Source organism: Acinetobacter amyesii (assembly GCF_002018365.1).
Taxonomy (GTDB): Bacteria; Pseudomonadota; Gammaproteobacteria; order Pseudomonadales; family Moraxellaceae; genus Acinetobacter; species Acinetobacter amyesii.
This window is the reverse complement of record NZ_MVKX01000010.1, coordinates 1-57,671: the sequence shown is the minus strand read 5'-3', so window position 1 is coordinate 57,671 and position 57,671 is coordinate 1. Positions and strand designations below refer to the sequence as shown.

Sequence of the window (57,671 nt, the reverse complement as noted above, 5' to 3'; positions counted from 1 at the left end):
ATTTTTACAGGGATGATTCCGCATATTCCACTGCATCTCATGAATAGTTTGAATGCAAAAAATTATTGGTTAATCGATGATGGTAATGAAACTCGGATGATTGTGGAACATCTAAATCAGGGCACTTACTACACAAAAGATCGATCACAAGGGTTGTTCGGGATTAAACAAAACCCTGAAGTTTTAAAAAAAATCCAATTATTTACCTTGTATGACGATTTAGAAACTACACATCTGGTGACGATCAATGATTATCGGATCTTTAAACAAAACGCTCGTGCGCTAGAGACAAAAAATGGTTGCGATTTAGTCATTGGTTCGAATCTTGTGGGAACATATCTTAAGTCGGAAGCTGAGTATTTAAGTATTTTAAAATCGCTTAAACAGCAATTAGAAGATCGACATTTATACTATGCGCCACATCGATATCTGAGTGAAAGTACCGTTCAAGCGATTGAAAGCATGGGCTATGAAATTTTGAAATATGATACGATTTTAGAGCTTTTTCAGTATGAGCAGGGCTGGTGTTTTGAGCGTTATTATTCGATACGTTCGACTGCTATCGACACCCTGACACAGCTTTATGGTGCAGCAGGGGCATTTATACGTTTAGATGAGTCGCACTTTGTAAGTCATGCGAAATGGCAAGAATGCAATGAAATCTGGAATACAGCACAACACGTGATCAGTTTGGAAACAACCGAGAGAGCACTGAATTAATCTTCAGTGCGATCCGCATTACCTTTCAACACCATATAAATCAAACCGACAAAGATTAATAATGCACCTGCAAGGCTGCTGACACAGAATAAAACAATACGGTTATAGGTGGTTAAGTTAAATAATTCGTTGGCTAAAATGTAGCGCATGAACAACCATTGTACGACAGAAAAAACAATCAACACGATTGCACGACGACGGACTTCAGGACGCATAGCCATAGGAGAATCACTTAAAGTGGAAATTGAAGCTATTATGCCACTGTCGATAATCGATCTCAATTGAATAAGATTAATCCAAGCCCGTGATACACAAATCTTAAGGTTGAGTTCTGTTCAGATCACCTTCATTTACGGTACATATTGATGTTGCCTAAGCAGACCCGAAAGCGTTTATAAGACCAGATATACTGTTCTGGTGCTTGGTTAATGATGTCTTGCATCGCGATGTTCAATGCGTCGACAGAGGGTTGTAAATCTTTAGATAAAATCTCGTCTGCTAAGGTTTGGCAATGCACATCAAAGTGCCTTAAGTCAGGTTGTCGGATACAACTTAAGCCGATGACATTACATTGGGTTTTTGCAGCAAGCTTTGAAACCAGTGTGATCGATAAAGTATTTTGCCCAAAAAAATTGGAATAAATGCCGCCCGAAGGCTTTGGCAAATGGTCTGGTAAAATCACCGTTAGACCACCTTGTTTCAAATGTTTAAAAATAGCACGGATTCCTGTTTCATCTGTCGGGACTAAGGTTGCATTAAACTTCTCACGTGCTTCTAAAAGATAACGATTAATCCCTTTATTTTTATTTGGTTTATACATAATCATCGGTTCTGTATAGAGGTTTAGCCATGCATTGAGTAGTTCCCAACAGCCAAAATGCGGAACCACAACAATGACACCTTTTTTATTCGCAAGTGCTTCCGTGAGGATATTTTCACTATAAATGTTTTTCAATAAGCTCAGGCTATAACTCGGCGGCATCCCCCAACATTTAATAAATTCAATATAGGTCAGGCATTGGCTGCGGATACTTTGACTGACGAGCTGTCTCTGCGCTGTCTCTGAAAAATCTGGGTAGGCTAGTTGAATATTGATGCTAGTGATACGTTTGATTGATGAGTTAAACAGGTCAAGAATAAACGCGATCATCAAGGCCAAGTTTTGTAACAGCCAAAGTGGCAATAGCGCGATGATTTTGAATATAAAGTACATAGATCACAAGGTCTCAAAATTTACAGCATGGAATAAAATAAATTTTGCCAAGAGACCGGACTTTTTCAGTGAAAAAGTACAAAAGATCTGAATCTAAAAACAAAATAATCGGAAGTGGGAAATTGAGCCGTCCATTGCTCAAAGGATGTGGTGCAACATCATAACGTAGTTGAAGCGTTTTGATATTAGCAAAGTAAATCAAATCTTTAATTTATGTTTTGTAGGTTTTGAACGATCTTTTGTAGGTCGAAATAAAAAACCCTGCATAGCGCAGGGTTTTTTAACAGGTGAGACTAAATATTATTTAGCTTCTTCTGCTTTTGGTTTTTCACGTAAACGGATACCAAGGTCACGTAATTGGTTTGCTTCAACTGGCGCAGGCGCTTGAGTTAAAGGACATTCCGCAGTCTTAGTTTTCGGGAATGCAATCACGTCACGGATAGAAGATGCACCAGTCATCAACATCACTAAACGGTCTAGACCGAATGCTAAACCACCGTGAGGAGGCGCACCGAATTTCAACGCATTTAATAAGAAGCTGAATTTCTCTTCTGCTTCTTCTTCACCAATGCCAAGCGCTTCAAAGATCGCTTTTTGCATTTCTAGGTTGAAGATACGAAGTGAACCACCACCGATTTCAGTACCGTTCAATACCATATCGTAAGCAACAGACAATGCAGCACCTGGGTTGTTCTTCACTTCTTCAACGCTTGATTTTGGCAGCGTGAATGGGTGGTGAACAGACGTCCATTTGCCGTCATCAGTTTCTTCGAACATTGGGAAGTCAACAACCCAAAGTGGCGCCCACTCACAAGTTGCAAGTTTCATGTCGTGACCGACTTTAATACGTAAAGCACCCATCGCATCATTTACGATTTTCGCTTTGTCCGCACCAAAGAATACGATGTCGCCATTTTCAGCACCAACGCGTTTCAATAGATCAAGTACGATTGGCTCGATAAATTTAACGATTGGAGATTGAAGACCTTCGATGCCTTTTTCAAGCTCGTTGACTTTGATGTAAGCCAAACCTTTCGCGCCATAAATGCCAACGAATTTAGTGTATTCGTCGATTTGGCTACGTGGAAGCGCGCCAGCACCTGGTACGCGAAGCGCAACAATACGGCCTTTAGGATCTTTAGCAGGACCTGCGAATACTTTGAACTCAACGTCTTGCATCATGTCTGCAACGTCAACCAATTTCAAAGGAATACGCATATCAGGCTTGTCAGATGCATAGTCACGCATTGCGTCTGCATAAGTCATGCGAGGGAATTTGTCGAATTCAACATTAAGAAGTTCTTTGAACATCTTAACCGTTAAACGTTCCATTAAATCCATGATGTCATCGTCACTCATGAACGATGTTTCAACGTCGATTTGTGTGAATTCAGGCTGACGGTCAGCACGTAAGTCTTCATCACGGAAACATTTAGCAATTTGGTAGTAACGATCAATACCGCCAACCATCAACAACTGTTTGAACAATTGCGGAGATTGTGGAAGCGCGTAGAAGCTACCATTAGAAACACGACTTGGTACTAAATAGTCACGTGCACCTTCAGGAGTCGCACGAGTCAAAATCGGTGTTTCAACGTCTAGGAAACCATTTTCTTCGAAGTAGTTACGAATCAGGTTAGTCAATTTAGAACGGAAACGTAAACGATCTAACATTTCTGGACGACGAATATCGAGGAAACGATATTTCAAACGTACTTCTTCAGAAATATTGGTATTTTCGTCATTCAATGGGAATGGAGGAGTTTCAGACGCAGCAAGAACTTCAATTTCTTTGCCTAAAACTTCGATTTGACCACTCACGATATTCGCGTTTTCAGTACCTTCGTAACGACGACGCACACGGCCTGTAATTTTTAATACGAATTCTGAACGTGATTTATCAGCAGTCGCGAAAGCTTCAGGAGTATCAGGGTCAATCACCACTTGAACAAGGCCATCACGGTCGCGCATGTCAAGGAAGATTACACCACCGTGGTCACGGCGACGGTGAACCCAACCGCATAATGTAACGGTTTGGTCGATTTGGGCTTCAGTAAGTGAGCCGCAGTAATGAGTTCGCATCATAGCGTTAGAAATCCAACTATATGGGTTAAGGTCAGCGAATACGTAAACAGCGTACCGCTTTTATTCGAATAGGGGATTATGCCTCTTTTTGGCTGTTTTGTCACAAGGACTTATTGCTAAAACAGCCAAATTTACAGCAAATTTTCGGTCAATGAAGGGCTTAAGCCGATGACGTAGAAAAAATGTTAGTGCTCTTGCTTAAGATCAGAAATATCAGACTACCGAGGCTAAGCGTGGCTAAAAATGCACGGAAAAAATAATTAATAGCCTTGCCGACATAGGCATACAGGTCATGTACAAATGCATCTGAATAAATACTGTCAGCATAATAAAAATAACTTGCGATGCCCGTAGCTAAAGACAGGACTGCTAAACCATATACATAGACCTTGATGGTTGTGGGGACGTTTACAGTACTTCGATAATGAAGATGATGACGATAAATCATCCATGCCAAAACGGGGAGTGCCAATCCAGATAATCCAATTTGCAACACGCGATGTAGAGGATATGAATGACCAAAAAATTGAATCGGTAGACTCAATAGATCCTTAAATGCAAAGGTACGAAAGTCAACATGGGTCAATCCATCCCAAATAATATGCGTCGAAGTTCCAATGATGAGAGCGAGGATGAGACTGAGTATAAACCCACAGAATTGATTAAGACTCTGTAGATGCAGCGGCTTATTTAAACCAAAAAAAGCAAATAACATCGGGCGATAAAGCACATACCACAGCACACAAAACAGCAAACCTAGGATTAAGTTTGGAACAATTAACCCCGACCATTGATGTGAACCTGCATAGTCAGCATTGGTAAATAAACGGAATAAATCTGGCACCATGCTACCAATTGCGAGTGCTGCAATAGGCAGGCGATTTCCGCTTAATTTGGAAATAGGCGGTGCGAGTACAGCATGGGATATGGTAAAAGGCATTGAACTAAAATAAATATATGAATAAATACAATGTGGTATAGGTGAGTGTATATGATTTGGGCAGATTGGAATGTTTTTTATTGCAAAACGAATGAAATGTTATATTATAACATTATTCAAAAATAGCCTGATTTGAGTCTCTCCAACATGTCTTTTCATAAGAATTTAATAACTGTTTCGATTTTTGCAGTGATTGCACCCAACCTTTATGCCGATGATCCAGAACAACAGGTACAAAAGCTCGAAGCTATTAATGTTCAGGTCCATCCTTTAAACCAAAGTGCGGCAGATTTTGCTGTTGCCGATAATGTCATTCAACATAAGGCCCTTGCACAAGGTGGCGTCACAATTGGTGATGCGCTAGCGGGACAGCCGGGTGTATATTCAAATCAGTTTGGTGCAGGTTCAAGTCGTCCTGTGCTACGTGGCCAAGATGGCCCTCGTGTCAAAGTCTTAGAACATGCTTCAGAAACTGCAGATGTTTCGACCTTATCCCCTGATCATGCGGTTACTGTTGATCCGATTTTGGCAAAACAAATTGAAGTCATCCGTGGGCCATCAACACTGTTATACGCGGCAGGCACAGTTGGCGGTTTGGTCAATGTGACGGATCAGAAAATTCCAACGGCGGTTCCTGATAAAGGTTATGAAGGGCAAGTTGGGGTTCGTTATAACTCAGGCAGTGATGAAAAATTGGCGAGTGCCGGTGTGACGGCTGCTTTAGGTGAGCAATTTGCCATCCGTATAGAAGGTTCGAAACGTAAAGCCAATGACTATATTGCACCCAATTATTTTCATGATCATGATGGAGAATTAGAAAAAGAACGCCGCGTTGGCAACACTTTTGCAGAAGGGCAAAATGTCAGTGTGGGCGCGTCATGGATTCATGATCGTGGTTTTGCTGGACTGTCTTATAGCAACCGTCAAGACCAATATGGCCTGCCAGGTCATAGTCATGAATATGAAAGCTGTCATCCACATGATGACCATCTACACTGTGATGGTCATGATAACCATGGGCATACCGATGAACATGATCATTCAGCGCATGACGAACATGATCACGATCATGATGCCGCAGGCCCATGGGTCGACTTAAAGTCAGAACGTTATGATTTCCGTACCGAACTTGCGAATCCGTTTGCGGGCTTCCAAAAACTCCGTGCACATGCAAGTTATACCGATTATCAACATGACGAAATTGAAGGCGATACAGCGGCAACGACCTTTAAAAGTAAAGGTTACGATGGTCGTTTAGAGTTAGTGCATAACCCGATTGCGGATTGGGAAGGGGTGATTGGCGCACAATACAATCAGCAAAAGCTCAATATCAGTGGTGAAGAGTCATTGATGAACCCAAATAAAACCCAAAAATGGAGTGTGTTTGGTTTAGAGCATAAACAATTTGGTGATTTTCATGTCGAGCTGGGCGCCCGTGTCGATCAGCAGAAAATACAAATCGATTCTGCACAAAAAGATTATGATGATTATGGCATCTCTTATTCAGGTGCTGTGAATTGGGCGTTTGCACCAAATTATAAATTGTCCTTGGTGGGTTCTCATCAAGAGCGGTTGCCATTGGCGCAAGAGCTGTATGCAGATGGCAAGCATTTTGCGACCAATACCTATGAACGTGGGAATGAAAATCTAGATGTTGAAAAATCCAATAATCTAGAATTAGGTTTCCATTATGAAAAAGATCAGTTGGATTATCACGTTCATGTGTACCACAACTGGTACGACAACTACATTTATGCAGCAACCAAAGATAATTTTGGAAACTTCCGCTTAGTTGATTACACCCAAGACAAAGCCAAGTTCTATGGCGCGGAAGCTCAAGTAGGCTATGCCATCAATGATATGTATAAGCTGAGTGTCTTTGGTGATTATGTTCGCGGCAAAATTGATGGTGAAAATGCGCCACGTGTGCCTGCAGGGCGCTTAGGAACCAAGGTCGATGTTGACTTTGCCGATGGTTGGTCAGGTCTTGCAGAATATTCACATGTATTCAAACAAGACAAAATCACTGCATTTGAGCGTGAAACAGATGGCTACAACATGGTGAACTTGGGTGTGGCCTATAGTGGTCAGTTGAAAGATCAAAATGATTATCGAGTCTATTTCAAAGCCAATAATTTATTGGATGAAGATGTTTACTCTCACACGTCATTCCTTGCCAATATTCCTCAAGTTGGTCGTAATTTTACGGTTGGTCTTGAATTTGGTTTCTAATTGAATTTGCACAGACTTTTCTAAGTAAGTCTAGGTAAAGTCACAGAAATCCTCTTGAAAAATCAATGAATAAAACCTAGTCTGAGCTCATTAGACTAGGTTTTTTCTTATGCGCATCATTCAACGAATACATCACAAGCTCAATTGGTCACGTCGTCGCTATGTGGGTGTGGTCATTGGTTTATTGGTTTTAGGTTATTTGGCATCGGCAACCTATCACACGCTAAAACCACTCCCAGAAGGGCTGAACTACACGGGAAAACTTCGCCATGCCGAAGTGAACTTTTTAGTGGATGAAACCTATATCGATGCGCAAGGAAAGCAGCAACAGGAACATCGCATTTTTAAAGAAATGCTGAAAATGATTGAAGAAGCACAGTCGACCATTGTGTTAGATATGTTTCTTTTTAATCCGCAAGTTGGCGACTCGCAATTAAAACATGAACAATTAACACAGGAGCTGACCGATGCGCTGATTTTGAAGCGTCGACTATCTCCTCAAGTGGAAATTTTTGTGATTACTGACCCGGTCAATTCGGTCTATGGCGGCATTCAACCCGAGCATTATCGTCAATTACGGCAAGGGGGGGTTGAGTTGATGGAAACCAATTTGGTGCCGCTTCGTGCGTCCAATCCAGCATGGTCAGGTTTTTGGTATATCTGCTGTCAAGATATTGGCAATAATCCTGAAAAAGGCTGGTTACCGAACCCATTGGGAACCGAAAAGGTGACGATCCGCAGTTATATGGATCTTTTTAACTTTAAAGCCAATCATCGTAAAACCTTGGTGGTAGATACCGTTGACGGTTGGAAAGGTTTGGTCACCTCTATGAATCCACATGATGGTAGCTCACGACATTCCAATGTGGCCTTAACCGTCAAAGGCATGACTGCGATTGACTTGTTAAAGACTGAGCAAGCTGTAGGCATGATGTCTAAAGCCAATATTCCATTTGTGGTGATTAAAGATGTTGAAGCCGCGAAAACTCAGCCACAGGTTCAAGTGCTGACTGAAAAAGCAATTTATGATGCCACACTCGACTTAATTGATAGCGCGAAGAAAGCTGGAACTGAAATTGATATCGCCATGTTCTACTTGTCAGAACGTAAAATTATTAAAGCACTCATTGCTGCACATGAGCGTGGCGTGAAAGTGCGTGTATTACTCGATCCGAATAAAGATGCTTTTGGTCGAACCAAAAATGGTATTCCAAACCGTCCAGTTGCTTCTGAATTACATGATGCCGGTATTGATGTACGTTGGTGTAATACCCAAGGTGAGCAGTGCCATAGCAAGATGATTTTAAAACGAACAGCCTATCAGGCAGATATGATTTTAGGTTCTGCCAATTTCACAGCGCGTAACCTGAAAAACTATAATTTAGAAACTGATTTACGCGTGATCGGTTTGAAAGACGCTCAAGTCTTTAAAGAGGCAAATCAGTATTTTAATACGGCTTGGTCAAACCGTGATGGTAAGCAAATGAGTGTGGATTATGACACGTATGCCGATGACTCTAAGTTGAAATATGTGTTGTATCGCTTTATGGAATGGAGCGGAGTATCTACTTTTTAGAATTGTCTTAATCTCCCTAAATCCCTCTTTTAAAAAGAGGGACTTTTCTCCCTTTTTTAAAGGGAGGTTAGGAGGGATTTAATCAGTTTTAATTCTTCGGTTCAGGATTTGGCGGAACGATTTGATCTAAATCCTTATCCGTCATTTGATCCAATTCTTTAATATCGGTTTTGATTTTCCATTTATCGGCATCATCTACCGGTTGCGGTAAACGTGCTTCTAACCAGTCACAGATGACATCTGGTGGAAAATCGGCATGGTTACATTGAATCACCCATGATAAAAATTGTTTGGCTTCACCATTCATATATGGGGGTGGAGAAACAGGTAAAAACTGTGTCGGTAAACGTTCGTTCTTAGAAATATAATTTAAAACGTGACCCAACTCTTGAACAGTTTGCCATGCCAAAGGATGGTCGACATTGATTTGAAATTTAAACCACCAAGCAGTTTTACCATCGGTTCCGTACGAGTCAATCAGTTGTTCTTGAATACTTGGAACTTTAGAAAAAAATTGATGAAGTCGGTCAAAACTTAATTCAGGCACAGCGTTGATCCACTACGAAATAAAAGGCATCTTAGCATATTCCGTCGAAAATCGAGTGCATCATCTGCTGATCCGAATCGCGTGGATGATTTAACAAATTATTGCACTTGATGGATTTTTATTCATTTTTTCTCCTACAATGGAATTTATACTGAGCGTATAAACCGTCGAGGAGAGCTTAAGTGAAAACCACATTATTCTATGCGATTGCAGGTGTGATGCTGATCAGTGCTTCAGCCAGTACTTTTGCGGAAAACAAATGGGCAAACTACCAAGGTGTAGATACGTCAAAGCCACAACACCGTCCACCGTCGATGAATCGGCCTGGCTATCCGCAGCATGCGCCGAATTATCCTCAACATTATCCTCAGTATCCAAGTCGTCCGCCGGTTTATCCGCAATATCCAAATAGACCTTATCCGCAGTATCCACAGAGTGGCATTAGCATTCAATACAATGCACCAACCACGATTACTCAAAATTCGCAGAGCTATAGTTGGGTCAATGGCGATCCTGCCAGTGCCAGTATTTCCAGTTCGACCTATACTTTTATCAGTGATTGGAAACGGATCGGTTTACCGGCACCCCCAAGTGGCATGTACTGGATCTTTGAAAATGGTCGCTATGTGCTGGTGCCTAATAGATAAGGTTTATAACCTCTCCCTTGCGTAGCAGTGCTACTCATCTCCTAAAAGGAGAGGGAACGATTTAGTGTTTATGCTAATTCATCATCCTGTGGGCGAGGGGTTTTTCCTTCAGGCAGTGGCTTCTCGGAATGCTTATCTCGAATAACCGAAGGATAGGTCCAAGAGGCATAGCGCACAATCATAATGGCCACAGCAAGGATGAGGATCGAACCTGTAGTTATGACCAAGCCCATATCCGCTTTATGGTCATGTTGAATGTCCGAAATCAGTAAACGGGTCAGGGCAGTAATAGCAATATAAATCAGGAAGCGAACAGGCATGTGGTTGGTTTTAAAATAAATACCAACCATGGCACCGAGTTCGAGGTAAATAAACAATAATAAAATATCGTCAATCGTGGCGAATTGTTTAACTGTAATAATTTCAAAAATGGTATGACCCGCAGACCATAAAATCATACAGCCGATGACAAACAGCGCAAGATAATGAAAACCTTCTACAGCAAGATTGCCAAGTCGGTCGAGGAGGGCTTCGATTTTTTCTACTTTGGGATCACGGTGTGTCATATATATTCCTCCTGTGTAAATTGCGTGAATATTCAATGAAGAACAAGTCATTAAATACCAAGCAAATTTCATGCACATGAAGCGCATATGACAAAAATATTTTTTAGGTTTAATAAAGTTTTTAATGTTAAGTTTGAGCTTAAATTTTGTCCTATAAGAATGAAGAGACGATGTATCAACCAATGCATTTTAAACATGATGCACACCCTGATCTGATTGATCTTATGCGTAAGTATGCTTTGGCGACAGTAATACTGACTGCACCCAATGGTGAGTTGGAAGTGAATCATTTACCACTAGAATATGATGCTGAGTCAGGCGAATTGGGCATATTACGCGGTCATATTGCCAAGGCTAATCCAATGTTTGAATTGCTAAATCAGTCAGCGCAAGGCTATGTGATTTTTCATGCCGATGATGCATATATTTCGCCAAGCTGGTATGAAGGAAAACAGGAGCATCATCGCGTTGTACCGACATGGAATTACCGCGTGGTACATGTCAAAGGCACAATTCGTAAAGTTGACCATGAAAAATATTTACGAGGGGTTCTGGCTCGGCTGACTCGACAACATGAAGCTAGCCAACCCGTGCCGTGGAAAATGGGCGATGCGCCTCATGATTTTATTGCGGAACAACTGGAAAAAATTGTAGCGATTGAAATCGATATTCAGTCGATGATCGGGAAATTTAAAGTCAGTCAAAACCGAAGTGCTGTAGATGCGATGAATGTGGCAAAAGCTTTGGAAAGGTCGAATGCTGAAATGGCGGAGTCGATCAAAAAATTTTATCCCATGAAATAATAGGCTAAAGAATCATGCCCAATATGATTGAAACGGAACGTTTATGCCTGAGAAAGTATCAGTTAGGAGATGAAATTTCATTATACGAAACATATTTTTCGAATATAGACGCAACTCGGTATCTGCAGCGGTTGCCACATTTAACGATTCAACAGACCAAGAGTGTTTTAGAAAAGTGGGCAGATCATTATTGGTCGATAAACAATCCTGATTTTGCATGGGTGATTAGTGATAAGAATACGCATTTAGCGATGGGCTTACTGTATTTCTTCAATCAAGAAAACCATGGAGAAATACATTTTGGGTTAGGGGTGAATTTTCATGGTTGTGGTTATATGACTGAGGCTTTAATTGGGGGAATTAAGTATTTAAAGCAGAATCAAGTCACGAATGTTGTTTCATCTTTTTGTGCTGAGGAACATCTAGCATCACAAAATGTCTTAATGAAGGCAGGGTTTAAACAAGATAAAGAGAAAGCGCATTGGGCTAAATTTCCAATGCTAGACGATCAGCTCCATCTTTGTTTTACATATCGAATGGAATTAGGTGATTGCGAATAAGTAAATATTCTTATGATTTTTTGAAAAAAGTTGTACTCAGTGGTTATGTAATAAGAGTAGTAAATGAATAAAAAAAAGCCCGAATATTCGGGCTTTTTTTATTTCAAACTTAAAGAGGCTTAAGCTTGGTTGGTAAAGTAATCTTCAGAGAAGTTCATGATTACTTCAGAACCTGCTTTCACTTTAGCAATACGTAAAGCCAATTCAGGTAAAATACGCTGCGTGAAGTAAAGAGTCAGTGCAAGTTTGTTTTGGTAGAACTCGCCATCTTTGTCTTTTGCTGCATCTGCAATGCGGGCAAACATATAGGCAAAGCTGAGTAAGCCTACAGCATGTAGGTAATCAACCGCGGCTGAGTTCGGGAACTCAATGTTTTCACGAGCAGCTTCAAGTACATATTGAGTTACAGCTTCAACTTCAGCTGCTGCATCTAAGGTTGCATCTTTGATGTAGTTCAAGCTGGCATCTAAGTTATTGGCAAAATCACGGATTTCTTGGATATATTCAGCAATGAATTCACCATTGCACTTAATGGTTTTACGACCAATTAAGTCTTGAGACTGAACACCGTTGGTTCCTTCGTAAATCTGTGCGATACGTAGGTCACGGATACATTGTTCCATACCCCATTCACGAATAAAGCCATGACCACCAAACACCATTTGAGCATCAAGCGTTGCTTGGAAAGCTGTATCTGTTAAGTACGCTTTCGCAATAGGTGTTAACAGCGCAACACGGTTATTGGCTGCTTTGACTGCTTCTGGGTCAGTAGAGAACTTGGTAATGTCCAGTTGTTGACCGACATAAACCGCAAATGCACGAGATGCTTCATTGTTGGCACGTGCATTTAGCAACATACGACGTACATCACCGTGTACAAGGATGCTGTCTGCAGGTTTTGCTGGGGATTGCACGCCAGAAGCGCTGCGGCCTTGCAGGCGGTCAGTCGCATATTGCGCAGCATTTTGGTAGGCAAATTCAGAAGCACCTAGGCCTTGAATACCCATAGACAGACGTTCGTAGTTCATCATCACGAACATTGCAGCAAGACCTTCGTTCTCTTTACCAACGAGGTAGCCTTTTGCGCCGTCAAAGTTCATCACACATGTTGCAGACGCTTTGATCCCCATTTTATGTTCAATAGAACCAGGGCCTGCAGCATTGCGCTCACCTAGAGAACCGTCTGCATTCACCAAGAATTTAGGTACGATGAAGAGTGAAATACCACGTGAGCCCGCAGGCGCATCCGGTGTTTTCGCTAAAACTAAGTGAATGATGTTTTCAGAAAGGTCGTGGTCACCGCCAGTGATGAAGATTTTAGTACCAGTAATGTTATAAGTACCGTCTTCATTACGTTCAGCTTTAGTTTTGATAATGCCTAAGTCTGTACCTGCATGCGGTTCAGTTAAACACATGGTGCCTGACCATTCACCTGTGTACATTTTTGGCAAATAAGTTTCTTTTTGCTCTTGTGATGCATAGCTGTTTAAGGCCATGCCTGCACCTACAGAAAGAAGCGGGTAGAGCATGAATGATGGGTTGGTTGCAAACAGCATTTCGTCAGACAGAACAGTCAGCATTTTTGGCATGCCTTGTCCGCCCCATTCTTCGTCTGCACCTAGACCAATCCAGCCGCCTTCTGCATATTGTTTAAATGCTTCTTTAAAACCAGCAGGAGTCGTGACATTGCCATTGCTATAGGTTGCGCCTTCTTCATCACCTGTACGGTTTAAAGGATGAGTGACGTTTTGCGCAAATTTTGCCATTTCTTCAAGAATGGCTTCTGCAGTTGCAGCATCAACGTGAGCAAGATTTTCGTTGTTTTGCCAGAATTGTTCTGCTTTAAAAACATCATTTAAGATGAATTTCATATCTGCAAGCGGCGCATTATAAATTGGCATGTTCGTTCACCTGTTTATTGTTTGAATCTGTGGACTTAGGGCAATTTGTATCGACACAAAGCGTGGAGAAAATTGACCAAAGTAAAATTATGGGACTATTTATAAAGAAAAAGGACTGCCAATGCTATGACCGTCCTTTCTCTATTTCTGCACTCAAGAGTACAATTTTTTGAATATGCTTTAGATATTCACATTAGAATGCAAAGTGTTCTGCATCCAATGCCATAAGAGGATCTAGGCCACCTGCGATCACTTCTACATGAGAACGAACGCGCGGTAAGATTTTCTTGAAGTAGAAGCGAGCAGTCGTTACTTTTGCATTGTAGAAATCAACATCTGTTGTTCCTGCAGCTAAAGTTTCTTGTGCAACTAACGCCATACGAGCCCATAGGTAAGCAAGCGTTACATAACCAGAGAAGTACAGGTAATCGACCGCAGCAGCACCCACTTCTTCAGGGTTTTGCATTGCTTTCATACCAATCTGCATGGTTAGGTCGCCCCATTCTTTGTTTAGCGCAGCAAGCGGCTCAACAAATTCTTTCATGGCAGCGTTGTCTTTGTTAGCTTCAACAAATTTATGGATGATCTTGGTGAAGTCTTTCAACATTGCACCTTGAGTACCCAATACTTTACGGCCTAACAAGTCAATTGCTTGAATTTCAGTCGTACCTTCGTACAAGCAAGAGATACGTGTATCACGTACGATTTGCTCCATACCGTGTTCTGAAATGAAACCATGACCACCGAAGACTTGAACACCGTGTTTCGCAGATTCAGAACCTGTTTCAGTTAAGAATGCTTTAGCAATTGGTGTTAATAGAGACAAGATGTTGTCAGAGAATTTACGTTCTTCTTCAGTTGCACCTTGTTCCACGATATCGGCATGGAAAGACAATAAGTAAACCAGCGCACGACCAGCTTCAGCAAATGATTTTTGAGTCATGAGCATGTTGCGTACAGCAGGGTGAACAATGATTGGATCTGCTTCTTTTTCAGGTGCTTTAGGGCCTGAAAGTGAACGCATTGCCAAACGGTCTTTTGCATAAGCCAGCGCACCTTGGAAAGCGCCTTCAGAAGCTGAAAGGCCTTGTACAGCAGTACCGATACGTGCAGTGTTCATGAATGTGAACATGCAGTTTAGACCGCGGTTTTCAGGGCCAATCAAGAAACCTTTTGCGTTATCAAAGTTGATGACACAAGTCGCGTTACCATGGATACCCATTTTGTGTTCAATCGAACCACAACGTACTGCGTTGCGTTCGCCTACAGTGCCGTCAGCATTGAGGTTGAATTTAGGAACAATAAATAATGAAATACCTTTAGTGCCTTTCGGTGCGCCTGGAAGACGAGCAAGTACGATGTGGATGATGTTTTCAGCCATGTCGTGTTCACCAGCAGAGATAAAGATTTTCTCGCCAGAAATTGCATAGCTGCCATCCGCTTGCGGTTCAGCTTTAGAACGGATAATACCTAAGTCAGAACCTGCATGAGATTCTGTTAAGCACATGGTACCTGTCCATTCACCTGAAACAAGTTTAGGCAGGTAAGCGTCTTTTTGTTCTTGTGAACCGTGGTGTTCTAAAGTACGTACAGCACCATGAGATAGACCAGGATACATACCCCAAGCCCAGTTTGACGTACCCACCATTTCAGAAATGATGTTACCTAGTGAAACAGGTAGACCTTGACCGCCATACTGTTCTTCAGCAGACAAAGACGGGAAACCAAGTTCGATATATTTTTGATACGCTTCTTTAAAACCAGTTGGTGTTGTGACAACGCCATCATTCCAAGTACAACCTTCACGGTCGCCGACTTGGTTAAGAGGAGAAAGTTCATTTTCACAGAAGTCAGCAGCAGCTTCTAGATATTGGTCAACCAACTCACGGCTTACGGTGTCAGAAAATGCAGGCAGTTGTGCATAGTGATCTTCTGCTTTTAAAAGTTCATGCAGAACAAATTGCATATCACGTAAGGGCGCTTTGTATTGTGGCATATCGTTTTCCTCAATACTGGTTTCTACCAGCGTTAGTAATCCTAAATAAACATTTGAACGTGTCTTCAATGACACGTATTGGAATGGTTCTAATCGTGCAACATCTTCTTATTGGGTACAAGCATTTCAGGGCGATTTGTTGGTGACTGTAAAGTCAAAGAAATATCCCTTGAAAATGCTAAGTGCATTGAGTGTAAACACTTTTGGCTGAAAATGAATGACACAAATAGTCAAAAAGCGTAAAAAGATATGTCCAATAAAAAAGGCACTCCTTGGAGTGCCTTTTTTTACGCAATGGTATTGCGATCTAAGTTTGGATTATTTCACTGGTGCTGGCGTTGGGGCAACAGGGGCTTTAGGTTGGAAACGCACTTCACATTTACCATTGATTTGCTGTTCGCCATCTTTAATCGCAACCGCACTGCCATCAGTCTTGCCTTGGCATGCTTTCATAATCGCTTGTTGCTTTGCTTGGCGTTCAGCTAAACGCTGATCAAACTGTTTAGTCAGTTCTGCACGTTTTGCATCAGTCATTGGCTCACCGCGTTGCATCTGACCACGCATGTCGCCACGCATTGGGCGATGTTCACCGCGCATTGGTTTGTGTTCACCACGTGCTTTTTTCATGTCTTGACGGTCTGCTTTGAACACCATGGTACATGTACCATCAATGTTTTTATCGCCAGCTTTTACTTGAACTGTTGAACCTGTAGCCTTGCCATCGCAGGCTTTTTGCATATCAGCAAACACTTGACGTTGCTCGGCACGCATTTGTTTAAAATGTTCACGTTGCTCAGGTGACATACGACGATCTTGATCACCATGATGTTGTTTCATCATACGGCCATGATCGTTATCTTTTGGTGCGGTTGTCGATTGACAGGCAGTTAATGCACCCATGCTCAATACGCTTGCACCGATTAAAGCCATTTTGGTCATTTGTTTCATAGTCTATACCCCACCAGATTAGATATTTTTTCGATGGTTAAAGATTAAATAATAAAGATGTAGAAACAATGGAGAGTTTTTTAGTTGCGTGTTCGCTACAATAATGAATATAGAAGAAAAATGAGAGTTCTCTTTTGAAAATACGTCGTATCCCGATTGCCTTACGCTTGTTTCTGACTGTGCTGTTGACGACGCTCGTCATCACAACGGTAAGTCTTGGCGTGTTGCATTGGAATATGCAGCGTAATTTCACCAAATATGTGGCCGATGTCGAGATGCAAAAGCTTGACCATGTCATTGAAAATTTAGCCGATGTATATACGGTTTATCATGATTGGGGCAATGCGATTCAGGCGCAGATTTTGCAAATTGAAGGGCAGGCAGCGCCAGATGACTATGATCGTCTCTCTCGGTGGTGGCTGCGTCGTCAATATGACATTGCATTGCAGCAGCGCTATTTCCAAGATCATAGTTTGAATGCAGCATCGATGTTGGCAACGTCACAGCAAACGGCAGAACAAAAAACTGAAGAGCTGAAATGGCTGGAACAAAACTTACCGTCTGAGTTTCAACCCTTTGAAGGTTTAAAATTTCCTTTAAGTGCGAATCAAAATGTATTTCGTCCCAAAGAGTCGAATGCGGATGAAAAAGATAAAGATGCCGGTCAATCCTCTCAAAACAATACCAACAATGGTGGTAAAAAACAGTTTATTCAAATGCCTGACCGCTTGGGCTTGAGTTCGCGTTTATCTTTATATGATGCACAGCGCCAATTTGTTGTGGGCGAACCGACAGATGAACAGATTTCTTATCGTCCGATTATGGTAAATAATCAAATCGTGGGGTATTTGGGGCTCAAACCTGTACTCGAGCAAGATGATGCGATCAGTATTAACTTCTTTAGTAAGCAAAAACGTTATTTGTTATTGGTTTATGTGCTTACATTTATTGCAAGTTTAATTGCTGCACTGTTATTGGCGACCTACTTTAAAAAACCGATTCAGCGTTTGTTAATGGGGACACGTGAGTTAACCAAGGGCAATTATCAACATCAAGTCGCGGTGAACCGTAATGATGAACTCGGCGATTTATCAAATGAATTGAACCAGTTGGCTGTGATTCTCGATCAGCATGAAACGTCACGTCGTCAATGGGTGGCCGATACTTCACATGAATTGAAAACCCCATTGGCCGTGTTGCAGGCTCAAATTGAGGCGATGCAGGACGGTATTCGTAAGCCAACGCCAGAGCATTTTGCTTCAATGCTCAATCAAGTGAGTAGTTTGAAAAAATTGACCAAAGATTTGGCGGATTTGGCGCAAGCCGATGCACAACAACTGAATTGTTATTTGACTACGCTCAATCCTTGGGATGTAGTGATGCAAGAAGTTGAAAGCTTTAAGCCGAAGTTTGAGCAAGCCGATTTGAAAATTACCGCAACGGGCGAAGGGACTTCATTACAATTAGATATAGACCGTTTTAAACAGATTATGGTCAACTTATTGGGCAACAGTATTCGTTATACGGAAGCCGGTGGTGAAGTGCATGTACAAACTGAGCAAGATGAAACGCATTGGACCGTGTATGTCGATGACAGCCCATTTGGTCTAACTGATGAACAGTTGTCACGTTTAGGTGAGCGTTTCTATCGTGTGGATGATTCGCGCACGCGTGCAACCGGTGGTACAGGATTAGGATTGGCGTTATCCGTAAAAATAGCTAGAGCATTGGGCGGAGAATTGAGTTTTGATCATTCTCCATTGGGCGGTTTGCGCTGCAAATTGACATTTCCCAAACAGATGAAACATTAAAAGGAAGCATGCATGAAACATATCATGTTGGTTGAAGATGAAGTGGAACTTGCACAGCTGGTGCGTGATTATCTAGAGGCTGCAGGCTTTGAAGTCAGCATGTTTCATGATGGGCAAGAAGCCTATGACAGCTTCACACAACGTAAACCGAGTCTGATGATTTTAGACCTGATGGTGCCACGTATGGATGGCTTAACCATTTGCCGTAAAGTCCGTGAGCAGTCTGATTTGCCGATTATTATGGTGACTGCACGCACTGAAGAAATTGACCGTGTATTGGGGCTCAATATGGGTGCTGACGATTATGTCTGCAAACCATTTAGTCCGAAAGAATTGGTGGCACGTGTGCAAGCGGTATTACGTCGTTTAGAACGTAAAGCAGAGCCAGAGGTGAATGATTTATTCCGTATGGACAAAGCACAGCAACGCATTTGGTATCAACAAAAAGCGCTGAGCTTAACGCCAACTGAGTTTCGTTTACTTGAGTTGTTTTTAGAGCATGTAGGGCAGGTGTATTCACGTGCGCAGTTACTGGATCATATCAATCCAGACAGTTTTGAAGTGGCTGACCGTGTGATTGACAGCCATATTAAAAACCTGCGCCGTAAAATTTCGGATGCGGCTGAAACTGGAAACCGTCACGAATGGATTCAAGCCGTATATGGCGTCGGCTATCGTTTTGAATATCCAGAAGATTAAAATAGATTATAAATTTTAAAAGACAGGCTTCGGCCTGTTTTTTTTTGTCACATGTCTAGCTAAATTAATTTTAAAAACAAGAACAACAAAATCCATAAGCATTTAAAATGCGAAATTTGCGCATTTAATGAATATTGGTTATTATTTTGCTTGAATATTCACCAGTATGTTTGGGCTGGCAGAGTTCAATGTAGAGATAACAATTTTTAAAAATGGAACAGCCAGAGGGCAGAACAGATGAAAAATAGCGCATTTGCAAAAATAATAATGGTCACGGGTGTCTTGGGTTTAGCGGCATGTGGCGGTAATGATCGTGATGAGACTGGAAGTATACCGCCAGAGCCAGTTGCCGATGCCATGGTACAGAAAAGTGTAGAAGAGCTGACTTTATTAGATGTGAATAATCTTGCCTTAAATGCAGCGTCGATTCAGATTTTTAGTGATGAAGAGTGGCAGAAGGTACAAGCAGGCAGTTTGAAAACAGCAACAAATGCAATCACAGCAGATGATTCTGAACAGCTATTTCCACCGATCAATAGTTTACCGACAGCGACTCATTTTAAAGGTCAAAGTTACCTTGCCAATGCTCAAGGCATCGTTAAACTGCCTAAATTGGCTGCAGGCACATATTATGTTTTGGTCACTAAAAATGGACAGTCTGCAGTTTCGGCATTCTTGATCCATCCAAAAAATACCAATAAGAGCATTGTGTTAAATGTGGTACTCAACTGTTTAGATCAAGACTGTCAGACTCTAAGTGATGCGCCAGTCAATGATGCCGTGGTCGGAACATTGTCTGGTCAAGTGATTTTTAAAGGGACGCCTTTAGCGAATGCGCAAGTCGCATTATCTGGCGGTGCGGCGACCAATGGCGCATTTGTCAGTGCTTTGACTGATGCCAATGGATATTTCACGCTTTCATTTAACGTGTCTAATATGCTGCTTGAAGCATTGAAAAATGCCACGCTCACCATTAGCGGTGCAGGAATTAATACCATTACGAAAAAAGTTACGGTCATTGCTTCTTCTGCATCGGGCTATCAATTTGAAGTGTTGCCTGAAACAGTGTCTGCAGATGCGGTATGGCGTGAAACTTTTGAAGCGGACTCTGCTACTCGCAATGCATGGACAAGGTCGCAGCCAAGTGTGGCCAATGTCGATTGGCAGTTGCTCAATAAAGGTCACGGCATTGTAAACAATAAGGTCAATCAGCGTGTGCGTTTGGCGCCGAATGATCAGAGCCAAGGCAAAGTGCCAGAACCGCTGCAGGGCAATACAGCATATTGGTATGGCGATAAAGTAAATGGCAATTTCATTGGTACTTTAAGTGATTCTTCGACTGCTCTAGAGTTTGATGGCGGTACGTCTCAGTATGACAATATGGGAGAATTGATTTCACCTGTCATTAATCTGAGCCAATATCAAGCGCCTTTGAGTTTAAGTTTTAAAACATGGTGGGAAATTGAGTCGGTCAATCCAAATAATCAAGGATTCGACTTGATGAATATTTTAGTTTCTACCGACGGCGGCAATAGCTTTAAGACTTTGGCTCGATTAAACCCGCTGGCAGATCCATCCTCTGCATATGAGCGCGCGCCGATCCCATACAGCAATTTAGGCTTTAACCTCGCGCCAGCTGCTGTTCAGCAAGAAGCAATTTCATTAGATGAATATGCAGGCAAAGCCAATGTTCAGCTGAAATTCCAATTCAGAACGGTCGATGAACTTTATAACGGTTTCCGTGGCTGGATGATTGATGATGTGGTGATTCAGAAAAAAGCTGGAACTTTCCCATTATTTAATGGTGCGAGTTTTGATGAAAATTCAGATGGTTTCTCTCAGGACTATAGTGGCGTCGCTGCAAAACAAGCGGGCGCTGTGCTGAAAAGCACGAAGAGTTATGCACGGTGGGCTGAAGTGCCACAGCGTAAATAACGATTTACATGGCGGCGTAGTCTGAATGAATAGAATCGGTTTAGACGTACTGCATTCGTTATCAATATCCATCTAGCGTGGTGAATGCTAAAAACAGCTCTCAATTGAGGGCTGTTTATATTTAAAGGGGCAATGTATTCAGCCATTTCAGCATACTGGCAGCTAAAGCTTCCGGCTGTTCCAAGGGAGTCATATGGCCCGTATTTTCAATGGTATCAAGTTGACTATGTGCTATAGATTGATGCAGCTCCTGCGCTTCATCTAGTGAACGTAGCCGATCTTGAGCAGCTGAAATAATCAGTGTTGGGCACTGAATGGCATCGCTGCGAATATGGCTACGGTCTAATAATGACTGCGCTTTAAAGCTCTCAAATCCAAGATTTTTTCCCATATTTTGAATACGTAGAATCAACTGCCGATTGTCCGCATGGTTTGGGTGTAGTGATTTCGAAATCGCTATTTTGCTCAAACCATGAAACGTGCTTGCTGATGCAGCTTGGATGGCCGCGATTTTTAACTGCTTCTGTTTTTCACTATCAGGGTGTAAAGAGCTTGCCATTAAAATGAGTGCAGATATACGTTCAGGATATTTTTGCGCAATGGTTCTGGCAATATAACCGCCTAGTGAAAAACCCACCAAGACAAAGCGTGGCGGGGCATTGAGTAGGATATGTTCCGCAATTTCATCAATCGTTTGACCGTGTTTTAAACTTGCCCTAAAGAAATTCCATGTGTGAGGAAGTTGTGGGATGAACTCATCCTACAAGGATTCATCTAGCATAAATCCAGGAATGAAGACCATTGATAAATGTTGCTGATTCATAGATGCAGTTGACGGTATGGATAGATTTGAAGTCTGATTTTATCAGCATCATTTGTTGCTCATACAGCAATAGTCTATGAATATTTGGCTGCAAAGAGCTGCACAGGCTACAATTCACTTTTTTATAAGATGAGAACGTGTTGTGAGCAGCGAAATGCCTCAACTGCAGCGCCGATTAAAGAACCGCCATATTCAGCTGATTGCAATGGGTGGCGCAATAGGTACAGGGCTATTTTTAGGCTCTGCGCATATTATTGAGTCGGCTGGGCCATCGATTATTTTGGGCTATTTGATTGGTGGCTTGATTGCTTTTCTGATTATGCGCCAGTTGGGTGAGATGATTGTACAAGAGCCAGTCACAGGTTCATTCAGTCATTTTGCTTTTAAATATTGGGGCAAGTTTGCGGGCTTTTTAACGGGCTGGAACTACTGGATTCTGTATATTTTAGTGGTGATGACCGAGCTGACCGCAATAGGCAAATATGTCAATTACTGGTGGCCGAATGTGCCTGCTTGGGTTTCGGTACTGGTATTTTTTGCGGTCATTACCCTTGCCAATTTAGCCAATGTAAAACTGTATGCAGAGTCAGAATTTTGGCTGTCGATGATTAAGGTTGTGGCGATTGTTGCCATGATTGTTTTTGGTGTGTATCTGCTACTTACCGCAGGCGCAGACTCTACGGCTTCGATTAGTAATTTATGGGTACATGGCGGCTTTTTTCCGCATGGTTTTGAAGGCTTATTTTACATGTTGGCCTTTATGATGTTTGCTTTTGGTGGCATTGAATTGATCAGCATGGCCGCAGCAGAAACAGAAGATCCTGACAAAAACATTCCGAAAGCCGTAAATCAGACCGTGATCCGCGTGTTCTTATTTTATATCTGTTCCTTGGCGGTATTGCTGTCGCTGGTGCCGTGGAATCAATTGAAACTTGGTGGTTTGGATCATAGTCCTTTTGTGATGATTTTTAATCAGATGGGGATTGATTGGGCGGCACATTTGCTGAATTTTATTATTTTGACGGCATCCGTTTCGGTCTGCAATAGCGGCATGTATGCCAATAGCCGTATGCTGCTCGGTTTGGCAGAGCAGGGTAATGCACCAAAAGCGTTTAAGCAGGTGAATAAACACGGTACGCCGATTGCTGCGGTTTTATTTTCTGCTTTGCTGATTTTTGGCTGTGTGCTGCTGAATTATTTCTTGCCTGAAAAAGCATTGAGCTATTTGATTTATATCGTGGTGAGTGCGGCGGTGCTGAATTGGATGTTAATCAGCTTGATTCATTTGAAGTTTAGAAAAGCGATGCAGCAGCAGGGTATACAAACTAAATTTCCTGCATTATTTGCACCGTTCACCAACTACTTTGTCTTAGTGTTCATGCTGATGATTTTGTACATCATGTGGAATCAGGGTTTTATGTTGTCGGTGCTGATGCAGCCGGTATGGATATTATTGCTGTTTGTACTGTTTAAGGTGATGCAAGCAAAGAAAGTTTAATAAGATGGAGGCTTAGGGAAGAGCCTTTTGATATGCAGGCGTTCTTGTTTCGTGCTGTAAAATAATGTCTTTGCTAAATTATTTTGAAAATAAACATATTTATGGAGTGTTCGTATCGATAGCAGCCGTTCCAGTATGCTTTAAATTTCTATGGTTTAGGTTAAAGTATTGATATTAATTAAAAACATTAAAAAAATTGGTAAGAAGTATATTTTTTGAATATTTTTGAGGGCTGATTAATTAATTTTTTATTTTTAAAAATAAATCGGTAAATGATTATGAATATTAAAATTTTAGATTCTCAGCATTTTGATTCAAAAATGAATATGCATTTACAGCAATATTTAATTGAGCATCATTTACCAAAGATAGGTTTTTATCATGTCGTTGCGAAAAAAGGTGATACGATCATTGCCTTAGGAATGCTTTATTCTAATCATGTCCATCCTCATCGAGATTATATTTTATTTCATGAGGTACAAAATGACTTAGAGGCTAATCTATTCATAAAATTGATCAATAATTTAGAGAAAAAATCTAAAACGAGAAGATTACAACTCATACTCAATTCTAGGAATAATTCTTTACGTGAACTGTTTGAGTCACATCGCTTTTATATTGCTAGAACGACTTACTTGATTGAATTAACCGAAATAACTGAAATCTATACAGATATAAAAAGAATAAAAACTAAAAAATTAAATCAGATGTCGAAAGAAGAATGGCAAGAATTAAAGAAATTGTTCCATAAAAACTACAGGCGATTTCATGAAGGTGTTAATGTTTTAGCTCAGGAATTTTCACCTGACTTATTGTTCGAATATTTAAAAAATATAAACATAATGGAGTCAACAATCCTTTTAAATCAACATTCTCAACTATGTGCTTACTTTCTTATTGGTGGTTCAGATGAAAATTCAATTGAAGTTGCATATTTGGGAGGGATGGATGAGGATCATATGGATGACTATCTGTTTTTCTTTCAAAATGAATTGAGCACATTACTAAAAAAATTTAAAACTGTTTATTTTGAAGCTGATGATTCGGATGATTATTTTTCTGCATTAATGCAAAAATTAAACTGTGATTTATCGGACTCTTACTACACATTGATTAAAGACTTAGAGGAGTAGAGGCTCATTAGTCTAATGACTTAAACCCTTATTTACTTAATGGCTGCTATTTAGAATTTAATTTATCCTTTATAAGAGTATTTAAACACTTCTTAGCAATTCAATCCTCTGCCGTTGTCCCTTATTTAGCTTCGACACCACCAATTCATAAGAATTCAGTACCAAATCTTGCAGCAGTTCTTCTTCTAATTCTTCATCTGTAAAAACAGAAATCCAATGCTGCTTATTCATATGCCAGCCCGCACGAATAAAAGGATAAATATCCTTCAGCATCGTGCCATTATCAGGCAGCACTTTTAAATTGATAGTTGCTTTGCCTTCTAAATGAAAACTCAGCATAAAAACCTTATCCATCACCTTAAACACATCACAGCCTTCACCAAAAGGCTGGCTGCATGTAGTTTCAGGCAGGGCTAAGGCCGTCTTAGCAGCTACAGCGTGTAATGCAATCATAGGGGATAACCTAAAAATAAGCTTGAACGTTAAAGCCTAAGGATGAATATGAATAACAGTATCATTATTTACCAATTGCCAAATTTCATCCATATCAATATTACGCACTGCAATACAGCCCCAAGTCCAATCTTTTTGTGGGAAATAAGTCATCAGTTGTGGTGCAGCTTTCATCTGCAAACTGGTCGCAGAACCATGAATCATAATGTCACCACCTGCAGAAACCCCTAAATCTTTAGCCTTTTGTCTATCGGTCGCATTAGGGTAGGAGATATGCAAAGACTTATAAAATGAACTTTGCGGATTGCGCCAATCAATCATATAGCTGCCTTCAGGCGTTTTGCCATCACCCTCTTGAACTTTATGTCCAAGCGGTTGAAAACCCAGACGCATTGGGTAACGCCGAATGACTTGATCCTGATGTTTTAATTCCAAATAACGCTGAGCTTTATGTACCTGAATATTGTCGATCGGCGTTTCTGTGCGAATTTTTTGAATTTGCAAATCGCTTAATGCCGGCAGAAAGACCAGTGCATTGGCAGGTGTAGGTAGATATTTTTCAAATTTTTGATAGGCAAAGTAGGCTACCGCAATACAGAAGAGGGTAGCGAAACTAAAGATCGTGATATTTTTTCTTGTCATTATTTTTTAGAGGATGAAGTGCTTTCGCAGTCTATCCATTTCTGAATTGTGGATAATGTTTAAATTATCCACAATTATGACCCGATTAAAGTGTGGATTTGTGGATAAATGTTTAAGACGAGCAGCTGACCATCACTTCAGGCACATCACTTGGCAAGGGGCCTAAATCTTCTGTTGTTTCCAGTTTAGGCTGTTTAGTAAATGGTCGACTGAGCAATGTAAATAAACGTTCTACCTCTGAAAAATCATTGCGTTCAGCAAGCTCAATCGCCTTTTGCGCCATATGGTTACGCAAGATATATTGCGGATTGGCCTGTGCCATTTCAGCATCTAAAGCATCGGTGTCCTGATGCGCACGGATGCTTTCATATTGTGCCAAGAAACCTTCAAAGGCGCGGCGGTCTAAACAGTCATCTTTAATGGCTTCATATTTATGATTTTGCAGACGGATAAAGCTTTGTGTGTAATCCAGCTGCTCACTTTGCAGTATGCGTAAAAAGGCCATGGCGCAGTCAAAGCTGTTTTTATGGAAACTTGGCAGGCCCATTTTCTGAGCTAAGCCCAATTTATAATGTTCCAAGAAGGTCAGTTCAAAATGCTCTAAGCATTTGGCTAGATCTTCTTTCCACTGTTCTTTGTCATAGTCCGCAGGGCAGAGTGGAACGAGATTATTCAGCCATTGCCAGAGATTCCAATGACCGATGCTCGGCTGTTGCTGATAGGTATAGCGGCCTTGGTAATCCGAATGGTTGTTGATCCAGTTTGGACGGAAGCGCTCCATAAAGCCATAAGGGCCGAAGTCCAAAGTTGAACCGGTAATATTCAGGTTGTCGGTATTCATCACGCCATGTGCAAAACCAATCAGCTGCCATTTGGCAATCATCACTGCGGTACGCTGAATAACTTGAGTGGCAAAAGCCAAAATAGGCTGTTCGGCATTCAAGCATTCAGGGTAGTGCCATTCAATACATTTCTGCGTGAATTCAGGTAGCAAATCGCTTTGATATTGATTGATCCATTCAAAATGTCCCAATCGGATATGACAGTCAGATGTACGCAGCATCATCGCGCCGAGCTCGAGTTTTTCGCGCTGTACACCTTGCTCAGAACTGGTAAAACCCACCGCATTGCTAGAGGCAACGCCTAGGTTGTTCAGCACATGTCCTGCCAAATATTCACGAATGGTCGAGCGCAGCACTGCACGTCCATCGCCCATGCGTGAATAAGGCGTAGAGCCGGCACCTTTGAGATGTAAGTCAATGGTTTGCCCATGTTTATCGATGATTTGCCCAATCAGTAAGCCGCGTCCATCGCCTAATTGGCCTGCCCATTGTCCAAACTGGTGACCTGCATAGACCATGGCCAAAGGTTCAAATTCAGCAAAGGTTTTTTGTCCGCTACAGATGTCTACCCAAGCCTGTTTATCTGTCTCAGACCATTGCAGCTCATCCGCAAGAGCGGCATTAAAATGCCCAGCTTTTGCGCCTTTTAAGGGTACAGGCTGCTGATGATGGTACAGGCGAGGTGGCAGGGTGTTATAGCGGGCATTGAACAGCATAATGATCTTTAAAAATTCAAGTTATGTTGAAACTATAGCAAAGACCAGATAGAAAAACTGTAGCTTGAAATCAATAAAGCCTCCACAAGGGAGGCTTTATCATTTGATAGGCTCAAAAGAATTAAGCGGTTTTCTTTTTCAAGTTACGCATCAATTGATTCAGTGTTTCACGGTGCTGTGACAAACGCTGTTCAACTTGTAGGAATTCAAGTTTGAGTTTGTCATCCATCTGATGAATTTTTTCAGCAACTGCTGTTTTCTTCGCTTGAATTTCCTGTTCTTTTAATTTTGCCCAGTCATTCAAAGTTTGCGAAAACGCATCATATTCTTGAGAAATACGTTGCTTAGCTGTCGCAATATCATCGGTCATGTTGAGACCATAGATCGCAAGGTCTTGTTCAGCATATTTGAACTTCATAGCCAACTCAGCTTTTTTAATATTAAAGCTAGGAATACGGCGTAAATTTTTAGCAAGACCTAATTTAGAGCAGCTCCAAATTAACCATTTTGTTGGATCGTATTGCCACCATTTCACACCATTACGGTAGTCGTATTGGAAAATATGGTGATAGTTATGATAACCCTCACCCCAAGTAGCAATAGCTAACCAGAAGTTATCACGCGCGGTATTTTCGTCAGTATATGGACGTTTACCCCACATGTGGCACAGTGAGTTAATAAAGAACGTCACATGATGGCTCAAGATTAGACGCATTAAACCGCCCAATAATAGAACGCCCCACATATCGCCTACAGCCCAACCAATTGGCACTAAAATCGCTGCATGAACAGCAATTACCAGTGGAATGTAGTATTTATCTTGGAACAAAACGACTTTATCTTTTAATAGATCAGGTGCGTTTTTGTAGTTCGGTTCTGCTGCTGGATAATCACGAAGCATCCACCCGATATGGGCATACCAGAAACCACGATTAATCGAGTATGGATCTTGGTCAATATCGTCTACATGACGGTGATGTGTACGGTGACCTGAAGCCCAGAACAAAATACTGTTCTGAACAGCAAAAGTACCCATGAGCATTAAAATGATTTTTAAAGGCAAGGTTGCTTCATAAGCACGGTGTGCCCATAAGCGGTGATAACCTGCGGTAATACCTAAACTGCTGACACCCAGTAAAACAAACATACTGATCCAAGCAGCGGCACTAAAATCATGATTAATGGCATATAACGGAATTGCAATAACTGCGACAATAGGTAAAAACACCAATGCAAAAATAGCAATCCAGTTCATTGGGGCTTTGGGTAGGGGAGCATTCATCTCCAACAGCACTCCTGAAACCTTGGGAGGTATAGATAGGACTAATCCCATTAATTTTTTAAGGGATTTTAAACGTACAGAATAGTAGCACGGGAAAACCCGTTTTCACCACTGTTATTGTACAGTTGTATTGTTCTAAACAGTAACATAATACGACTGAAGTTATTTGACTTTTTATGGGGTAAAAAAGATGCTAAAAAAACAGCAAAATCGTCAAAATAATCCTCAATTTTTTGTCAAACACTGTATCTGGGGCGGCATTCTGATCAGTTGTCTGGGACTCATGGCCTGTCAAAGTTCTCCGACGCAGAAGGTGACTACAAAGTCACAAGGGAAGTCACATGGCAGCAGCGTTGAGCAGCCATTAAAAGTTATTCGCGTGAATGATGGGATACAAGATATTCCATGGACGATTGTGCAAATTGCAGGGCAAAAAGCCAAGTTCTTTCATCATCAACCTTATTTGCAGTTCAGTTCACAATTTCGCCAAATTCAAGGCAATACGGGATGTAATAACATCAGTGGCACTTATGTGATCGATACCTTAAAACACAGTATTGATTTGAATGCGCGAGCAGGCTATTTCAGTTGTGATTCGGCTTTAGCTCAAGAGGCTGAACTTTCAGATGCATTGCAAGCCGCAACACAGTTTCAAATTCAAGCGAAACAGATGACGATGCAAAACAGTCGGGGTCAAACCGTGTTGGTTTTAGAACGAAAATAAATAAGTTGAAAAAGCCACGTATTGATCGAGAAGTGAATTACACAAATCTAGGGGAATAAAGCAGCATTAAAAATGCTGCATCATCAATTTAGGATAGTCGGTAATTAAGCCGTTAATGCCCCAATCTTTAAGCTGTTTAGCACGATCAACGTCGTTGACAGTCCACACGCTCACATTTAATTTTGCCTGCTGCGTGGCCTGAATAATGTCTGAATTGGCGAGTTGGTTCATCCAACCAATTTGAATACAACCCAATTCGAGTGCTTGTTCAATCGCTTTAAATTTTACGTCCGTTTCAACCAGTAGCCCGCGTTTGAAGCTAGATTTTTTCTGTTGCAAAGCAAGATGAATTTTAGGGTCAAAACTGGTAATCACAGCGGAATGTTCAAAGCCTTGAAGTTGTTGTTCCAATGTTTCAGTCAACGCTTCAGCTTCAGCTTGTGTCTTCACCGCTTTCACTTCAACTTCAATATGATCGAAGTTATGAATAATTTTGAGCGTTTGTTCGAGCAGTGGCGTCGGTTCAACTTTATTCCATTCTGACCAAGTAACGGCATGGTTATAGGGTTCTAACTCTTGTGAACTACATTCATATAGATGTTTATCTTGACCTGCCGTTCGCATAAATTGGTCATCATGCATGATCACTAGGGCACGATCTTTCAGTTGCCGAACGTCAAATTCGACAGCACGAATCCCTAAATCTTGAATATATTGAAAACCGCCAAGGGTGTTTTCAGGTGCTTCGCCACGAGCGCCACGGTGTCCGATTATGCGCATATAGGGCCTGCAAAGTTGAAAGATAAAAGCATAGTGTCCTGTAAGCATGACAGGGAAATGACACTATTATTTTGAGCCGATCATTCTGAAATACAAGAATGATCGGACGAAATGTTTCGATTTATTTCAATGTAAAATAGACTTTTAATTGGTCAAAGGATTTGAGAAATATTTTGATCCAAAACTTATTGATCAATCGTGTCATTAATATTCTTTTGCCATAACACTTCAGAGCCGCCTTCAGCACGCTGCAAAGTACGTGAAGCGACAAATAACCAGTCTGATAGACGGTTTAACAGCTGCAATGACGGTGCTTGAATGTTTTGGTCACGGTTATGTACTGCCATTAAACGGCGTTCTGCACGTCGGCAAACTGCACGTGCTTGATGGGCAAAGCTGCATACTAAAGTGCCTGAAGGCAGGATAAAGTCTTTCAGCATCGGAAGCGCTTCATTCATACGGTCAATGTCATTTTCCAAAAACTCAATAGATACAGGCAGCACCAAGTTGAAGTTTGGAATACAGACTTCACCGCCAAGGTCGAATAACCAATGCTGAATAAGGCTAAGGGATTTGTCCCAAGTCGCTTTGTCTTCAATGCTGCTAAGTGCAATCTGCGAACGCAGAATACCAATACTGGAATTGAGTTCATCGACATCGCCTAAGGCTTCAATGCGTAAATCATCCTTAGCAACGCGCGAACCATCGCCGAGACCTGTTGTGCCTGAATCGCCTGTGCGGGTGTAAATTTTGCTTAAACGGTGGCCCATGTCTTGTCCTTAAAATGATGAAAATTCAGGTTCTGTCATAAAAAAGGATAATGCCATAGTTATGACATTATCCTCAAAGTAATCCATGCAACAGTTACATCAGCTGAAAATTCAATAGATTAATAACTGAAAGTGAAGCCAATGGTAGATAGACGGCCGCTGGCAACATAATCCGAAACAGCATCATTTACAGCTGTTTTATATTGGGTATCACCGACATTGCGGATATTTAAAAATGATTTAACGTGCGGATTGATTTGCCAAAAAGCATTCATATCAATTGCGGCATAACCAGGAATATCTCGTGCATCTTTAGAACGGCCTTTGGCTACAAGCGAAGTTGATGCGCCATAAATGCCATTATCCCAGCCGAGGCTCAAATTGAAATTTTGACGCGGGCGATTTGGGGCGTCTTGATCTGTTTCGTCATTTTTAGGCTGTATGTAGGCATATTCAGCATTGGCATATAGGTTGTCTTGTTTCCATTTGAATCCAAGTTCTGAACCCGTAAACGTTGCCTTGTCTAAGTTGTAGTATTTCCAGCCTGTAGATGCATCAGATACCATTAAGTTATCAATTTTAGTTTGATAGACAGAACCATAAATCTTAATACTGTCATTCAATGCATGATCAAAGCCAATTTCGTATGACAGGCTTTCTTCAGGTTTCAGGTCTGGGTTTCCACCCCACCATGATGGTTCAGTAATAATTTGCCCAACGACAGGTGCTCTAAATGCTGTTCCAATATTTGAAAATATGCTGGTTTTAGGTGTTGCGAAATAGCGTGCTGCAACTTGACCAACGGTATGTGTACCAAATTGCTGATTATCTTCTACGCGAATACCAGCTTGTGTTGAAAATAATTCATTTTTAAATTGATGCTGCAGATAATAGCCAACGGTTTCATTGTTGGAATCGAAGCCTTCATCGCCTGCATAGGCCGCAATTTTTTCAGCTTCAGTCTTGTTGAACTGTACGCCAAACATTACATTTTGATGGGGAGTAAAGCCCCATTTTAAATTTGAATCAATCTCTTGTTGTTCCGTATTTACAATAGATGGATATGAGGCTTTAACAACATTGTATTGATCTTCAAATTGAGACAGGCGAGTATTCCAAATGAGATTGTCACTGAGATTTAAGCGACCGCGTACATTATAAATACGGTTGATAAAATCATAAGCTTGCGGTGCGCCATAACTGAAATAATCACCATGGCCTTTATTTTCTTTAATTTCGCCAGAAAAAGCATATTGGTCTTTTTCTACGCCAACTTTGGCCGCATAGCCTTTTTGATCAAAACCAGCTTTGTCTGGATTGTTTGTAATAATTTGGTCGCCGTCGGTTTCAAAGCGTTGCCCACGAAGCTGTGCATAGTATCCGTCTTTGGCAAGATCTACGCCTAAAATTGATTTATATGTGTTTTTCTCACCCGCTTCGATCGTTGTGAAAATCCCGCTTTTTTCAGGTGTTTTTGAAATCAGTTGAATAACACCACCAATAGCATCTGTGCCGTATTGAACAGATGCAGGACCTTTTAGAATTTCAATTTGTTTGATATCCGACAAATCAAATAAAGGAATATTGGTACTAGCTACAGTCGCAATATTTGAACGCATACCGTCATGTAGAAACAGGGTATGAGAGGCATTCGTTCCACGTAAAAATACCGAAGCTGTCTGGCCGTATCCGCCAACTTGTTTAACGGCTAGGCCTGCTTCTTTACTAAGTAATGATGGAAAATCAGCAACAGGAGACTGTTCAATCGTTTTTTGATCAATGACAGAAATTCGTGCAGGAACATCTTTAATTTTTTCTTCACTGCGTGAAGCGGTAACTACGATGGTATCTAAAGTTGTGCTGTTTGCTTTTTCAACTGCGTCGGCAGCCAAAACATTTGCGGAAAAACCCATCGCAATGGCGATTGCGCCCACTAATGCTGTAGGCTGAAAAAAAGTAGACATACTTGGCTCCATACATTCACCCCACGTGAATGATTGAGTTGAAGAACGCAGCAAGCAGGTATCCGGACTTAAATATAAATATTGCTTAAAACAATATTGGCATATCCACCTTCCCGCACAAATGCAGTGGTGTAAATCCCTTCATGAATTGAAGACATTTATAAAGATATGCGGTTCATTTTACCGTTGCGGGGGCAGTGCTGGATTCTCACCAGCTTCCCTAAGCCTAAGCTCAACTTGCAGCAATTTGGGCGCAGTATAAAGTTTGTATGAGACTTAAACAACGGATGTGAATAAATATTCAGGATGAACTTTACGCAAGGTCTAAAAATTGCATTACAATGATTCGCCCATTATTTATAGACTGGCTATGAATAGGGCGGAGTTAGAGCCACAATAATATGCGAACCCGTGCCAAAATTTGCGGTATCACACGTATTCAAGATATACAGTCTGTCGTCCAAGCTGGCGCAGATGCCATCGGATTTGTTTTCTTTGCGCCCAGTCCGCGCAGTGTAACAGTAGTGCAGGCCGCTGAATTGGTTCAGCATGTCCCAGCATATGTGCAAACTGTGGGTTTATTTGTGAATGCATCGCAGGATGAAATTGCAGACATTTTAAAACAAGCGCCTGTCGATATTTTGCAGTTTCATGGTGATGAAACGCCTGAACTATGCAAGCAGATCTCACAGCATGTTGGCCGCCGCTGGTATAAAGCCATTCAGGTCAAGCCAGATTTGGACGTGATTAGCGAAATCCAAGCTTTTCAGCAGGCGGGGGCAAGCGCGGTACTGTTAGATGCGTGGCATCCAGAGTTGAAAGGCGGTACAGGGCATAGCTTTGACTGGGCACAGTTCCCAAAACTCGATATTCCTTTAATTTTGGCGGGCGGTTTAAAGCCTGACAATATTGAAGATGCGATTCAAACCACAGGCGCTTATGCCGTAGATGTGAGCGGTGGTGTAGAATCGGCAAAAGGTATTAAAGACCAACAACTCATAGAACGCTTTATGCAAGGAGTCCATCGTGGATCAGCAAAATAAGATTGACTATACCCAATTCCCTGACGCACAAGGGCATTTCGGTATTCATGGCGGGCGTTTTGTGTCAGAAACTCTTATGGCAGCACTTGAGGACTTAGAAAAACTCTATTTCCGTATGAAAGATGATGCACAGTTTTTGACAGAATTCGACCGTGACTTGGCGTATTACGTCGGTCGTCCTAGTCCTTTGTATTATGCTGAGCGATGGTCGAAAGAGTTGGGTGGTGCGCAAATTTACTTAAAACGTGAAGACCTGAACCATACAGGTTCACATAAAGTGAATAACACCATTGGTCAGGCTTTGCTGGCTAAACTTTCAGGTAAAAAACGTATTATTGCCGAAACAGGCGCAGGTCAGCACGGTGTAGCAACGGCAACGATTGCTGCGCGTTTAGGCCTAGAATGCGTGGTGTTTATGGGCGCAGAAGACGTAAAACGTCAAGCCATGAATGTGTACCGTATGCGTTTGCTTGGAGCAACGGTTGTACCTGTGGAAAGCGGTTCAAAAACATTGAAAGATGCGATGAACGAAGCGATGCGTGACTGGGTAACTAATGTTGATTCAACTTATTACGTGATTGGTACTGTGGCAGGCCCGCATCCATATCCGCAATTGGTTCGTGATTTCCAATCGATCATTGGCCGTGAAGCGCGTAAACAAATTCAGGAACAAGCAGGCCGTTTACCTGATGCGCTTGTTGCATGTGTGGGCGGTGGTTCAAATGCGATGGGCTTGTTCTATCCATTCTTGAATGATGAAGACGTGAAAATGTACGGTGTTGAAGCTGCAGGCTACGGCATTGAAACAGGCAAGCACTCAGCACCATTAAACGCAGGTCATGTCGGTGTACTTCACGGCAACCGTACTTACCTGATGTCTGATGACCAAGGTCAGATCATTGAAACGCATTCAATTTCTGCAGGTTTGGATTATCCAGGTGTAGGCCCTGAGCACAGCTTCCTCAAAGATATGCACCGTGTGAACTATGTGCCAATCAATGACAATGAAGCATTGCAAGGCTTCCGTGATTTAACTCAAATTGAAGGTATTATCCCTGCGCTAGAAAGCTCACATGCGATGGCTTATGTGACGAAACTTGCACCGACGATGGACAAAGACCAAATCATTATCGCGACGGTTTCTGGCCGTGGCGATAAAGACTTAATGACCGTTGCCCGCATTGATGGTGTGGAAATGGTTGAGATGTAAAATCTCCCCCAACCCCTCTTTAATAAAGAGGGGAAAAGCCCTCCTTTGTTAAAGGTGAGGATTTCAGAATGTATTCTGAATCCGCAAGGGGAGGATTAAAAAAAATCGGGCAGAAGCAATTCCGCGCGATTTTTTTTTGGGCTGAAAATTTTATTGAGGCAAATCACTACAAAACAGATGCAGAATAAAAGTGTGAAATAAATCACAATACTGCGGAAATTTTATTGCTTTAGAAAGACTTTATAACAATGACGTTTACCCAATTGGTTCGTGCTGAATCCTTTCCCACCCATATTTATTGGCAATGGCGTGATACTTTTGCGCTGTGTATTCTTCCGCTGATCTTGCTCAACAGTTATGTCTTAGACCAGTTTTTTGGTGTTTCGGCTCAGGTTGCTTTGGGTGATGCGATTTTTCGCGGTATTTTATTTATTGCCGTGTGTTGGCTCTATAAAACGATGCTGTATACACACTGGCAAAAGTATAAACAGGCCTTTTGGCGTTCAAGCCTGTTGGTGGTTGTCGGTGCAGTCGTCTTACAAGTAGTGATTTCTTTTACACGCAGTCTGTTGCCAGTGGGAGAGAGCATTGAAAAAAAATCGACCATTGATCCTAATACGATTGCGTTTTTTAGCTTGCTGATCATCAGCCTTGGGCCATTATTTACCGCTTTGCTCGAAGATATTATTTTCCGCTATACCTTGCTACAAAAGCTGTTTGTACAGCCGTGGCTGTGGCGAGTGATTTTGGTCTTGCTGAACTCAATCTTATTTGGCTTGATTCATTATCATAATTTTGATGGCGATTTGATTGCGACCATTAGTTTTATGGCGGCAGGTCTATTTCTCAACCTCATCTATTTGTGGACGCGTAACATTTGGCATGTCTTACTCATTCATTTCGTCAACAATGCAGTACTATCGTTAGGCGGCGTGATTTTATTGAAATTACTTCAGCCCTATGTGGGCAGTTGAAGTCAAAAATAGGGGGAGATTGTGTCCAGTTTATTTATGGTGATGCTCGGCGGACGCCATGCAAGAGCAAATATTGAAGTACATGACGTCATTCTTGCAGTGGGTAACGCATTAGAAGAGGTTTATCCGCAACTGAGAACAGCATGGTTTGGTGAGCAAAAAGGCTTACATATTGATGCTTGGGCACAAGTACATACAGTCAGCACTGAAAATCGGCATTATCGCATCCAATTTTGTGATGCCGCGCCCCGAGCTGAAGATGAAAAATTATGGCTGATTAATCTCGGGGGATATGATGCCCGCGAATTTCGTGAATTACATCGTTATGTTTTGGTGACAGGACAAAACGCTAGTGTCGCAAAACAACGGGGCAAGGCTTTTTTTGAGTCACATTGGCAAAAACAACATACCGACCGAACCCTAGATGTTGATGATTGTATTGCGATTGATCATGTCTACGGGCGCTATATCGAATTGGTTGAAACGCCGTATAGCCAGCAAAATTCATGGAAAAATGATTACATCTTAATAAATGAACATTTGTGATGATTAAGAGCTGAAATGTCAGCTTTTATATTTTTTTGTGATATTCGCCTGAAATCAGATGGATTGTCTTTTCAGGCGTTAAATAATAGGCATAATAACATTCAGGATTTAGACCTTAAACCTCAATGGAATGGCGTATATGGATTTAATACGGCCGAATGGACAGCCGCATTATGGGCGTTTTAGTGAACTTCCCAATCGCATCGATTTAAGTAAGTATGAATATAAGACACCGTATGGAAAACGACTTGAAGGTTGGCGTAAGCGTTTAAAATATAAAAAATTTAAATTTTGTTGTATTCAGCATGAGCATTATACGATTGGTCTAGCGATTGCCGATATCGCGTGGGCAGGGCACGGTTTTGTTTATGTGTATGATCATATTACGAATGAAGTATTGGAATGGAATTCGATTAATTTCCTGTCACGCAATACCATTTTAGATGAACAACCTTTATTTAATCAAAGTCATTTTATCAAGTCAGGGATTCAACTGGATATTCAGCACGCCAATGGTGTGCGATACATTCAAATGTCGAAACATGGCGAACTCAAACTGAGCGCTCGAGTGTTTTGCGCAGGGACTGATCCGCTGAGTATGTGTAGCCCTACAGGGATTAATGGTTGGACCTATACTCAAAAATTGACAACGTTAGGGTGTGAAGGTTTTTTTATCAATAAGCAAGGCAAGACCATTCAATTCCATGACCGAACATTGGTGTCTTTAGATGATACCTGTGGTTTTCTTCGTCCTGAAACCGCATGGTTTTGGCTGTCGTGTAACTTTTGGGATAGTCAAAATCGACGCGTTGGGATTAATCTTGCCTCTGGTGTAAATGAAAGCTTTGGCAATGAAAATTGCCTTTGGGTCAATGGACATCTGTATGCCATGTCTGATGTGCTGTTCCAGCAACAAGGCGATAATCAATGGAATATTAGTTCATTAGACAACAGCTTAAATTTGATCGTCACTACAGGTTGGCGGCGCTATGAAAACCTGAATTTAAGATTGGTCGGCAGTCAGTTCAGTCAATGGCAAGCAAAAATTAGCGGTACAATTCAACGTGATGGCGAAGAAATTGTATTCTTAAATGAATATGGTTTACTTGAGCAGCACTATGCCAAATGGTGAGTCTGAGCCTATAAAAAAAGCCGCAATCGATGCGGCTTTTTTTATTCAGTTTTTATTTTGCAGCTTGCCAAAACACTTCCGCAGCTTGAATTGGATCATTGGTTTCTTCATAAGTTTTTAACCAGAGATCATAATTTTGCACAATGGGATGCTGACTCGGATGGAAGTCTTTTTTAAACCAATCTCGATATGGCTTGCTCATACGGGTGAGGGTGCCATTTTTACCAAAGAACCACGGTAAGCCTTTCATATTTAATTTTAAACGTTCCGTGAAACTGAAGCCGTCATGTTTCAGCATCACATTGGCACGGTATAAGGTAAAGCCGAGCATCAATCCACTGGTCCAGACCAGAGTGAATTTCTTTAGATTTTCATCGACCTTAGCCACATCTTTCATCACATCAAAAGCCACATCGCGATGTTCCATTTCTTCTATCGCATGCCAAATAAATAATGCACGGACATAAGGATGTGCAGATTCTAGTACGGACTTTTGGCTACAAAAGGTTTCAGCCATCAGTGCAGTCAAATGCTCGGCTGAAGCCGTCATGGCAATATTGTATTCAGGTGAGCGTTTGCTCAGTTCAAATTTAAAAATTTTATTTAGACGTTTAATGAACGCATCGACAGGCATGCCTTGTTGTTTCATTAACATATTCATTTTGTCATGCGCCATACCGTGCTGCGCTTCTTGACGAATAAAGTCAGCTACACGTTGCTGTAAATCAGGATCTTGAATTTGACTGCGGAACAGACGTACAGATTCAATAAAATAGCGCTCGCCATCAGGAAAGGTCAGGCTCAAGGCATCAAACATACGTGTTAAAAAGGGGTCTCCGCCAAACCAATAGCGCGGGATTTCTTCTAACTTAAAATTTAGCTTTGTGCGAACAATGGGTTCGACTTGATATTTGACGATAGCATTCATGATATTTTTTCTGTGCGAGTCGTATTGATTGCAGTATGTCGGAGAAATTGCACTTTGTTTTGACAGATATTGCCAATTTTTATACATTTTACGCCATGATGAAAATATAAAATGTCAGAATTGGCAGGTCAGAAAGAGGGGCGAGATGGCTGAAATTCAGATCCCAAATGGTTACTTCCAACTATGGAATATGGTCTTAATTGAGCGTGAATTAAACTATACACAGCTCGAATGGATTGCGCCGTATGCTGCGCAAATTCAGCATGTGCTGTCTTTGCCGATCGACTCTCAATCGCCGAATTCTTTTTTTAACAGCATCATGCAACTGACTCAGCAGCATCTGGATTGCCCGCAATTGGTTTTTGAAATGGCCAAGTATATTCGTGCAGAGCATTTTGGGGTGTTAGGCTATATGGCGACACTGAGTAATAGTGTTGCAGATGCTTTGCAATATGTGATGCGGTTTAGTCGTTTGGTGATTGATGGGGCGCAAATTGTGCCGATGAATATGAGCCATCAAGATCATCAAATTATTCTGTCTTGGCCACAGCATGATGATGAATATGCTTTGGTGAATGAATTGACCATGGCCTGTATGGCACATTTGGCCAAGCAAATTTTTCCAGATTCTTTAAAGCTACTCCGCATTCATTTTGCCCATGCGCCGCGGATGGCACGTTATCACTATGAAAAGTTTTATGGTTGCCAAATGGAATTTTCGACCCTTAAATATTCATTTGTGATTCATGCCGATAGTTTGGATTTAAAGTCAGAACTTGCAGATCCATCGCTGATGCAATTGTTATTACGCCAAGCCGAAGAGGCGATAGCCGCTCGTCCGCAACATGCAGATCCAATTATACAGATGCAACAATGCATCGCTGATTATCTCAAACTAAAACAGCAAGCCCCGAAAATAGAATGGTTAGCAGAGGAGTTACATCTGTCAGTCAGAACCTTGCAACGACAGTTACAGGAGAAAGACACCTCGTTTAAGCGGCTTTTGGAGCTTGAGCGGATGAAACGCTGTGAATATCTACTTTTACAACAAACCCATTTGACAGATATCGCTTTACAGCTAGGTTATTCAGATCAGTCGGCTTTGGCACGTGCTTTTAAGGCATATAGCGGAGAGACATTGTTGGCGCGAAAAAAGGCTTTGAAATTAGAATAAAATTTGCAGACATCTCGTCAAAAAAAGCCATTCATACAGCATTAAAAAAAGCGGTCAAACGACCGCTTTTCTTTTAAGCCAAGCTTATGCCGCAGCTTTTAATTTTGGATAACGCAGTAAAATGGCAAGGATGGCAAAGATCGCCAAGACCCAACAGTAATACACACTACCAATCAGTTCCACAGGCGAAAGTTTGGCGATCGAACAAGCCAGTAACAGCTGAGCGCCATAAGGAATGAGACCTTGGACTACACAAGAGAAAATGTCCAAAAGTGCAGCAGCACGTTTAGGGTCTACACCATATTCTTTCGCGACTTCACGTGCCATTTCACCAGATAAAATAATTGCGACAGTATTGTTTGCCACAAATAGGTTGGAGAAAATCACCAAGAAACTGATACCAATTTCACCCGCGCGTTCAGCGCCGACTTTAAAACAGCGTGTCATGCTGTAAATACGTTGAATCAGCCATTCTAAACCGCCTTCTTTTTGCATAATGGCAGAAATACCACCCAAGAAAATAGAAAGCAGGGCAACTTCAAACATGCCGGTAAAGCCGTCATAAATAGAATTATTTAAGCTTAAGAAGTTAAATTCAGGTTGAATCACCAACCCAATCAAGCCAGACAGTAAGACACCAATAGTCAGCACAGCAAGCACGTGTAAACGTGAAAAGGCCAAAATAAATACGGCTAAATAAGGCAAGATCAGCCAAGCATTATAGGCTTTGTGTTCAATCGCTTGTGAGCCTTGACTCATAAATAAATAAATACAAATGCTAACGATCGATGCAGGAACAGCAATCCAAACATTGACCTTAAATTTATCGCGAAGCTGAACTTCTTGACTGTTCGTTGCAGCAATGGTGGTATCTGAAATCATCGACAGATTATCACCAAACATGGCACCACCGACCACAGCACCAATGGCATACACCACTTCAATTTCGGTGACTTGAGTAAAACCAAAGGCAATTGGTGCACAGGCTGCAATAGTGCCCATGGAGGTTCCCATCGCTGTGGCAATGAAGGCCGCAATAATAAACAGCATAGGCAGCACGAACTCAGGCGCAATCACTGATAGTCCCAACTGCACTGTTGCATCAACACTACCGATGGCACTGCTGACACTGGCAAAAGCACCAGCGAGCATAAAGACCATGAACATTAAGATCAAATTCGGGTGGCTGGCACCTTTCATAAAGGTATCAATCGCGTCATTTATCTTGCCGCGATAGAGCAAAATTGCCAATACAATCGCAGGAAGAGCAGCGACTGGGGCTTTCACTTGATAGAACGCAAACTCAGTTCCAATGATGGAATGGTAAATACCACTGCCCAAAAAAATGGTCAGAAAAACAATAAGCGGGAGCAGTGCAAATGCCCGAGCAGGCACTTTCACTTGTGAATCGGAGGACATAGGAGATAAAAAAATAAAAGTATGCGGCTAGTATAAAGCAGGTTTTGCAATTTAAGGAAAATTAAAATGTAAATGCTAAGCCTGTTATTTTTAACATTTTTTTGATGATAAAATTAAGTTAATCTAAAACCTTATAATTTTGCCAGATCCTAAAATTAGGCATCTTTGATCATTGTGAAAAAAACTGAAATATCGGTAAATGATGCTTTCGGGTTGTTCTGGAAAATTATGTTTGCATGAGAAATGCCGACTGAGGATTGTATGCCCTGTTCAATGGGTAAAAAATAGCGTTACAATGCGATGTCTTGTATTTCGACAAAACCCACATCATAGTTTTGATTCATTCAAGGAAAGTATAACCCTATGTCACGTTTAGCCACTCGATTTGGAACGCTTAAATCTCAACAGCGTAAGGCCTTGGTTTCTTATGTTATGGCTGGTGACCCTCATCCACAAGTAACGGTACCTTTGTTACATCAAATGGTTGAGGCAGGTGTAGATGTGATCGAATTAGGTCTTCCATTTTCAGACCCAATGGCGGATGGTCCTGTTATTGCACTTGCCGCTGAGCGTGCGCTTGCTGCAGGAACCAATACTCTAGATGCCTTGAACATGGTGAAAGAGTTCCGTAAAAACGATACAGAAACACCTGTGGTACTGATGGGCTATTTAAACCCTGTTGAAGTAATCGGCTATGAAAAGTTTGTTGCCTATGCACATGAATGCGGTGTAGATGGCGTGCTCTTGGTGGACCTTCCACCAGAGGAAGCAAAAGATCTAGATGCAGTATTGAAAAAATACGACATGGATCAAATCTTCTTGCTTGCGCCAACATCCACTGATGAACGTATTCAGCATGTGGTGAAACAAGCCAGTGGATTTATCTACTATGTTTCTTTGAAAGGTGTGACAGGTGCAGCGACTTTAGACGTTGCTGAAGCTGCGGCACGTATTCAAAAAATCAAATCGTATACTCAGGTACCTGTTGGCGTTGGCTTTGGTATCAGTGATGCAGCATCGGCGAAAGCCATGGGTGTTGCTGCGGATGCGGTAATTGTAGGTAGTGCTTTTGTTAAACAATTTGCAAACTTAGCGCCAGAACAAGCTGTAATCGAAACAGTGAATAAAGTGAAGGAGCTTCGAGCTGCGCTCGATGAGTTAGTATGAGTCAAGACGCAAAAACAGGCAAAATTCTGAGCGCATCTACGCCATGGACAGAGCGTGCGGTACCAGGTATTCATGTACCTGATGAACAGCAAGCATTAAAGGCGACATTTACTGAGCCGACGATTGAATGTCCTGAGTGTCATGCACTTGTGACTCGTACTGCGATGTCATTTAATGCCTACGTTTGTCCACAGTGTGATGAACACTTGCGAATGAAAGCGCGTGATCGTTTGAACTGGTTCTTTGACCAAGTACAAAAAGAATTGGGTCAAGAATTTAAAGCCAAAGATCCACTTAAATTTGTAGATAGCAAAGCGTATCCAGACCGTATGTCTGAAGCGCAGAAAAAAACCGGTGAAACAGAAGCTTTAGTGGTAATGCAAGGAACGCTGAAAGGCATTCCAATGATTGCGACTGCTTTCGAATTTGATTTCATGGGCGGCTCAATGGGCACAGTGGTCGGTGACCGTTTTGTTCAAGCGGCTGAACTAGCGATTAAATCCAAACAACCACTTATTTGCTTCGCTGCCTCTGGTGGTGCACGTATGCAAGAAGGCATGTTGTCATTAATGCAAATGGCGCGTACTTCTGCTGCCATCCAAAAAATGAAAGATGCAGGCTTGCCTTATCTAGTGGTGTTGACACATCCAGTCTATGGTGGTGTAACTGCATCATTGGCAATGCTCGGTGATGTTCATCTGGCTGAACCAAAAGCCATGATTGGTTTTGCTGGTAAGCGTGTGATTGAGCAAACTGTACGTGAAAAATTGGAAGAACCGTTCCAACGTGCGGAATATTTGCTTGATCATGGTGTAGTCGATCAAATTGTCCACCGTCATGCATTACGTGATACAGTTTATCGTATTGTAGCGAAATTGATGAATTTGACTTGAACACAGCACCACTTGCATCTGATTCTTTAAGTACATGGCTCGATTATTGGAGCCATGTTCATGTTACGGGTATTGATTTAGGTCTGGAACGGGTGATTCCTGTTGCAGAGCGACTCGGTGTAACCCAACCTGATGCGAAAGTGCTGACGGTCGCGGGAACAAACGGTAAAGGTTCAACCACGACCACTTTGGCTGCGATTTTAAATGGCCAAGGTTATAACGTGGGGCTATACCAATCACCGCATATCTATCGATTCAATGAACGTGTAAAGCTTCAAGGTGTTGAAGTGGCCGACCAAACCCTGATTGATGCTTTTGTAGCCGTTGATCAGGCGCGTCGTGAATGTGAATTAAGTTTATCTTTTTTTGAAGCGACCACTTTGGCCGCTTTTGTTATTTTTAAACAGCAACATTGCGATGTATGGGTACTTGAAGTAGGCCTTGGTGGTCGACTTGATGTGGTCAATGTCGTCGATCCAGATGTTGCAGTGATTACCAATATTGGTTTAGACCATACCGATTGGTTAGGCGACACCATTGAAAAAATTGCTTTTGAGAAAGCAGGGATTATTCGTCCGAATATTCCCGTAATTTTTGGTGGACAGCAAGTACTGCCTGAAGCCATTCGTCAAAAAGCAGAAGATTGCAAAGCCGCTTTACATGTACTCAATCGTGATTATTTTTATCAGTACAGTGATGACGGACAATCTTGGATGTTTGCTTCATCAGGTACAACTTTAAAACTGCCTGTGGGTTCTTTGGCGCTCGAAAATATCTCTACGGCTGTAGCCGCAATATTGGCCAGTGGTTTGGTGGTTTCACAGCAATCGATCGCTGAAGGGATTATCAATGCCAAGTTACAAGGCCGTTTTGAAGTTAGAGAAATTGCAGGAAAAACGGTGATTTTCGATGCGGGACATAACCCGCATGGTGTTGAATTTTTGTTAAAGCAATTGCGAAATTTCCTCCAGTACAATAAACAATACACAGAAGTGATCAGCGTTTTCTCCATGCTGACTGATAAAGACATAAATTCTGTCGTTAACTTATTGAAAGATACGGTAAGAATGTGGAAAATTGCACAATTAAATGTGCCACGTGCGGCATCTATCACACAATTGGATAACGCACTGCAGCATCAAGTCGTAGAACATTATGACAATGTGCAATTAGCTTTTAAGTCCGCGCTGGAAGAAACAAAGAATAATCAGCTGATTCTGGTATGTGGTTCATTTCATACCTTAGAAGCGGTATGGGAGTATCTGGAAGAATGTCAATGAATAACAAACAACGCTGGATGGGTGGTGTTGTTTTATTAGGTGGTGGTGTACTGCTGGCCGCACTTTTACTTAAAGGCAAAGAAGAAATACATCAAAATCAAAGCCAAACCCCTGAAATGGCTCAAGTTGAGCAACAAGGTCAGGGGGCGGGTAAAATGTCATCATTGACTGTTGATGTTGAAACTGAAAAGCGCTTGCTCGAAGAACAACGACGTACCCGTGAAAAATCGGTTGCGGAGCAAGAAGCACGTGCAGCAGAGTTTTTAGCGATGCAACAACAAGCGGAAGCTGATGCAGCACGCAAAGCAGCAGAAGAATATGCGGCTTTAAACGCACATCGTTCAGCTCAACAAAGTTCGGATAATATTCCTCCCGAATTGGTTGAAGATGAAAAAGCCAAGCAAAAGCGTTTAGCTGAGGATAAGTTGGCGGCTCAAAAAAAGTTAGAGACTCAGTCGGCGCAGCAAAAGGCTGATCAGGCACGTATCGCAGCAGATAAACAAAAAGCTGAAGCAAAACGTAAAGCGGATGCTCAAAAAGAAGCTGAACGTAAAGCACATGCTGAAGCTGAGAAAAAAGCTGCAGATAAGAAAGCAGCCGAAGCGAAGCAACAAGCTGAAGAAAAGCGTAAAGCCGAAGAAAAACACAAGGCAGAAGAAAAGCGTAAAGCCGAAGCCAAGAAAAAAGCTGAAGCTGAAAAAGCACGTGATCTGTTGGAAAATGGCGATAAGCAATGGATGGTACAAGTTGCTCTAGCTGCCAATGAAGCCAATGCAGATGCCGTCGCTGCAAAATTACGTGCAAAAGGCTATAAAGTGACGAAGAGTCCAACATCTAAAGGCATTCGTATTATGGTCGGCCCTTCTAAGGACCGTGATGCTGCGGACGCAACACGTAAAAAGATCAATTCAGATGCAAGTTTGAATATGAAATCTGCGTGGGTGATTGATTGGGTACCACTCGATAAACGCTAAGTTTATTTGAGGAATGACCTTTAATAAGATGGATTCAGTAGTTGCTGCTGAATCCATTTTACATTTTCAGGGCTGAATAATCGGTCAATATTTTTCCAAATAGGGTGGAAGCCATAGCCACCTTGTTTCATTTCACGCTTTGCTTCCTCAATGGACCAATGCTGAAAAATAATACGGTACATTGCCACACTCGCGCCTGTACGGTCTGAGCCGTGGTAGCAATGGATTAACACTTTTTGCTGCTGTTGTTCAGCTTCTTTTATGGCTTTCATCACCGCCAGTAAATCTTCACGATCGATTTGCCACGTGTGTATCGGAATATGTGCAAATTTAATCTTTTGTGTATCAATAGCATTTTTTAAGCGTTCTGGGTCATGGTGCCGTGAACGTAAATTTATGATCACATCGATGTGCTGTTCTCGTAGAACAGGGGCGAGATCTGTATCAGGTTGTTCACTGCGAAATAGCATTGGGCTGATTTGATAAAAATTATGTTGTTGATGAACGACTTTCCCCCAATGCTGAGGACGTTCATTTAACGGTAATGGATTTGATGTCATGTAACCCGTGAAGCTGAAGCTAACACTGAGTAAGATCATTGGCAGGATTTTAGCGGTCATAGCCTGTGTTCTGATAATGAGCAAGTTCGAATGGGTCATGTGCGCAGATGAGATCGATGTCTGGTTGCTGCGCTAACTGCTGAATCTTATGAAGTGTGTGCAGTCGCTGTGTATTGTCGGTGGCAAATAAACGTTCAAGCTGATTTAAGGCCCGCGAATGAAAATTTGGATTTAATTGATGATGTGAGTAATAAGCATCGCCACAATATAACAACCAGCGATGGTTATTTTTTATTGCAATACCGGCATGACCCGCGGTATGTCCCAAAAGCGGGAGCATTAAAATTTCCTCTTGAAAAATAGATAGACCGGCAGTGTGCTCTAAGTTAAACCATGCTTGCGTCCCGATGTTTTCGATAAAGTTCCAATAACGATGTTGTTGGAATTGCTGTGGTCGATAGCGCAGTCGTGATTTAAGGCTGTGAAGATTTTGAGGGGCGTTATATTCACTGGCTAGCACATGCACGGTCGCCTGCGGAAAATCAGAGATCCCGCCAGCATGATCAAAATCTAAGTGTGACAACAAAATGTGTTGAACATCTTGAGCCTTATAGCCTAATTTTTGAATTTGATGAATCGCACTTAGTTGCGGATTAAATTTGATCTGCGCTGTGCGTGAAATAAACCGACCTAAACGATTTTGTGGATGTAAATAATCTTGTAAGCCCAGTCCTGTATCGACTAAGACGAGTCCTTTATCGGTTTCAACGAGCAGGCAATGACAGACCAAATGTGCGCGAAAGCCTTTCTGTCCAAATAAAGGGGCACACGTTGGACAAAAACTACCACAATGTAAATGATGAATTTGATGAATCACGGTTTGTTATTTTCAAGTTTTTCTTAGTTATAACGGATTTGATAGGTTTAACCAATCTAATCCCTGAGAGGAATTTGTAATCAAAAAAAAGCTCATCCGAAGATGAGCAGGTTGGAGAATGCCAGAACGGGCTCGTCATTCGTTCTGAGGGGAAAACTATAGTAACTATGGTTATGATCCATCGTTGGCTCTAGTGCTACGCCTAAAAATAGTTAAAGTTGTATCTTTGCTTTGGTCACTCGCAGCCGAGCTTCTTATCTTACGCTCGGACAGCGTAATGCTCCGTTTTATTCTCACTTAGGTTGAGGCGTTAAACGAAGGTAAGGCGTAACTGCGTTATAACCTTGAGGAAAGCGTTGTTTGATTTCCGCTTCATCTTTTAATGATGGCACAATCACCACATCTTCACCTTGTTGCCAGTTGGCCGGTGTTGCAACTTTATGGTTGTCTGTCAGTTGTAAAGAGTCAATGACACGTAAAATTTCATGGAAATTACGGCCCGTCGATGCAGGATAAGTAATGATTAAACGGACTTTTTTATTTGGATCGATGATCACCAAAGAGCGAACAGTTAATGTTTCGCTAGCATTAGGGTGAATGAAATCATAAAGGGTAGACACTTTATGGTCTTTGTCTGCAATGATCGGGAAGTTCACCGTGGTATTTTGAGTATTGTTAATGTCATTAATCCAGCCATGATGCGATTCAACATCATCAACAGACAGGGCAATGGCCTTAACACCACGTTTGCTAAATTCATCTTTTAGTTTTGCGGTAAATCCAAGTTCTGTGGTGCAGACTGGGGTGTAATCGGCAGGATGCGAAAATAAAATGCCCCAACTGTCACCTAAAAAGTCATAAAAATGAATGCTGCCTTCGCTTGAGTCTTGAGTAAAGTTTGGTGCAGTGTCACCTAAACGAATCGTCATGGAATATCCCCGTATTTATTGAATTTGTTTAACTTGAAAATAAATATGAAGGAATTTTTTTATGATTAAAAATAGTGTTTTCTCATTTCTTTATGAATATTTTTTATATAAAACAGTTTTATTGGTGGATAAAAGCGAAATATCTCACGACAGAGTCACTATGTTGTCTGCAGAAAATTTGTTACATTAGCTTGCCTTAAGTCTCCGGGGCTAGAACCCGAGCGCAGAATATTTAAGGGGATTTTTGTGCAAAACCCTTGTACTTCGAATTTCTAGCACCATAATAACGACTAAGAAAACATATTCATTTGACAAGCAAGATTTAGAGAGTCTATTCATGTTGGCAAGTCTGATCGGAGGAATCTTCGGTACCAAAAATGAGCGCGAACTCAAACGCATGCGTAAAATCGTAGAGAAGATTAATGCGCTCGAGCCGACGATATCTGTTCTAAGCGATGCAGACTTATCTGCAAAAACTGAAGAATTCAAAGAACGTTATAAAAAAGGCGACAGCCTTGATAAATTATTACCTGAAGCGTTTGCTGTTTGTCGTGAAGCTGCGAAGCGTGTCATGGGCATGCGTCATTATGACGTACAGCTGATTGGTGGTATTACCTTGCATGAAGGTAAGATCGCAGAGATGCGTACCGGTGAAGGTAAGACCCTCATGGGAACGCTTGCTTGTTATCTCAATGCTATTAGTGCTGAAGGCGTTCACGTGATTACAGTGAACGATTATCTGGCGCAGCGTGATGCCGAGTTAAACCGTCCATTATTCGAATTTTTAGGTTTAAGCATTGGGATCATCTACTCAATGCAAGACCCGACTGAAAAAGCTCAAGCGTATCGTGCAGACATTACTTACGGTACCAACAACGAATTCGGTTTCGACTACTTGCGTGACAACATGGTGTTTTCTGCGGCTGAGAAAAAACAGCGCAGCTTAACCTATGCCATCATCGATGAGGTCGATTCGATCCTAATTGATGAAGCACGTACACCGTTGATCATTTCTGGTCAATCAGAAGACTCTTCTCAGTTGTATGCCGCAATTAACAGCATCCCACCAAAACTTCATGCACAAAAAGAAGAGAAGGTGCCAGATGGCGGTCACTTCTGGATTGATGAAAAACAGCGTTCTGTAGAAATGACCGAAGTCGGTTATGAAACCGTTGAAGCTGAATTGATTCAAATGGGCTTGCTTGCTGAAGGTGAAAGTCTATATTCATCTGCAAACTTAAACTTGGTACACCATGTTTCTGCGGCCATTCGTGCGCATTACCTATACCAACGCAACGTGCATTACATCATCCATGAAGGTGAAGTAATCATTGTTGATGAAAACACCGGTCGTACCATGCCGGGTCGTCGTTGGTCTGAAGGTTTGCATCAAGCAGTAGAAGCCAAAGAAGGTTTGGAAATTCAACCTGAAAACCAAACGTTGGCAACCACCACATTCCAGAACTATTTCCGTCTTTACAAGAAATTATCAGGGATGACGGGTACTGCAGATACTGAAGCTGCAGAAATGAAAGAAATTTATGGCTTGGATGTTGTACTGATTCCAACCCATCGCCCGATGATTCGTAATGACCAAAACGATTTAATCTATTTAAACCGTGAAGGTAAATACAACGCCATCATTCAAGAAATTCAACGTGTTCATGAAGCAGGTGTTGCACCGATTCTGATTGGTACAGCAACCATTGAAGCCTCTGAAATTTTATCAGATAAGCTGAAAGAAGCTGGCATTCAACATGAAGTGCTCAATGCGAAACAACATGAGCGTGAAGCGGATATTATTGCGCAAGCGGGTTCACCGCGTGCAGTGACGATTGCTACCAACATGGCCGGTCGTGGTACCGATATTCTGTTGGGTGGTAACTGGAAAGCCTTACTGGCGAAGATTGAAGAACCAACGGCAGCAGATGAAGCGCGTTTAAAAGCTGAGTGGGAACAAAATCATGACATGGTGTTGAACTCTGGTGGTTTACACATCATTGGTTCAGAACGTCATGAATCTCGTCGTATCGATAACCAGTTACGTGGTCGTGCGGGTCGTCAAGGTGACCCAGGTGTATCACGTTTCTACTTGTCGCTTGAAGATGATTTGATGCGTATCTTCGCGGGTGATCGCGTGGTTGCGATGATGCGTGCCATGGGTCTGAAAGAAGATGAAGCCATTGAACATAAAATGGTGTCACGCTCGATTGAAAATGCACAACGTAAAGTTGAAGCTCGTAACTTCGATATTCGTAAAAATCTATTGAAATACGATGACGTAAACAACGAACAACGTAAGATTATTTACTCTCAACGTGATGAAATTCTTGAAGAAGCGTCACTGCAAGATTACATCGAAACGATGATTCACGATGTGACTAAAGGCATGATCGAAGTGTATATTCCACCTGAATCTATTCACGATCAGTGGGATATTGAAGGTCTTGAAAAAGCACTTCGTGAAGATCTATCGATTGAACTGCCAATTTCGCAGTGGCTAGAGCAAGATCGTCGTTTAGATGAAGAAGCTTTGGTTGAACGTATTACTGATGAAGTTCTTCAACACTACCGTTCACGTCGTACGCAAATGGGTGACGAAACGGCTGCAATGCTCGAACGTCACTTTATGTTGAATTCATTGGACCGCCATTGGAAAGAGCATTTGGCAGCGATGGATTACTTACGTCAAGGGATTCATTTACGTGGTTATGCGCAGAAAAATCCTGAGCAAGAATACAAAAAAGAAGCCTTTAACTTATTTGTAAACATGCTTGCGGTGATTAAGTCAGATGTCGTGACAGATTTATCTCGTATTCATGTACCAACAGCCGAAGAACTTGCAGAAATGGAAGCTCAAAAACAGGCTCAAGCTGAATCAATGAATCTTCAATTGTCACACAATGACTTTGATAATTTATTGGCTGAAGCCAATGGTGATGACGTTATCGATGCGCAATACACACCTGCAGAGCAAGTGATTGTTCCGCCAGAAAGTCGTAACTCACCATGCCCATGTGGTTCAGGTCTGAAATATAAACAGTGTCACGGTAAAATCTAAACGACATTGCTTAATTTCAAATAAATCAGAGCCTTCGCGCTCTGATTTTTTATTTACACTGCTGATCTGACCTGAATAGTATTTGCAGTTCAGCAGATTAAATGTTATTTAGTTTCTATCAATAACCGTAAGACGGAAAAGACAATGAAAAAAGTACTAAAACCGTTCATGATTGCTGCTTTGGCTTTGCCAACTTTTGCCTTTGCAAACGCTCCTCAGACGACTTCTGTCGAGAAAGTTCAACAAGCAGTTGGTCCAACAACAACTCAAGTACAGGTTGGTACTGACGGTCAAGTGACTGTAGCAAGCCCGCGTACGGGTATTCGTTATACCTTTGCCAATCCAAATCGTCCGATCGTATTGCAAACTGCGAAAATTGCAGCAGCCAATGCGGCGAATGCTGACCGTATTGTGGCTGAAAACCCAGCACTTTCTGCTGCGAGTCAACAAAAAGCGAAACAAGTGCTTCTTGATGAAGCAACTCAGCTGGCGCGTAACTAATTTACGACGAACAGCGATAAAGACCAGTCGAAAGACTGGTTTTTTTATGCGCAAAAGAAATGCACAATAAAATTACAGCAAAACCGTGCTTCTGCTCGATTTTTTATAGATTTTGCACTAAGCTGTATTTTTTATAACTCATATAGTTGGACGTTGAAAAATGGCAGTTGGTGACGTATCTATGCCACAGATGCATGTGGTGAAAGGTGTAAAAATCGGTTCGGCTGAAGCGTATGTGCGCTATCAGAACCGACGTGACCTTGTCATTTTTGAATTTGCTGAGGGTTCTAATGTCGCAGGCGTTTTTACTCAAAATGCATTTTGTGCAGCGCCGGTGCATATTTCGAAAGCGCACTTATTAGCAGGTAATCCACGTTATTTAGTGATTAACACCGGAAATGCCAATGCAGGTACTGGCAAAATCGGTATGGCAAATGCTGAAGCGACATGTGCAAAACTGGCAGAACTGGCTGGTGTTCAAAATACAGAAGTCCTTCCTTTTTCAACGGGTGTAATTGGCGAGCAATTACCTATTGAGCGTTTGGTTCAAGGCTTGCAACCCGCATTAGATAGTTTACAAGAAGATGCTTGGTTGGATGCGGCAACAGGTATTATGACCACAGATACCACGCCTAAAGGTGCATCTGAGCAGTTTGAGCTAGATGGCGTTCTGTATACCATGACAGGTATTTCTAAAGGTGCAGGCATGATTCGTCCAAATATGGCGACCATGCTGAGCTATGTGGCAACGGATGCACCCATTAGCCGTGAGCTAGTGCAACAGCTTTTAAAAACCACAGTTAACCTGTCGTTTAACCGTATTACGGTTGATGGTGACACCTCGACCAATGACTCATGTATTTTGATTGCAACGGGTCAAGCTGGTGGCGTAGAAATTACCTCAGAAACAGATTCACGTTATGCTGCGGTTTTAGACGTGTTAACACGTGTGATGAAACGTCTTGCACAGCTCATTGTCCGTGATGGTGAAGGTGCGACGAAGTTTATTACTGTGGCGGTAGAAGGCGGTGCAGATACTCAAGAATGTTGTGATATTGCTTATAGCATTGCACATTCACCGTTGGTTAAAACTGCAATCTTTGCATCAGATCCAAACTGGGGCCGTATTTTGGCAGCAATTGGTTATGCCGGTGTGCCAAACTTAGATGTTGAAAAAATTCAGGTCTGGTTAGGTGATGTCCAAATCTGTAAAGACGGTGGTGCCGCAGCAGATTATACCGAAGCAGCAGGGGCTGCGGAGATGGAGAAATCTGAGATCACGATCCGTGTAGATTTAGGGCGTGGCAGTGCTCAAGATACTGTGTATACCTGTGATCTGTCGTATGACTATGTCAAGATTAACGCAGATTACCGTTCATAAGATATTTGATGTTTTTGAAAAGCCTCCGTTGTGAGGCTTTTTTATAAGTGGAACTTTTTAATGACCGGTAAAAAATAGCCAAGTGCCATATTTATGGGTCAGTTGTGAAGCACCTGTGTAGTAGCAGGCATTAAGGATAGAGAAGACGTTGTGATGAATAATGCAAACAACTTAATTGCAAATGAAGCAAAATCAATTGTACAAGCGCATTTGGATCGTTTGGGCGATGTTAAAGAGCATCACTTAACGGAAGCTGCAAAGCTTGAAAAGTTTGAATTAATTAAAGCGGAACTCAAAAAGCGTAACGCTGTCCTTGTTGCACACTATTACTGCGATCCTGAAGTGCAGGAGTTGGCAGAACTGACCGGTGGGTGTGTTTCGGATTCGCTAGAAATGGCACGTTTTGGCCGTGATCATGAAGCAACGACGTTGGTGGTTGCAGGGGTGAAATTCATGGGGGAGACCTCGAAGATTTTATCTCCTGAAAAAACCGTACTGATGCCAACCCTAGAAGCAACATGCTCACTTGATTTGGGCTGTCCTGTCGATGAATTTACCAAATTTTGCGATGCACATCCGGACCATACGGTTGTGGTATATGCAAATACCTCGGCGGCAGTGAAAGCACGTGCAGATTGGGTGGTCACCTCGAGCTGTGCTGTTGAAATTGTTGAGCATTTAGATAGTTTAGGCGAAAAAATTATTTGGGCACCCGATCAGCATCTCGGTCGTTATATTCAAAAGAAAACTGGTGCAGACATGTTGCTATGGGATGGGGCATGTATTGTTCATGAAGAATTCCGTGCGCGTGGTATTGCCAATATGAAAGCGCTGTATCCAGATGCAGCAGTTTTGGTACATCCGGAATCACCTGAATCTGTGGTGGATATTGCGGATGCCGTCGGTAGCACCTCGCAATTGATCAAGGCTGCACAAACCTTGCCACATGAACGTTTAATCGTGGCAACTGATCGCGGTATTTTTTATAAAATGCAGCAAGCTGTGCCGAATAAGATTCTCATCGAAGCACCGACGGCAGGTGAGGGAGCAACCTGTCGTTCATGTGCACATTGCCCTTGGATGGCGATGAATGAATTGGATGGCATTCTGGAAGTTTTACAAAAGGGCGATCAGGAAATTTTCGTAGATCCGGCCTTGGCTGAGCGTGCTAAATTGCCTTTAGATCGGATGTTGAATTTCAGTGCCAGTTTAAAACGTTAATTTTTGCTTGAAAAATGATTAAAATGCTTGATAAATAATCGCTTGAAATGATTTTTTATGTTTTTTTGAAGATAGGTGTTGACGTTAATCAACGTCACGCCTAGAATGCACACCGTACCGCACGATATGCGATACAGCGAAAGCTGAGATGAAACGGAGCATAGCACAGCCTGGTAGTGCACCTGGTTTGGGACCAGGGGGTCGTAGGTTCGAATCCTACTGCTCCGACCAATTTCTCAAGGCAAAAATCGCGTGATAGTCTATGTCATCGGTAATGCGCCTGTAGCTCAGTTGGATAGAGCATCCGCCTTCTAAGCGGATGGTCACAGGTTCGAATCCTGTCAGGCGCGCCATTTTAATGGTGTTCTGATACTAGAATCTGAAACTTGTTGTGATGGTGGATGTAGCTCAGTTGGTAGAGCCCCGGATTGTGATTCCGGTTGTCGTGGGTTCGAATCCCATCATTCACCCCAATTCGGAGCATAGCACAGCCTGGTAGTGCACCTGGTTTGGGACCAGGGGGTCGTAGGTTCGAATCCTACTGCTCCGACCATTTTCTTAAAGAAAACGGTCGATAAAAGATACCGCATACAGCGGTTTTTTTATGCCTGTAATTTAAAATGCGTTATATTGGTTATTCACAAGCAAGAACATGATGGTGGATGTAGCTCAGTTGGTAGAGCCCCGGATTGTGATTCCGGTTGTCGTGGGTTCGAATCCCATCATTCACCCCAATTCGGAGCATAGCACAGCCTGGTAGTGCACCTGGTTTGGGACCAGGGGGTCGTAGGTTCGAATCCTACTGCTCCGACCATTTATCTCAAAAGCAATACTGTAAAAAAAAGATGCCGCATTTAGCGGTTTTTTTATGCCTAAAATTTATAAACACAATAAAAAACCACCATAAGGTGGCTTTTCCAAATTCCGCTATTTAGGGAATGATTGTGACATTTACACGACGGTTGATGGCACGATTTGTTTCGGTGTCATTGGAAACCATCGGCTGTTCAGCACCACGGCCAATAATTTGAATATTTGAACTGTTATAACCTTGCTTTAAGAAGACGTTTGCAACGCTTTGCGCACGTTTTTCTGACAGTTGTTGGTTGTAATTGGCTTGTCCAACATTATCCGTATGACCAATAAACTTAATTTTATTCAGGTCATATTTAATCAGTTGAGTGGCAAGTGTATTTAACTTGCCTTGTTGGTGAGGTTGAATTTGATAATCATCAAAACCAAATAAAAGACGTTCTGGTAGGGCAAGTGTCCAACCATCGTTGGTCAAGACAAAACCTTCTTTTTTAAGCATGCGTGCTTGTTTGTAGCTTAAGTTACCTAAACTCATGCAGGCTGTCATAGTGGCCGTGAATGCAAGTATAAATAAAACTTTAAATGCGTTCTTTAACATAGCAAATCCTATGAGTTGGGGCGTTGTGGTGCAATGCACCAATGATTATTCGAAAGTTTAGCATCATACATGGCGCGATCCGCATCTGCGATTAGATCTTCTGGCGATTTCGCATTTTGGATTAGTGCCACACCAATATTAGCTTGTAATGCAATATTATGTTGCTCATAAACAAATGTGGAACCATAGCATTCATGTATTTTGTGACAAAAGACTTCGATTTCTGTCAGGAAATTTAAACGATTGATAATAATTGCAAATTCGTCACCACCGAGTCGCGCAACGAAAGCATCATCTGGTAGTGCTTGTTTTAAACAATGTGATGAGGCGCGTAGTACTGCATCCCCAGCTAAGTGTCCATATTGGTCATTCAGATGTTTAAAGTTTTCAATATCGACAAAGAACACAGCAGCGTTAGCTTGTAAGTCAAATAGCTCAAACAGCTTTTCATAAAAATAATTACGATTTGGCAATTGGGTTAATGCATCATGACGTGCTAGATGAATTAGCTTGTCATTTTCTGAAATTAAGTTTTTATTTGACTGTTCAATTTCACTAAGTAAACCATTAAAGGCGGTACTGAGTGCGTGTAATTCTTGAATATCAGAGTTTGAAACCCGCATTTTATAATCTTTCTTAATGCTAATGGTTTGAGCGGATTCAACAATCGAGCGAACGGATTGCATTAAGTATTGATAAACAGAGTTCACCGACCAAAACACAGTAGCCAATAAAAGAATAAAACCTAAAAATAAACCCAGCAAAATTTTATGGAAGAAACTAACTAAATCTGAAGAGTTTCCATATACGATCAGTTCGCCATAACTTTTCTGATCATGATGGATATCTAAACGAATCGGTTGGCTAAAAAAGAAATAATCCAAAATCGCTTGGTTGGAAAATGTTGAAATTTCTTGTTGCTCGGCATGAGCAAGCGATGCATTTTGATGGTTGGTAATTTCAATAGAGCGAATAGGATACAGTTGGGTGTATTCATTTAAAATTTGACGCATCGTTGTTTGGTCATTAAACACCACAGCGGGTTGAACACGTTCGTTTATCGCATTTGATAAAATCGTTAAGCTGTTTTTTGCATAGGTATGCATGGTATAGGTGGAAATCACCAAAAAAATCGCAGAACAAATCGTAAAAGTTAAAGCAAAGATGGTGAGCTGCGAACGTGTAAATAATTGGTGTAATGTAATTGGGTTATAGAGTTGTTTCATTCAGCTGACTCCGATGACTTCGCCAGTAATAAAACCCGTGGATCAATATGTATTTGTGACTGCGTTAAGCTTTCCATATTAATTTTAAACGAATAACTCTGATTTTTTTTATACAAACAAAATGCACTGCCCGACTCACACTCACTATTGTTGCTACTTAGAGAGAGGGCAGGGAAATTGACATGATTGTTTAAAATGCTCTGTTCTTCTTTTGCAGTGAGGTTGGAAAAAAATAAAACTTGGCAATGATTGGATTTGATGTCATTCACATTGATGGCTGTAATTTTATAAGTGCTGTGGGTTGGCGCAAGTTTTTTAAAATCATTGACTAAACTTGAATTATTAATCACGCAAAACTTGGGTGAAGTGGTTTCCCACTTGGCATAACTCAAAATAGAGAAAGTGGTTGTGAAAATATTTGCTGTGGGAGCTGCATATAATAAGGGTGAAATAGAGCACGCCATTATTAAATAGGCAGTTTTTTTTAAAACAACCATACGAAATCAAAAAAGTCTTAAATTAAATGGAATGAAAATTGGGTGTATATACGTTTTATTATATGAAATAGGGCGTATATAGCCCAATAATAATACAAAAGAATGTTTATGTGTTTAAAAAAGCGACATGCGTAAAATAAATCATAAAAAAGGTGTTGCAACGAATGTGAAATGCTGTAGAATGCACATCCATCGGCGGTGATGAAGATTAAAACTTCTGATAAAACAATGACTTGATTGAATTGATTAAGTTGGGTTTTATTTGATGAGTTTAAAAATAATTTGAATTACCGGTTGACTCTTTAGAAATAAAGAGTAATATAGCCGACCTAGCTTGCTGGTGACGAACCAACAAGAAGATCATTAAGAGATTATGAAGAACAACTTGTGTGGATTTTTACTGATTGATTGATCGAAATTATTTTCATTGATTAATGGTAGAAATTACTCGAAGTTTATTT

General features: G+C 41.6%; 51 protein-coding genes, 6 tRNA genes and 1 riboswitch (1 of these 58 running past the window's edge). Of the genes, 32 read left to right on the top strand and 25 right to left on the bottom strand.

What is annotated here, in order from left to right:
- Positions 1–720: the 3' portion of a hypothetical protein gene (locus B1202_RS14155; RefSeq protein WP_143221618.1), read on the top strand. The gene continues 243 nt to the left of window position 1, outside the view; 720 of the gene's 963 nt are visible here — the last part of the coding sequence; its start codon lies off the left edge, out of view; its stop codon occupies positions 718–720.
- Here B1202_RS14155 and B1202_RS14150 read toward each other — a convergent pair.
- From B1202_RS14150 to B1202_RS14135, 4 genes are all read right to left on the bottom strand, one after another.
- Positions 717–941, bottom strand: a complete 225-nt coding sequence (locus B1202_RS14150) for a hypothetical protein (protein WP_067767767.1) — start codon at positions 939–941, stop codon at positions 717–719. The two genes, B1202_RS14155 and B1202_RS14150, sit on opposite strands and share 4 nt — an antisense overlap.
- 125 nt (positions 942–1,066) lie before the next feature.
- The gene (locus tag B1202_RS14145) at positions 1,067–1,933 is read right to left on the bottom strand and encodes a lysophospholipid acyltransferase family protein (protein WP_078191253.1); all 867 of its coding nucleotides are present in this window, start codon (positions 1,931–1,933) and stop codon (positions 1,067–1,069) included.
- Between the two features lie 300 nt (positions 1,934–2,233).
- A complete protein-coding gene (aspS, locus tag B1202_RS14140; RefSeq protein ID WP_078191252.1) occupies positions 2,234–4,018 on the bottom strand; it encodes an aspartate--tRNA ligase in 1,785 nt (594 codons plus the stop codon).
- Between the two features lie 160 nt (positions 4,019–4,178).
- Positions 4,179–4,958, bottom strand: a complete 780-nt coding sequence (locus B1202_RS14135) for a DUF4184 family protein (protein ID WP_078191251.1) — start codon at positions 4,956–4,958, stop codon at positions 4,179–4,181.
- A 147-nt stretch (positions 4,959–5,105) separates the two neighbouring features.
- On the opposite strand from B1202_RS14135, the gene znuD reads away from it, so the two are divergent.
- Both znuD and B1202_RS14125 read left to right on the top strand, forming a co-directional pair.
- The gene (gene znuD / locus B1202_RS14130) at positions 5,106–7,190 is read left to right on the top strand and encodes a zinc piracy TonB-dependent receptor ZnuD (RefSeq protein ID WP_078191250.1); all 2,085 of its coding nucleotides are present in this window, start codon (positions 5,106–5,108) and stop codon (positions 7,188–7,190) included.
- Positions 7,191–7,299: 109 nt separating this feature from the next.
- Positions 7,300–8,766: a phospholipase D family protein gene (locus tag B1202_RS14125; protein WP_078191249.1), complete on the top strand. Its 1,467-nt coding sequence runs from the start codon at positions 7,300–7,302 to the stop codon at positions 8,764–8,766.
- An 88-nt stretch (positions 8,767–8,854) separates the two neighbouring features.
- On the opposite strand, the gene B1202_RS14120 is transcribed toward B1202_RS14125, so the two are convergent.
- Positions 8,855–9,313: a hypothetical protein gene (locus B1202_RS14120; RefSeq protein ID WP_078191248.1), complete on the bottom strand. Its 459-nt coding sequence runs from the start codon at positions 9,311–9,313 to the stop codon at positions 8,855–8,857.
- A gap of 182 nt (positions 9,314–9,495) precedes the next feature.
- Here B1202_RS14120 and B1202_RS14115 point away from each other — a divergent pair, with 182 nt between their 5' ends.
- Positions 9,496–9,960 carry an RcnB family protein gene (locus B1202_RS14115; protein WP_078191247.1) on the top strand — a complete coding sequence of 155 codons (465 nt, stop codon included), beginning with the start codon at positions 9,496–9,498 and terminating at the stop codon, positions 9,958–9,960.
- A gap of 68 nt (positions 9,961–10,028) precedes the next feature.
- Here the strand turns inward: B1202_RS14115 and B1202_RS14110 are convergent, their stop codons facing one another.
- On the bottom strand, positions 10,029–10,526 hold the full coding sequence (locus B1202_RS14110) for a phosphate-starvation-inducible protein PsiE (RefSeq protein ID WP_078191246.1): 498 nt from the start codon (positions 10,524–10,526) through the stop codon (positions 10,029–10,031).
- Positions 10,527–10,696: 170 nt separating this feature from the next.
- On the opposite strand from B1202_RS14110, the gene B1202_RS14105 reads away from it, so the two are divergent.
- Together B1202_RS14105 and B1202_RS14100 are read left to right on the top strand one after the other, a co-directional pair.
- Positions 10,697–11,329 (top strand): FMN-binding negative transcriptional regulator, encoded by a 633-nt coding sequence (locus B1202_RS14105; protein ID WP_078191245.1) that lies wholly within the window; start codon positions 10,697–10,699, stop codon positions 11,327–11,329.
- Between the two features lie 14 nt (positions 11,330–11,343).
- The gene (locus B1202_RS14100; protein WP_078191244.1) at positions 11,344–11,889 is read left to right on the top strand and encodes a GNAT family N-acetyltransferase; all 546 of its coding nucleotides are present in this window, start codon (positions 11,344–11,346) and stop codon (positions 11,887–11,889) included.
- A gap of 119 nt (positions 11,890–12,008) precedes the next feature.
- On the opposite strand, the gene B1202_RS14095 is transcribed toward B1202_RS14100, so the two are convergent.
- The 3 genes from B1202_RS14095 to B1202_RS14085 all read right to left on the bottom strand — a co-directional run bounded on the left by B1202_RS14095 (position 12,009) and on the right by B1202_RS14085 (position 16,734).
- Positions 12,009–13,790: an acyl-CoA dehydrogenase C-terminal domain-containing protein gene (locus B1202_RS14095; RefSeq protein WP_078191243.1), complete on the bottom strand. Its 1,782-nt coding sequence runs from the start codon at positions 13,788–13,790 to the stop codon at positions 12,009–12,011.
- 193 nt (positions 13,791–13,983) lie between these two features.
- On the bottom strand, positions 13,984–15,786 hold the full coding sequence (locus tag B1202_RS14090; RefSeq protein ID WP_067767735.1) for an acyl-CoA dehydrogenase C-terminal domain-containing protein: 1,803 nt from the start codon (positions 15,784–15,786) through the stop codon (positions 13,984–13,986).
- A gap of 318 nt (positions 15,787–16,104) precedes the next feature.
- On the bottom strand, positions 16,105–16,734 hold the full coding sequence (locus B1202_RS14085) for a hypothetical protein (protein WP_078191242.1): 630 nt from the start codon (positions 16,732–16,734) through the stop codon (positions 16,105–16,107).
- A gap of 134 nt (positions 16,735–16,868) precedes the next feature.
- On the opposite strand from B1202_RS14085, the gene baeS reads away from it, so the two are divergent.
- From baeS to B1202_RS14070, 3 genes are all read left to right on the top strand, one after another.
- Positions 16,869–18,545, top strand: a complete 1,677-nt coding sequence (gene baeS / locus B1202_RS14080) for a sensor histidine kinase efflux regulator BaeS (protein ID WP_078191241.1) — start codon at positions 16,869–16,871, stop codon at positions 18,543–18,545.
- 12 nt (positions 18,546–18,557) lie between these two features.
- Entirely contained in the window at positions 18,558–19,244 is a 687-nt protein-coding gene (locus B1202_RS14075) for a response regulator (RefSeq protein ID WP_078191240.1), read from the top strand.
- Between the two features lie 237 nt (positions 19,245–19,481).
- Positions 19,482–21,179: a hypothetical protein gene (locus B1202_RS14070; RefSeq protein ID WP_078191239.1), complete on the top strand. Its 1,698-nt coding sequence runs from the start codon at positions 19,482–19,484 to the stop codon at positions 21,177–21,179.
- Positions 21,180–21,300: 121 nt separating this feature from the next.
- Here B1202_RS14070 and B1202_RS14065 read toward each other — a convergent pair whose 3' ends face one another.
- On the bottom strand, positions 21,301–21,870 hold the full coding sequence (locus B1202_RS14065) for an alpha/beta hydrolase (protein ID WP_322852850.1): 570 nt from the start codon (positions 21,868–21,870) through the stop codon (positions 21,301–21,303).
- 274 nt (positions 21,871–22,144) lie between these two features.
- On the opposite strand from B1202_RS14065, the gene B1202_RS14060 reads away from it, so the two are divergent.
- A complete protein-coding gene (locus B1202_RS14060) occupies positions 22,145–23,500 on the top strand; it encodes an amino acid permease (RefSeq protein ID WP_078191238.1) in 1,356 nt (451 codons plus the stop codon).
- Between the two features lie 278 nt (positions 23,501–23,778).
- On the top strand, positions 23,779–24,633 hold the full coding sequence (locus tag B1202_RS14055) for a hypothetical protein (RefSeq protein WP_078191237.1): 855 nt from the start codon (positions 23,779–23,781) through the stop codon (positions 24,631–24,633).
- An 81-nt stretch (positions 24,634–24,714) separates the two neighbouring features.
- Here B1202_RS14055 and B1202_RS14050 read toward each other — a convergent pair whose 3' ends face one another.
- From B1202_RS14050 to B1202_RS14035, 4 genes are all read right to left on the bottom strand, one after another.
- Positions 24,715–25,086, bottom strand: a complete 372-nt coding sequence (locus tag B1202_RS14050; RefSeq protein WP_078191236.1) for an MmcQ/YjbR family DNA-binding protein — start codon at positions 25,084–25,086, stop codon at positions 24,715–24,717.
- Positions 25,087–25,122: 36 nt separating this feature from the next.
- Positions 25,123–25,728 carry a L,D-transpeptidase family protein gene (locus B1202_RS14045; RefSeq protein WP_078191235.1) on the bottom strand — a complete coding sequence of 202 codons (606 nt, stop codon included), beginning with the start codon at positions 25,726–25,728 and terminating at the stop codon, positions 25,123–25,125.
- A gap of 112 nt (positions 25,729–25,840) precedes the next feature.
- Positions 25,841–27,286: a protein adenylyltransferase SelO gene (locus B1202_RS14040; RefSeq protein ID WP_078191234.1), complete on the bottom strand. Its 1,446-nt coding sequence runs from the start codon at positions 27,284–27,286 to the stop codon at positions 25,841–25,843.
- 121 nt (positions 27,287–27,407) lie between these two features.
- Complete coding sequence (locus tag B1202_RS14035) at positions 27,408–28,568, bottom strand: acyl-CoA desaturase (RefSeq protein WP_078191233.1); 1,161 nt, start codon at positions 28,566–28,568, stop codon at positions 27,408–27,410.
- Between the two features lie 190 nt (positions 28,569–28,758).
- Here B1202_RS14035 and B1202_RS14030 point away from each other — a divergent pair, with 190 nt between their 5' ends.
- On the top strand, positions 28,759–29,292 hold the full coding sequence (locus tag B1202_RS14030) for an META domain-containing protein (RefSeq protein WP_078191232.1): 534 nt from the start codon (positions 28,759–28,761) through the stop codon (positions 29,290–29,292).
- Between the two features lie 66 nt (positions 29,293–29,358).
- Here the strand turns inward: B1202_RS14030 and B1202_RS14025 are convergent, their stop codons facing one another.
- From B1202_RS14025 to B1202_RS14015, 3 genes are all read right to left on the bottom strand, one after another.
- Positions 29,359–30,072 carry a glycerophosphodiester phosphodiesterase gene (locus B1202_RS14025; protein WP_078191231.1) on the bottom strand — a complete coding sequence of 238 codons (714 nt, stop codon included), beginning with the start codon at positions 30,070–30,072 and terminating at the stop codon, positions 29,359–29,361.
- A gap of 185 nt (positions 30,073–30,257) precedes the next feature.
- A complete protein-coding gene (locus tag B1202_RS14020) occupies positions 30,258–30,842 on the bottom strand; it encodes a cob(I)yrinic acid a,c-diamide adenosyltransferase (protein WP_078191230.1) in 585 nt (194 codons plus the stop codon).
- A gap of 119 nt (positions 30,843–30,961) precedes the next feature.
- The gene (locus tag B1202_RS14015; protein ID WP_078191229.1) at positions 30,962–32,806 is read right to left on the bottom strand and encodes a TonB-dependent receptor plug domain-containing protein; all 1,845 of its coding nucleotides are present in this window, start codon (positions 32,804–32,806) and stop codon (positions 30,962–30,964) included.
- 35 nt (positions 32,807–32,841) lie between these two features.
- Positions 32,842–33,062: riboswitch (cobalamin riboswitch) on the bottom strand.
- A gap of 145 nt (positions 33,063–33,207) precedes the next feature.
- On the opposite strand from B1202_RS14015, the gene B1202_RS14010 reads away from it, so the two are divergent.
- The 5 genes from B1202_RS14010 (at position 33,208) to B1202_RS13990 (ending at position 37,711) form a co-directional block, all read left to right on the top strand.
- The gene (locus B1202_RS14010; protein WP_078191228.1) at positions 33,208–33,849 is read left to right on the top strand and encodes a phosphoribosylanthranilate isomerase; all 642 of its coding nucleotides are present in this window, start codon (positions 33,208–33,210) and stop codon (positions 33,847–33,849) included.
- The gene (trpB, locus tag B1202_RS14005; protein ID WP_078191227.1) at positions 33,833–35,059 is read left to right on the top strand and encodes a tryptophan synthase subunit beta; all 1,227 of its coding nucleotides are present in this window, start codon (positions 33,833–33,835) and stop codon (positions 35,057–35,059) included. Before B1202_RS14010 ends, trpB begins: the two co-directional genes overlap by 17 nt.
- A gap of 248 nt (positions 35,060–35,307) precedes the next feature.
- Complete coding sequence (locus B1202_RS14000) at positions 35,308–36,033, top strand: CPBP family intramembrane glutamic endopeptidase (protein WP_078191226.1); 726 nt, start codon at positions 35,308–35,310, stop codon at positions 36,031–36,033.
- A 21-nt stretch (positions 36,034–36,054) separates the two neighbouring features.
- On the top strand, positions 36,055–36,579 hold the full coding sequence (locus B1202_RS13995; protein ID WP_078191225.1) for a DUF1543 domain-containing protein: 525 nt from the start codon (positions 36,055–36,057) through the stop codon (positions 36,577–36,579).
- Positions 36,580–36,718: 139 nt separating this feature from the next.
- Positions 36,719–37,711 (top strand): DUF2804 domain-containing protein, encoded by a 993-nt coding sequence (locus B1202_RS13990; protein WP_078191224.1) that lies wholly within the window; start codon positions 36,719–36,721, stop codon positions 37,709–37,711.
- Positions 37,712–37,763: 52 nt separating this feature from the next.
- Here the strand turns inward: B1202_RS13990 and B1202_RS13985 are convergent, their stop codons facing one another.
- Positions 37,764–38,639 (bottom strand): metal-dependent hydrolase, encoded by an 876-nt coding sequence (locus tag B1202_RS13985; protein ID WP_078191325.1) that lies wholly within the window; start codon positions 38,637–38,639, stop codon positions 37,764–37,766.
- A gap of 145 nt (positions 38,640–38,784) precedes the next feature.
- Between B1202_RS13985 and B1202_RS13980 the strand changes: the two genes are divergently transcribed.
- Positions 38,785–39,813 carry a helix-turn-helix transcriptional regulator gene (locus tag B1202_RS13980; protein WP_078191223.1) on the top strand — a complete coding sequence of 343 codons (1,029 nt, stop codon included), beginning with the start codon at positions 38,785–38,787 and terminating at the stop codon, positions 39,811–39,813.
- Between the two features lie 84 nt (positions 39,814–39,897).
- Here B1202_RS13980 and B1202_RS13975 read toward each other — a convergent pair whose 3' ends face one another.
- A complete protein-coding gene (locus B1202_RS13975; RefSeq protein ID WP_078191222.1) occupies positions 39,898–41,232 on the bottom strand; it encodes a Na+/H+ antiporter NhaC family protein in 1,335 nt (444 codons plus the stop codon).
- Between the two features lie 363 nt (positions 41,233–41,595).
- On the opposite strand from B1202_RS13975, the gene trpA reads away from it, so the two are divergent.
- From trpA to B1202_RS13955, 4 genes are read left to right on the top strand one after another with little or no spacing between them, the layout of a single operon-like run.
- Positions 41,596–42,399: a tryptophan synthase subunit alpha gene (gene trpA, locus B1202_RS13970; protein WP_078191221.1), complete on the top strand. Its 804-nt coding sequence runs from the start codon at positions 41,596–41,598 to the stop codon at positions 42,397–42,399.
- On the top strand, positions 42,396–43,292 hold the full coding sequence (gene accD / locus B1202_RS13965) for an acetyl-CoA carboxylase, carboxyltransferase subunit beta (RefSeq protein WP_078191220.1): 897 nt from the start codon (positions 42,396–42,398) through the stop codon (positions 43,290–43,292). Before trpA ends, accD begins: the two co-directional genes overlap by 4 nt.
- Positions 43,289–44,572, top strand: coding sequence for a bifunctional tetrahydrofolate synthase/dihydrofolate synthase (folC, locus tag B1202_RS13960; protein ID WP_078191219.1), 1,284 nt, complete (start codon positions 43,289–43,291; stop codon positions 44,570–44,572). Before accD ends, folC begins: the two co-directional genes overlap by 4 nt.
- Entirely contained in the window at positions 44,569–45,546 is a 978-nt protein-coding gene (locus B1202_RS13955; protein ID WP_078191218.1) for an SPOR domain-containing protein, read from the top strand. The genes folC and B1202_RS13955 overlap by 4 nt, the downstream gene beginning before the upstream one ends.
- Positions 45,547–45,566: 20 nt before the next feature.
- Here the strand turns inward: B1202_RS13955 and B1202_RS13950 are convergent, their stop codons facing one another.
- From B1202_RS13950 to B1202_RS13940, 3 genes are all read right to left on the bottom strand, one after another.
- Entirely contained in the window at positions 45,567–46,166 is a 600-nt protein-coding gene (locus B1202_RS13950; protein WP_078191217.1) for a dual specificity protein phosphatase family protein, read from the bottom strand.
- Positions 46,156–46,983: an MBL fold metallo-hydrolase gene (locus tag B1202_RS13945; protein ID WP_078191216.1), complete on the bottom strand. Its 828-nt coding sequence runs from the start codon at positions 46,981–46,983 to the stop codon at positions 46,156–46,158. Before B1202_RS13945 ends, B1202_RS13950 begins: the two co-directional genes overlap by 11 nt.
- A 293-nt stretch (positions 46,984–47,276) precedes the next feature.
- Complete coding sequence (locus tag B1202_RS13940; protein WP_078191215.1) at positions 47,277–47,912, bottom strand: peroxiredoxin; 636 nt, start codon at positions 47,910–47,912, stop codon at positions 47,277–47,279.
- A gap of 337 nt (positions 47,913–48,249) precedes the next feature.
- Here B1202_RS13940 and secA point away from each other — a divergent pair, with 337 nt between their 5' ends.
- The 10 genes from secA to B1202_RS13890 all read left to right on the top strand — a co-directional run bounded on the left by secA (position 48,250) and on the right by B1202_RS13890 (position 54,890).
- A complete protein-coding gene (gene secA / locus B1202_RS13935) occupies positions 48,250–50,973 on the top strand; it encodes a preprotein translocase subunit SecA (protein WP_078191214.1) in 2,724 nt (907 codons plus the stop codon).
- A 144-nt stretch (positions 50,974–51,117) separates the two neighbouring features.
- Positions 51,118–51,474 carry a hypothetical protein gene (locus B1202_RS13930; RefSeq protein WP_078191213.1) on the top strand — a complete coding sequence of 119 codons (357 nt, stop codon included), beginning with the start codon at positions 51,118–51,120 and terminating at the stop codon, positions 51,472–51,474.
- Positions 51,475–51,634: 160 nt separating this feature from the next.
- Positions 51,635–52,855, top strand: coding sequence for a bifunctional glutamate N-acetyltransferase/amino-acid acetyltransferase ArgJ (gene argJ / locus B1202_RS13925; protein WP_078191212.1), 1,221 nt, complete (start codon positions 51,635–51,637; stop codon positions 52,853–52,855).
- A 153-nt stretch (positions 52,856–53,008) separates the two neighbouring features.
- The gene (nadA, locus tag B1202_RS13920; RefSeq protein WP_078191211.1) at positions 53,009–54,076 is read left to right on the top strand and encodes a quinolinate synthase NadA; all 1,068 of its coding nucleotides are present in this window, start codon (positions 53,009–53,011) and stop codon (positions 54,074–54,076) included.
- Positions 54,077–54,230: 154 nt separating this feature from the next.
- Positions 54,231–54,307 (top strand) — tRNA-Pro (locus tag B1202_RS13915).
- Between the two features lie 45 nt (positions 54,308–54,352).
- A tRNA-Arg gene (locus B1202_RS13910) sits at positions 54,353–54,429 on the top strand.
- A 44-nt stretch (positions 54,430–54,473) separates the two neighbouring features.
- A tRNA-His gene (locus B1202_RS13905) sits at positions 54,474–54,549 on the top strand.
- 3 nt (positions 54,550–54,552) lie between these two features.
- Positions 54,553–54,629, top strand: a tRNA-Pro gene (locus B1202_RS13900).
- 105 nt (positions 54,630–54,734) lie between these two features.
- Positions 54,735–54,810: transfer RNA gene (locus B1202_RS13895), tRNA-His, on the top strand.
- A 3-nt stretch (positions 54,811–54,813) separates the two neighbouring features.
- A tRNA-Pro gene (locus B1202_RS13890) sits at positions 54,814–54,890 on the top strand.
- Positions 54,891–55,007: 117 nt separating this feature from the next.
- Here the strand turns inward: B1202_RS13890 and B1202_RS13885 are convergent.
- From B1202_RS13885 to B1202_RS13875, 3 genes are read right to left on the bottom strand one after another with little or no spacing between them, the layout of a single operon-like run.
- A complete protein-coding gene (locus B1202_RS13885; protein ID WP_078191210.1) occupies positions 55,008–55,487 on the bottom strand; it encodes an OmpA family protein in 480 nt (159 codons plus the stop codon).
- A gap of 8 nt (positions 55,488–55,495) precedes the next feature.
- Positions 55,496–56,713, bottom strand: a complete 1,218-nt coding sequence (locus B1202_RS13880; RefSeq protein ID WP_078191209.1) for a diguanylate cyclase domain-containing protein — start codon at positions 56,711–56,713, stop codon at positions 55,496–55,498.
- Positions 56,710–57,177: a YfiR family protein gene (locus B1202_RS13875; RefSeq protein ID WP_228145172.1), complete on the bottom strand. Its 468-nt coding sequence runs from the start codon at positions 57,175–57,177 to the stop codon at positions 56,710–56,712. Before B1202_RS13875 ends, B1202_RS13880 begins: the two co-directional genes overlap by 4 nt.
- Positions 57,178–57,671: the final 494 nt, after the last annotated feature.

Excerpts from the sequence above, each read along its gene's own strand:
- B1202_RS14150 (WP_067767767.1), bottom strand. The coding sequence starts at position 941 with ATGGCTATGCGTCCTGAAGTCCGTCGTCGTGCAATCGTGTTGATTGTT.
- B1202_RS14145 (WP_078191253.1), bottom strand. The coding sequence starts at position 1,933 with ATGTACTTTATATTCAAAATCATCGCGCTATTGCCACTTTGGCTGTTA.
- aspS (WP_078191252.1), bottom strand. The coding sequence starts at position 4,018 with ATGATGCGAACTCATTACTGCGGCTCACTTACTGAAGCCCAAATCGAC.
- B1202_RS14135 (WP_078191251.1), bottom strand. The coding sequence starts at position 4,958 with ATGCCTTTTACCATATCCCATGCTGTACTCGCACCGCCTATTTCCAAA.
- znuD (WP_078191250.1), top strand. The coding sequence starts at position 5,106 with ATGTCTTTTCATAAGAATTTAATAACTGTTTCGATTTTTGCAGTGATT.
- B1202_RS14125 (WP_078191249.1), top strand. The coding sequence starts at position 7,300 with ATGCGCATCATTCAACGAATACATCACAAGCTCAATTGGTCACGTCGT.
- B1202_RS14110 (WP_078191246.1), bottom strand. The coding sequence starts at position 10,526 with ATGACACACCGTGATCCCAAAGTAGAAAAAATCGAAGCCCTCCTCGAC.
- B1202_RS14105 (WP_078191245.1), top strand. The coding sequence starts at position 10,697 with ATGTATCAACCAATGCATTTTAAACATGATGCACACCCTGATCTGATT.
- B1202_RS14100 (WP_078191244.1), top strand. The coding sequence starts at position 11,344 with ATGCCCAATATGATTGAAACGGAACGTTTATGCCTGAGAAAGTATCAG.
- B1202_RS14095 (WP_078191243.1), bottom strand. The coding sequence starts at position 13,790 with ATGCCAATTTATAATGCGCCGCTTGCAGATATGAAATTCATCTTAAAT.
- B1202_RS14090 (WP_067767735.1), bottom strand. The coding sequence starts at position 15,786 with ATGCCACAATACAAAGCGCCCTTACGTGATATGCAATTTGTTCTGCAT.
- B1202_RS14085 (WP_078191242.1), bottom strand. The coding sequence starts at position 16,734 with ATGAAACAAATGACCAAAATGGCTTTAATCGGTGCAAGCGTATTGAGC.
- B1202_RS14075 (WP_078191240.1), top strand. The coding sequence starts at position 18,558 with ATGAAACATATCATGTTGGTTGAAGATGAAGTGGAACTTGCACAGCTG.
- B1202_RS14070 (WP_078191239.1), top strand. The coding sequence starts at position 19,482 with ATGAAAAATAGCGCATTTGCAAAAATAATAATGGTCACGGGTGTCTTG.
- B1202_RS14055 (WP_078191237.1), top strand. The coding sequence starts at position 23,779 with ATGAATATTAAAATTTTAGATTCTCAGCATTTTGATTCAAAAATGAAT.
- B1202_RS14050 (WP_078191236.1), bottom strand. The coding sequence starts at position 25,086 with ATGATTGCATTACACGCTGTAGCTGCTAAGACGGCCTTAGCCCTGCCT.
- B1202_RS14045 (WP_078191235.1), bottom strand. The coding sequence starts at position 25,728 with ATGACAAGAAAAAATATCACGATCTTTAGTTTCGCTACCCTCTTCTGT.
- B1202_RS14040 (WP_078191234.1), bottom strand. The coding sequence starts at position 27,286 with ATGCTGTTCAATGCCCGCTATAACACCCTGCCACCTCGCCTGTACCAT.
- B1202_RS14035 (WP_078191233.1), bottom strand. The coding sequence starts at position 28,568 with ATGAATGCTCCCCTACCCAAAGCCCCAATGAACTGGATTGCTATTTTT.
- B1202_RS14030 (WP_078191232.1), top strand. The coding sequence starts at position 28,759 with ATGCTAAAAAAACAGCAAAATCGTCAAAATAATCCTCAATTTTTTGTC.
- B1202_RS14025 (WP_078191231.1), bottom strand. The coding sequence starts at position 30,072 with ATGCGCATAATCGGACACCGTGGCGCTCGTGGCGAAGCACCTGAAAAC.
- B1202_RS14020 (WP_078191230.1), bottom strand. The coding sequence starts at position 30,842 with ATGGGCCACCGTTTAAGCAAAATTTACACCCGCACAGGCGATTCAGGC.
- B1202_RS14015 (WP_078191229.1), bottom strand. The coding sequence starts at position 32,806 with ATGTCTACTTTTTTTCAGCCTACAGCATTAGTGGGCGCAATCGCCATT.
- B1202_RS14010 (WP_078191228.1), top strand. The coding sequence starts at position 33,208 with ATGCGAACCCGTGCCAAAATTTGCGGTATCACACGTATTCAAGATATA.
- B1202_RS14000 (WP_078191226.1), top strand. The coding sequence starts at position 35,308 with ATGACGTTTACCCAATTGGTTCGTGCTGAATCCTTTCCCACCCATATT.
- B1202_RS13990 (WP_078191224.1), top strand. The coding sequence starts at position 36,719 with ATGGATTTAATACGGCCGAATGGACAGCCGCATTATGGGCGTTTTAGT.
- B1202_RS13985 (WP_078191325.1), bottom strand. The coding sequence starts at position 38,639 with ATGAATGCTATCGTCAAATATCAAGTCGAACCCATTGTTCGCACAAAG.
- B1202_RS13980 (WP_078191223.1), top strand. The coding sequence starts at position 38,785 with ATGGCTGAAATTCAGATCCCAAATGGTTACTTCCAACTATGGAATATG.
- B1202_RS13975 (WP_078191222.1), bottom strand. The coding sequence starts at position 41,232 with ATGTCCTCCGATTCACAAGTGAAAGTGCCTGCTCGGGCATTTGCACTG.
- trpA (WP_078191221.1), top strand. The coding sequence starts at position 41,596 with ATGTCACGTTTAGCCACTCGATTTGGAACGCTTAAATCTCAACAGCGT.
- accD (WP_078191220.1), top strand. The coding sequence starts at position 42,396 with ATGAGTCAAGACGCAAAAACAGGCAAAATTCTGAGCGCATCTACGCCA.
- B1202_RS13955 (WP_078191218.1), top strand. The coding sequence starts at position 44,569 with ATGAATAACAAACAACGCTGGATGGGTGGTGTTGTTTTATTAGGTGGT.
- B1202_RS13950 (WP_078191217.1), bottom strand. The coding sequence starts at position 46,166 with ATGACCGCTAAAATCCTGCCAATGATCTTACTCAGTGTTAGCTTCAGC.
- B1202_RS13940 (WP_078191215.1), bottom strand. The coding sequence starts at position 47,912 with ATGACGATTCGTTTAGGTGACACTGCACCAAACTTTACTCAAGACTCA.
- secA (WP_078191214.1), top strand. The coding sequence starts at position 48,250 with ATGTTGGCAAGTCTGATCGGAGGAATCTTCGGTACCAAAAATGAGCGC.
- B1202_RS13930 (WP_078191213.1), top strand. The coding sequence starts at position 51,118 with ATGAAAAAAGTACTAAAACCGTTCATGATTGCTGCTTTGGCTTTGCCA.
- argJ (WP_078191212.1), top strand. The coding sequence starts at position 51,635 with ATGGCAGTTGGTGACGTATCTATGCCACAGATGCATGTGGTGAAAGGT.
- nadA (WP_078191211.1), top strand. The coding sequence starts at position 53,009 with ATGAATAATGCAAACAACTTAATTGCAAATGAAGCAAAATCAATTGTA.
- B1202_RS13885 (WP_078191210.1), bottom strand. The coding sequence starts at position 55,487 with ATGTTAAAGAACGCATTTAAAGTTTTATTTATACTTGCATTCACGGCC.
- B1202_RS13880 (WP_078191209.1), bottom strand. The coding sequence starts at position 56,713 with ATGAAACAACTCTATAACCCAATTACATTACACCAATTATTTACACGT.
- B1202_RS13875 (WP_228145172.1), bottom strand. The coding sequence starts at position 57,177 with ATGGCGTGCTCTATTTCACCCTTATTATATGCAGCTCCCACAGCAAAT.